Origin of the sequence: Spongiimicrobium salis, from assembly GCF_043678055.1 — a bacterium.
Lineage (GTDB): Bacteria > Bacteroidota > Bacteroidia > Flavobacteriales > Flavobacteriaceae > Spongiimicrobium > Spongiimicrobium salis.
Map to the genome: position 1 here is coordinate 173014 of NZ_JBHEQA010000006.1, position 57541 is coordinate 230554.

The 57541-nt window shown below is 40.1% G+C and carries 56 protein-coding genes (1 of these 56 cut by a window edge); 17 read left to right on the plus strand and 39 right to left on the minus strand.

The window, feature by feature from the left end; translation table 11 throughout:
• The 21 genes from ACEXOE_RS20990 to ACEXOE_RS21090 all read right to left on the minus strand — a co-directional run.
• Positions 1–377 carry the beginning of a cation:proton antiporter gene (locus ACEXOE_RS20990; RefSeq protein WP_394750827.1) on the minus strand. Its footprint begins 865 nt before the window's first position, so 377 of the gene's 1242 nt are visible here — the first part of the coding sequence; the start codon lies at positions 375–377; its stop codon lies off the left edge, out of view.
• Positions 378–381: 4 nt separating this feature from the next.
• Positions 382–1032: an ion channel gene (locus ACEXOE_RS20995; protein ID WP_394750828.1), complete on the minus strand. Its 651-nt coding sequence runs from the start codon at positions 1030–1032 to the stop codon at positions 382–384.
• 38 nt (positions 1033–1070) lie between these two features.
• Positions 1071–1865: a hypothetical protein gene (locus tag ACEXOE_RS21000; RefSeq protein ID WP_394750829.1), complete on the minus strand. Its 795-nt coding sequence runs from the start codon at positions 1863–1865 to the stop codon at positions 1071–1073.
• Positions 1866–1875: 10 nt separating this feature from the next.
• Positions 1876–2907 (minus strand): Rieske 2Fe-2S domain-containing protein, encoded by a 1032-nt coding sequence (locus ACEXOE_RS21005; protein WP_394750830.1) that lies wholly within the window; start codon positions 2905–2907, stop codon positions 1876–1878.
• Positions 2898–3314 (minus strand): hypothetical protein, encoded by a 417-nt coding sequence (locus ACEXOE_RS21010; RefSeq protein WP_394750831.1) that lies wholly within the window; start codon positions 3312–3314, stop codon positions 2898–2900. Before ACEXOE_RS21010 ends, ACEXOE_RS21005 begins: the two co-directional genes overlap by 10 nt.
• Complete coding sequence (locus tag ACEXOE_RS21015; protein WP_394750832.1) at positions 3311–3526, minus strand: hypothetical protein; 216 nt, start codon at positions 3524–3526, stop codon at positions 3311–3313. The genes ACEXOE_RS21010 and ACEXOE_RS21015 overlap by 4 nt, the downstream gene beginning before the upstream one ends.
• Before the next feature lie 2 nt (positions 3527–3528).
• Positions 3529–5484: a thiamine pyrophosphate-dependent enzyme gene (locus ACEXOE_RS21020; protein WP_394750833.1), complete on the minus strand. Its 1956-nt coding sequence runs from the start codon at positions 5482–5484 to the stop codon at positions 3529–3531.
• A gap of 11 nt (positions 5485–5495) precedes the next feature.
• Complete coding sequence (locus tag ACEXOE_RS21025; protein ID WP_394750834.1) at positions 5496–6242, minus strand: hypothetical protein; 747 nt, start codon at positions 6240–6242, stop codon at positions 5496–5498.
• 10 nt (positions 6243–6252) lie between these two features.
• Positions 6253–7866, minus strand: coding sequence for a glutamate synthase-related protein (locus tag ACEXOE_RS21030; RefSeq protein ID WP_394750835.1), 1614 nt, complete (start codon positions 7864–7866; stop codon positions 6253–6255).
• Positions 7867–7923: 57 nt separating this feature from the next.
• Complete coding sequence (locus tag ACEXOE_RS21035) at positions 7924–8196, minus strand: hypothetical protein (protein ID WP_394750836.1); 273 nt, start codon at positions 8194–8196, stop codon at positions 7924–7926.
• Positions 8197–8417: 221 nt separating this feature from the next.
• A complete protein-coding gene (locus ACEXOE_RS21040) occupies positions 8418–9020 on the minus strand; it encodes a Crp/Fnr family transcriptional regulator (RefSeq protein ID WP_394750837.1) in 603 nt (200 codons plus the stop codon).
• A gap of 301 nt (positions 9021–9321) precedes the next feature.
• A complete protein-coding gene (locus ACEXOE_RS21045) occupies positions 9322–9723 on the minus strand; it encodes a hypothetical protein (protein WP_394750838.1) in 402 nt (133 codons plus the stop codon).
• A gap of 198 nt (positions 9724–9921) precedes the next feature.
• Positions 9922–10566, minus strand: coding sequence for a response regulator (locus ACEXOE_RS21050; protein WP_394750839.1), 645 nt, complete (start codon positions 10564–10566; stop codon positions 9922–9924).
• Entirely contained in the window at positions 10563–12536 is a 1974-nt protein-coding gene (locus ACEXOE_RS21055; protein ID WP_394750840.1) for a tetratricopeptide repeat-containing sensor histidine kinase, read from the minus strand. The genes ACEXOE_RS21050 and ACEXOE_RS21055 overlap by 4 nt, the downstream gene beginning before the upstream one ends.
• Positions 12537–12653: 117 nt before the next feature.
• A complete protein-coding gene (locus ACEXOE_RS21060) occupies positions 12654–13637 on the minus strand; it encodes a YpdA family putative bacillithiol disulfide reductase (RefSeq protein ID WP_394750841.1) in 984 nt (327 codons plus the stop codon).
• Positions 13634–14293, minus strand: coding sequence for a ribulose-phosphate 3-epimerase (rpe, locus tag ACEXOE_RS21065; protein ID WP_394750842.1), 660 nt, complete (start codon positions 14291–14293; stop codon positions 13634–13636). The genes ACEXOE_RS21060 and rpe overlap by 4 nt, the downstream gene beginning before the upstream one ends.
• Before the next feature lie 196 nt (positions 14294–14489).
• Positions 14490–15116, minus strand: coding sequence for a cysteine hydrolase family protein (locus tag ACEXOE_RS21070; protein WP_394750843.1), 627 nt, complete (start codon positions 15114–15116; stop codon positions 14490–14492).
• A gap of 47 nt (positions 15117–15163) precedes the next feature.
• On the minus strand, positions 15164–15742 hold the full coding sequence (locus ACEXOE_RS21075) for a TetR/AcrR family transcriptional regulator (RefSeq protein ID WP_394750844.1): 579 nt from the start codon (positions 15740–15742) through the stop codon (positions 15164–15166).
• A gap of 103 nt (positions 15743–15845) precedes the next feature.
• Complete coding sequence (locus tag ACEXOE_RS21080) at positions 15846–16661, minus strand: sulfurtransferase (RefSeq protein ID WP_394750845.1); 816 nt, start codon at positions 16659–16661, stop codon at positions 15846–15848.
• 267 nt (positions 16662–16928) lie between these two features.
• Complete coding sequence (locus ACEXOE_RS21085; protein WP_394750846.1) at positions 16929–17792, minus strand: sigma-70 family RNA polymerase sigma factor; 864 nt, start codon at positions 17790–17792, stop codon at positions 16929–16931.
• A gap of 195 nt (positions 17793–17987) precedes the next feature.
• Entirely contained in the window at positions 17988–18956 is a 969-nt protein-coding gene (locus ACEXOE_RS21090) for a helix-turn-helix domain-containing protein (protein ID WP_394750847.1), read from the minus strand.
• A gap of 116 nt (positions 18957–19072) precedes the next feature.
• Between ACEXOE_RS21090 and ACEXOE_RS21095 the strand changes: the two genes are divergently transcribed.
• Positions 19073–19723, plus strand: coding sequence for a hypothetical protein (locus ACEXOE_RS21095; RefSeq protein WP_394750848.1), 651 nt, complete (start codon positions 19073–19075; stop codon positions 19721–19723).
• Between the two features lie 50 nt (positions 19724–19773).
• Here ACEXOE_RS21095 and ACEXOE_RS21100 read toward each other — a convergent pair whose 3' ends face one another.
• The 5 genes from ACEXOE_RS21100 to rpsO all read right to left on the minus strand — a co-directional run bounded on the left by ACEXOE_RS21100 (position 19774) and on the right by rpsO (position 25545).
• Positions 19774–21300, minus strand: a complete 1527-nt coding sequence (locus ACEXOE_RS21100) for a hypothetical protein (protein ID WP_394750849.1) — start codon at positions 21298–21300, stop codon at positions 19774–19776.
• The gene (locus tag ACEXOE_RS21105) at positions 21290–21850 is read right to left on the minus strand and encodes an RNA polymerase sigma factor (protein ID WP_394750850.1); all 561 of its coding nucleotides are present in this window, start codon (positions 21848–21850) and stop codon (positions 21290–21292) included. Before ACEXOE_RS21105 ends, ACEXOE_RS21100 begins: the two co-directional genes overlap by 11 nt.
• Before the next feature lie 17 nt (positions 21851–21867).
• Complete coding sequence (locus ACEXOE_RS21110) at positions 21868–22692, minus strand: hypothetical protein (RefSeq protein WP_394750851.1); 825 nt, start codon at positions 22690–22692, stop codon at positions 21868–21870.
• Positions 22693–22840: 148 nt separating this feature from the next.
• Complete coding sequence (locus ACEXOE_RS21115; RefSeq protein ID WP_394750852.1) at positions 22841–25066, minus strand: polyribonucleotide nucleotidyltransferase; 2226 nt, start codon at positions 25064–25066, stop codon at positions 22841–22843.
• Between the two features lie 209 nt (positions 25067–25275).
• Entirely contained in the window at positions 25276–25545 is a 270-nt protein-coding gene (gene rpsO / locus ACEXOE_RS21120) for a 30S ribosomal protein S15 (protein ID WP_394750853.1), read from the minus strand.
• Positions 25546–25716: 171 nt separating this feature from the next.
• Here rpsO and ACEXOE_RS21125 point away from each other — a divergent pair, with 171 nt between their 5' ends.
• Both ACEXOE_RS21125 and ACEXOE_RS21130 read left to right on the plus strand, forming a co-directional pair.
• Positions 25717–26586: a hypothetical protein gene (locus ACEXOE_RS21125; RefSeq protein WP_394750854.1), complete on the plus strand. Its 870-nt coding sequence runs from the start codon at positions 25717–25719 to the stop codon at positions 26584–26586.
• Between the two features lie 277 nt (positions 26587–26863).
• Positions 26864–29320, plus strand: a complete 2457-nt coding sequence (locus tag ACEXOE_RS21130) for a T9SS type A sorting domain-containing protein (protein WP_394750855.1) — start codon at positions 26864–26866, stop codon at positions 29318–29320.
• Between the two features lie 71 nt (positions 29321–29391).
• Here the strand turns inward: ACEXOE_RS21130 and ACEXOE_RS21135 are convergent, their stop codons facing one another.
• The 4 genes from ACEXOE_RS21135 to tamL are packed head-to-tail and all read right to left on the minus strand — an operon-like array spanning position 29392 to position 34454.
• A complete protein-coding gene (locus tag ACEXOE_RS21135; protein WP_394750856.1) occupies positions 29392–29910 on the minus strand; it encodes a hypothetical protein in 519 nt (172 codons plus the stop codon).
• A 9-nt stretch (positions 29911–29919) separates the two neighbouring features.
• Positions 29920–30777, minus strand: coding sequence for an acetyl-CoA carboxylase, carboxyltransferase subunit beta (gene accD / locus ACEXOE_RS21140; protein WP_394750857.1), 858 nt, complete (start codon positions 30775–30777; stop codon positions 29920–29922).
• A gap of 35 nt (positions 30778–30812) precedes the next feature.
• Positions 30813–31883, minus strand: coding sequence for a class II fructose-bisphosphate aldolase (gene fbaA / locus ACEXOE_RS21145; protein WP_394750858.1), 1071 nt, complete (start codon positions 31881–31883; stop codon positions 30813–30815).
• Between the two features lie 57 nt (positions 31884–31940).
• Positions 31941–34454, minus strand: coding sequence for a translocation and assembly module lipoprotein TamL (gene tamL, locus ACEXOE_RS21150; protein ID WP_394750859.1), 2514 nt, complete (start codon positions 34452–34454; stop codon positions 31941–31943).
• Positions 34455–34607: 153 nt separating this feature from the next.
• On the opposite strand from tamL, the gene ACEXOE_RS21155 reads away from it, so the two are divergent.
• Complete coding sequence (locus tag ACEXOE_RS21155) at positions 34608–35261, plus strand: RNA methyltransferase (protein WP_394750860.1); 654 nt, start codon at positions 34608–34610, stop codon at positions 35259–35261.
• Positions 35262–35285: 24 nt separating this feature from the next.
• On the opposite strand, the gene porT is transcribed toward ACEXOE_RS21155, so the two are convergent.
• Positions 35286–35996, minus strand: a complete 711-nt coding sequence (gene porT / locus ACEXOE_RS21160; RefSeq protein WP_394750861.1) for a type IX secretion/gliding motility protein PorT/SprT — start codon at positions 35994–35996, stop codon at positions 35286–35288.
• 4 nt (positions 35997–36000) lie between these two features.
• Complete coding sequence (gene ubiE / locus ACEXOE_RS21165; RefSeq protein ID WP_394750862.1) at positions 36001–36729, minus strand: bifunctional demethylmenaquinone methyltransferase/2-methoxy-6-polyprenyl-1,4-benzoquinol methylase UbiE; 729 nt, start codon at positions 36727–36729, stop codon at positions 36001–36003.
• Positions 36730–37032: 303 nt separating this feature from the next.
• Between ubiE and trkA the strand changes: the two genes are divergently transcribed.
• The 3 genes from trkA (at position 37033) to ACEXOE_RS21180 (ending at position 40935) form a co-directional block, all read left to right on the plus strand.
• The gene (gene trkA / locus ACEXOE_RS21170) at positions 37033–38382 is read left to right on the plus strand and encodes a Trk system potassium transporter TrkA (protein ID WP_394750863.1); all 1350 of its coding nucleotides are present in this window, start codon (positions 37033–37035) and stop codon (positions 38380–38382) included.
• Between the two features lie 62 nt (positions 38383–38444).
• Entirely contained in the window at positions 38445–39935 is a 1491-nt protein-coding gene (locus ACEXOE_RS21175; RefSeq protein ID WP_394750864.1) for a TrkH family potassium uptake protein, read from the plus strand.
• A 100-nt stretch (positions 39936–40035) separates the two neighbouring features.
• Entirely contained in the window at positions 40036–40935 is a 900-nt protein-coding gene (locus ACEXOE_RS21180; RefSeq protein ID WP_394750865.1) for a cation diffusion facilitator family transporter, read from the plus strand.
• Between the two features lie 55 nt (positions 40936–40990).
• Here the strand turns inward: ACEXOE_RS21180 and ACEXOE_RS21185 are convergent, their stop codons facing one another.
• Together ACEXOE_RS21185 and ACEXOE_RS21190 are read right to left on the minus strand one after the other, a co-directional pair.
• Positions 40991–42175, minus strand: coding sequence for a pyridoxal phosphate-dependent aminotransferase (locus tag ACEXOE_RS21185; protein WP_394750866.1), 1185 nt, complete (start codon positions 42173–42175; stop codon positions 40991–40993).
• A 14-nt stretch (positions 42176–42189) separates the two neighbouring features.
• Positions 42190–43290 carry a fatty acid desaturase family protein gene (locus ACEXOE_RS21190; RefSeq protein WP_394750867.1) on the minus strand — a complete coding sequence of 367 codons (1101 nt, stop codon included), beginning with the start codon at positions 43288–43290 and terminating at the stop codon, positions 42190–42192.
• 128 nt (positions 43291–43418) lie between these two features.
• Here ACEXOE_RS21190 and rsmG point away from each other — a divergent pair, with 128 nt between their 5' ends.
• Positions 43419–44054, plus strand: coding sequence for a 16S rRNA (guanine(527)-N(7))-methyltransferase RsmG (rsmG, locus tag ACEXOE_RS21195; protein ID WP_394750868.1), 636 nt, complete (start codon positions 43419–43421; stop codon positions 44052–44054).
• Positions 44055–44060: 6 nt separating this feature from the next.
• On the opposite strand, the gene ACEXOE_RS21200 is transcribed toward rsmG, so the two are convergent.
• The 5 genes from ACEXOE_RS21200 to ACEXOE_RS21220 all read right to left on the minus strand — a co-directional run bounded on the left by ACEXOE_RS21200 (position 44061) and on the right by ACEXOE_RS21220 (position 49158).
• Positions 44061–44255 (minus strand): hypothetical protein, encoded by a 195-nt coding sequence (locus ACEXOE_RS21200; protein ID WP_394750869.1) that lies wholly within the window; start codon positions 44253–44255, stop codon positions 44061–44063.
• Between the two features lie 227 nt (positions 44256–44482).
• Positions 44483–46111, minus strand: coding sequence for an L-glutamate gamma-semialdehyde dehydrogenase (gene pruA / locus ACEXOE_RS21205; RefSeq protein ID WP_394750870.1), 1629 nt, complete (start codon positions 46109–46111; stop codon positions 44483–44485).
• Between the two features lie 85 nt (positions 46112–46196).
• Complete coding sequence (gene apaG, locus ACEXOE_RS21210) at positions 46197–46583, minus strand: Co2+/Mg2+ efflux protein ApaG (protein ID WP_394750871.1); 387 nt, start codon at positions 46581–46583, stop codon at positions 46197–46199.
• Between the two features lie 4 nt (positions 46584–46587).
• Positions 46588–47736 carry a DUF3667 domain-containing protein gene (locus ACEXOE_RS21215; protein ID WP_394750872.1) on the minus strand — a complete coding sequence of 383 codons (1149 nt, stop codon included), beginning with the start codon at positions 47734–47736 and terminating at the stop codon, positions 46588–46590.
• Between the two features lie 177 nt (positions 47737–47913).
• Positions 47914–49158 (minus strand): type IX secretion system plug protein, encoded by a 1245-nt coding sequence (locus ACEXOE_RS21220; RefSeq protein ID WP_394750873.1) that lies wholly within the window; start codon positions 49156–49158, stop codon positions 47914–47916.
• A 153-nt stretch (positions 49159–49311) separates the two neighbouring features.
• Between ACEXOE_RS21220 and ACEXOE_RS21225 the strand changes: the two genes are divergently transcribed.
• From ACEXOE_RS21225 to ACEXOE_RS21265, 9 genes are all read left to right on the plus strand, one after another.
• Positions 49312–50664, plus strand: a complete 1353-nt coding sequence (locus tag ACEXOE_RS21225) for a Na(+)-translocating NADH-quinone reductase subunit A (RefSeq protein WP_394750874.1) — start codon at positions 49312–49314, stop codon at positions 50662–50664.
• Between the two features lie 2 nt (positions 50665–50666).
• Positions 50667–51917 carry an NADH:ubiquinone reductase (Na(+)-transporting) subunit B gene (locus tag ACEXOE_RS21230; protein WP_394750875.1) on the plus strand — a complete coding sequence of 417 codons (1251 nt, stop codon included), beginning with the start codon at positions 50667–50669 and terminating at the stop codon, positions 51915–51917.
• Positions 51918–51919: 2 nt separating this feature from the next.
• Positions 51920–52675, plus strand: coding sequence for a Na(+)-translocating NADH-quinone reductase subunit C (locus ACEXOE_RS21235; protein ID WP_394750876.1), 756 nt, complete (start codon positions 51920–51922; stop codon positions 52673–52675).
• Positions 52676–52678: 3 nt separating this feature from the next.
• Complete coding sequence (locus tag ACEXOE_RS21240) at positions 52679–53326, plus strand: NADH:ubiquinone reductase (Na(+)-transporting) subunit D (RefSeq protein ID WP_394750877.1); 648 nt, start codon at positions 52679–52681, stop codon at positions 53324–53326.
• 34 nt (positions 53327–53360) lie between these two features.
• On the plus strand, positions 53361–54101 hold the full coding sequence (nqrE, locus tag ACEXOE_RS21245) for an NADH:ubiquinone reductase (Na(+)-transporting) subunit E (RefSeq protein ID WP_394750878.1): 741 nt from the start codon (positions 53361–53363) through the stop codon (positions 54099–54101).
• A gap of 3 nt (positions 54102–54104) precedes the next feature.
• Entirely contained in the window at positions 54105–55412 is a 1308-nt protein-coding gene (gene nqrF, locus ACEXOE_RS21250) for an NADH:ubiquinone reductase (Na(+)-transporting) subunit F (RefSeq protein ID WP_394750879.1), read from the plus strand.
• Between the two features lie 85 nt (positions 55413–55497).
• On the plus strand, positions 55498–55854 hold the full coding sequence (locus tag ACEXOE_RS21255; protein ID WP_394750880.1) for a Na(+)-translocating NADH-quinone reductase subunit F: 357 nt from the start codon (positions 55498–55500) through the stop codon (positions 55852–55854).
• A gap of 4 nt (positions 55855–55858) precedes the next feature.
• Positions 55859–56869, plus strand: a complete 1011-nt coding sequence (locus ACEXOE_RS21260) for an FAD:protein FMN transferase (RefSeq protein ID WP_394750881.1) — start codon at positions 55859–55861, stop codon at positions 56867–56869.
• Positions 56870–57018: 149 nt separating this feature from the next.
• Positions 57019–57453 (plus strand): biopolymer transporter ExbD, encoded by a 435-nt coding sequence (locus ACEXOE_RS21265; protein ID WP_394750882.1) that lies wholly within the window; start codon positions 57019–57021, stop codon positions 57451–57453.
• The last annotated feature ends 88 nt before the right edge of the window (positions 57454–57541 follow it).

Sequence of the window (57541 nt, forward strand, 5' to 3'; positions counted from 1 at the left end):
TCAATATTCAAAGTCATAGCGGCGACATAGATCAAGCCCCCAATAAGAAAAGTTGAGATCAATACTCCTAGAGTGGCAAATAACAAAACCGATTTTTTTTCCTTGGCCAGTTCCTCAATATTTACGTGTAGCGCCCCTGCGAAAAGAAGGAAACTCAGTATACCGTCAAAAAGAAGACTTTTAAAATCGGTATCTCTAACAATATTGCAGAAAAAAAGGTAAAAGTTGGGAAAGATATGTTCACTTAAGGTAATCAGAATAATGGTAATCAAACTCATGATCATTAAACCTATGGTAGTCGGCAGTTTTAACCATTTGTAATTGATAAAACTAAAAAGGGCGGCAATGGCAAAGATGATACTGAAAGACTGTAACATAGGTTCAAGATTTTACATTAATATATTTGCCGACAAATACGGCGATGACGATGGCCAGGTAAAACTGACCAATAATATTCATGGTCAGTGTAATAGATTGTGCTTGCGAAGTAATGGGGGTAATGTCTCCATAGCCTACTGTGGTGACGCTGATAAAGCTGAAATAATAAAAAATATATCCAGAATAATTGCTGTCCAATTGAAAAGAAGTAGGGTCTATAAAATGAACGGATTCAAATAAAATTCCACCAATAATACCTAAGTAAATGAACCCTAGAATGGGGCCTAGGATAAACTGAAGATTAATAGTCTTTATGGCTCTTAATTGTTGTACCAGTAGAATGCAGAAATACAAAAACAATAGAAAAGAAGTGAGAAGGCGTAGCTTTTTTATGGTTTCAGAACAGGGATGGGAGAACTCCATCCATATCACTATCAAAGTGATGGCCCCAAGGATATAGGTCCTAATTCTTGTTTTGGTATTTGAGGCAATGAGGGAGCTGGCCAGTATGACCACGGTGTAATTTATCACCACAATATAAGCTGATTCCATTCCCGATACGCCCACATGTAAAGGGGTCAACAAAAAATTGAATACACTGATCAGGGCAATCAAATATTTGTAGGTATCCAATATGTTCAAGAATTTTGTCATAAACAGCTATGAGATGGATGATGCCTTGGGTGTACGCATCAATATATGTTTGAAGGAAGCTTTAAATCCTCAATTTGATCTACATTCAAGCGCAACTGATGCCAATCTTCGAGTTGAACTATAGTTCCTGTCAGTAAAGCGGGCTTTCCAATATAGGGAAGTATGGCCTCATTGATGGCATTTCCCTCGGTATCCGTGATAAGGTAGTATTCCGAAATATTGTTTTTATCCGTGGTGGCCAATACAGGTGGAATACCACCAGAGATACATAATACAGCACAACTTCGGTGAATTTTTCCCTTTCCCGGCTTCATTACGCCAAAATAACATTTGGGGTCAATGATCTCTCCTTCCAACTCCATTTGGGCCACCAGAGCGTTCAGTGTGGGTAAATTGGAGGTTTTAGGTTTTTCCAATACGGTAATTTTTTCTTCATCAGTGATTTGCAATAGAGTCTTTCCATTGTAATAAATAAGGTTTCCTTCAATACTTAAGACACTACCCGACAATGGGGTTTCCTGTTTCCGAATTTTAGCGAGATAAGGATTGGCGCCCCATTTTCCAAAACCCAATAGTAGGATATTCTTATAGGAGTTTTCACTGGTCTGTACTCTGAGCATGGGATAAGGCATTTCGTGATATACTCCTGTAATTTTCGTGCTCGTGTCAAAATCAAAAGCACTGTTCTTGTCTTTGTTCTGTGTTAAAGCAAAAACGGCGGCTATTCCTAGAAGGATCATGAAGGTCACGGCAACGAAACGTTTTAATAGTTTCTTGGTATTCGGTGCCACATGATCTAAATATCCAACGTAAAAATCATCGTTCTTTTCCATGGATGTATATTTAAAAATTGATAGGTTCAAGAGCGGTTCCTTCAGGAAAGGCTTCTGGGTTGACATATATTTTTTGGGCTTCCAACTTCAATTGATAGGTAGCCACTTTTTCTGTAAAGGGCGGTGGAGATTGCCCATTATGTGGTAAATACTGGTACCCATGCCAGGGACAGGTTACACATCCGTCTATTATTTTACCTTCTCCCAATGGACCGCCTTGATGTTTGCAGACGTTTGCAATGGCAGAGAGTTTGTTTTCATATTTAAAGATGGCAATTCGCTCATTTTGAACCGTGAATATCTTCGCCCTATCTTCAGGAATATCGTCAATATGGCAAACAAATTTCCATCCTTCATCAGTACTAGGGGTTTTCCGAGCATCAATTTTGGTTTCTCTAAATGCGGTAAGGAGGTGCAAGGATGCAATAGTTGCAAATCCCAGACCTAAAAGACCAATGGACCAATAGGATGGTTGCTGTTGCAATGCTCCTAAAAAAACATGTAAAAGTACTAGGGCATAGGCAAAATAGACCATCATATGCAGGCGTTTCCACGTTCGTGGGGAAAGATTCTTTAGCCAAAAATCATGACTTGTAGAAGCCATCAAAAAGAGAATGATAAGGGCAAAGAAACCCAGAACTTGAAAGGGAAAATTGGTCAAGGAACCATATTCCATATTTGAGGTAAATAAGGCTACAATAGGATTGGTATCGCCCAAGGCATGAAATTGAAAAATAGAAATGCCCCCATGAATGAATGCTGCCAAAAACATAGTGACTCCCAGGTGCCGTCTATTGTATAATAATGGGAGGAATCTAGTATTGATTCTAGCAAGAGGGCCTATGGCCAGTATAATATGCAACAAGCCTATTGCCAAAGTGCCAAAGGCCCTTATAATCATGGTTTCCGCGGTCATTTCCGGATTGGTGGCCAAACTGATTCCAATAAAGGCCAACATATAGCTAAAGATGCTTATGGCAATCCATATATCATATGTTTTTTTGTGCTTGTTCCAAAGCACGGGTCTATAATCTAATCCCATGGAAGGTCTACGCTTAAGAGTTCAACTTTTTTAAGGTCATCATAAATTCGAATACGTTTTACAGCATGGTCCACAGAAAAAGCATACACGCCTTTTTCTCCCAAGGCACCTAGGGAAGAAGCTTCATTGGAAGTAGCGGAAATACCATAAACTATAGGAGTGGGACTGCTGAGCGATTTTTTTAAAATAATCCGCAGATTGTTTGAATGTTCTTTTTCGTTTAATCCAATGAAAAATTGATCATTATCCAGAATAGCTTCTTGCTCTTCCGTGATTTGCCCAGAAAAATCGGCATCTGTTAAAGGAGAACCAGAAATTCCGATAACCGAAAACACCAAGGTAACAGGAACCGTAATGAGGAGTAGCAGCCATATGATTTTATGGGCTTTTCTTAAATTGGATGTCATGGTTTACGGGATTTAGATATGATTTTTTTCAACAAGAGTGGCCAAAGACCAATAGCTCCCGGGATGAGCAATAGGCGAACCGTCCATTTGCTATCTGCAACAATTTCATCGATCACAAAAGCTCCTTTAAAGAAGAAGTAGAGTCCGAAAAGCAGCCCGATACCGCTATAAATGCCCAATAAAGAGATGGCGAATTGAATAGCTGTTTCCATCTTTAAATGAGATTAACGTCCGTAATAATTTCTAGGAGACCAGGACCCTCATGCTCAAATAAGGCTTTCATGGCAGCGTCCAGATCATTGTTCTGGTCTACCCTTTGCCCCCAGGCGCCACAGGAAATTGCATATTCTGCGAAATTGGGATTGGACAAGGCTGTTTTCCAAACATCAAATTCACCGGCACGTTGCTCCTTGGAAATTTTTCCCAATTCGTGATTGTTCAGCACCACTAATTTTATGGGCATATTATATTTGACCAGTGTAGTGATTTCGGCAAGATATTGGCAAAGTCCACCGTCTCCCGCCACGGCCACCACCGGTCTTGAATTCCCTACGGCAGTCCATGCTCCGATGGCTGCAGGTAGTGCAAACCCAATGGACCCCAAATAACCGGACATTAAAAAGTCCTGGTCCTCCGGTTCAAAATAACGCCCAAAAGAATAGGCATTGTTCCCAACATCGGCGCACATTACCGCATTCTTTGGGGTATGGCGATTCATGGCCTCAAAAACAGCAATGGAACTCCAGCCATTTTCAGAAGTTTCCGTAAGTCGTTTTGCTTTTTCTTCCTTCCAAATGGCCCATCTTTCTGCGATTTCGGATTTTTGGTCGAGAGTGTCCGTTTGTCCTTTTAATGCATTTTGGAATATATTCAGTGTTCTTGAAATTTCGCCCCATACAGCCACGTCAACTTCGTGGAATTTACTCAAGGCCAACGGATCAAAATCTACTTGGATCGTGGGTTTTTTTGGAGTGATTCCCGTATGATTGGAGAAAGAAGCCCCAAAAACGATCAACAAATCAGCTTCATTCATAAACCAGGAAGCAATAGGCGTTCCACTTCGTCCTAGAACACCACAACCTAAGGGGTGACTATCTGCAATGAGGCCTTTCCCTTTAAAGGTTGTGACCACAGCAGCATTTAAGCTTTCGGCAAAAGCCACAACGGCAGCTTTGTGCGCTCTAGCCCCATGGCCCATAATGATCAATGGGCGTTTTGCGTTTTTAATAAGGGCTATAGCTTTATTGGACATATCTTCCGGAGGTGCTATTTCTAAAGGGGTTATCCTATTGGTAGGATGTTGCGCCTTTGCTCCAGTTTTAATCTTGCGTTCTTGAACTTCGTCGGGGAAAGTAAGATGGGAAACATCTCTCTTTAGAATGGCATGTTTAACCGCCAAGGACATAAGTTCTGCGTGTTTGCTGTCACTTTGTACCCTTTGATTGAACTCTGCTACGGTATCAAAAGCCCGTACCAGGTCCACTTCCTGAAAATTCCCGGTTCCCACCACTTGGGTAGCCACCTGCCCGGTAAGGGCCAAAAAGGGCGCTCGATCGACCTTTGCATCCCACATGCCTGTATATAAATTGGTTGCTCCCGGTCCGGCAATAGTAAAGCAGGCTGCAGGTTTCCCTGTTAGTTTGCCATAGGCGGAAGCAGCAAAAGCTGCTGCACCTTCATGACGAATACCATAAAAATTAAGGTTCCCTTTTTGTTCCTGTCGCTTCATGGCATCAGCAAACCCAAGATTGGAATGGCCTACCATTCCAAAAACCTTGGTCACGCCCCAATTGATCATGGTTTCCACCATGACATCGGATATGGTGGGTTGGTGCACCTCTTCCTCTTCCATACCAATATAAATGGCATCTCCTTCTTCCTTTACAGGGAAAGTCTCCACACCATCGTCAAATCCTCCTGGAGGCAAACCTGTACAGGGGTGAAAATCCCAACCATGCCATGGACAACGCAGCATTCCGTTTTCAATAGACCCTTCGCCCAAAGGACCTCCCTGATGTGGGCATTTATTATCTAAAGCTGAAAACTTTCCTTCAAAATGAGTCAGGCAAAGCCCCTTATGTTGAACCGTTACAGTTTTTACTCTTCCTTCGGGCAGATCTTTTCGATGGTCTAAAACCCTATGCCATGTGATGTTTTTTTTCGTGCTCATATAGTGTGATGTTATTTTTTATAGGCTGTTAATGCTTCCGTGAGGAAGGTGACTGCCGTATGATGATCAATTCCCGTTGCGGCTAAGGTAGCTCCCTTAAAGCTGCTATTGTGCCAGCTACCCTTTGTTAATTCAGAAAAAGTGGAGGTGTCCAAGCCGTCATGACCTCGATATCCGCTAATATAGAAATAATGGTCGTTGATCATGGAATCGGGGACGGAAAGGCCCAATCCAATAGAGCGATCGCTACCATCCGCTAAAAAAACAAATGCCCCTGTATCAAAGTGATGCGGCCATATTCTAATTTCTGAGTCAAGCCGATGTTCTGTTAGAAAACTGCTCAATACGGAATGGGCCAAGATTCGTAATTGGGTTAAGGCCTGGAGCCTATCTTTATCGATAAGTTTAAAAACAAAATCGTCCGTAATCGTATAGGGGAGCTCATAATGCGGTGCATAGGAATAGCTGTTTTCTATTTCGGATTTTTCAACACATTCCCGTATCCATTGTAAAATATCGGCATGGGAAGTATTGTCCAATGCCAATACCGTACTGCCATTGGGATTGCGCCACTCTAAGGCAAATTGGGCATAATCTAAAAGTAAAACGCTGCCATTGGTGTCCAAAGGCCGGGAAAACATTTTTTTCTCTTCCACGGAAAAACCGAGATTGGTATGACTGTCGTCTTCTTTTTTGGCAACAAAACTTGCCCCGGCCATAGCCAAGTATTGTGCGGCAAAATGCATCATTTTTTCCATTGTACGTTGTTTAAGCGTTCATACCGGCATAGGGAACTCCCGCAAGACGATACATATCATGATTAAAGGTAGAAAGGTCATTGGAATTAAATTTTCCGATATCGTCATAACCACAGGATCTGGCTACTACTTTGATCAGATCATTCGTAGCTTCAAAATAATTGTGCAACTGTTTTGCAGAGGATTCTATGATTAATCTACTACGTAAGGATTCCTTTTGAGTGGCGATTCCTACGGGGCAGTTATTGCTTCCACAGGCCCGCATCCCCAAACAACCAATGGCCTGCAAGGCGGAATTGGATACGGCAATGGCATCTGCGCCGAGCATCAAGGCCTTGGCAAAATCTTCTGCAATTCGTAAACCTCCAGTTATCACCAACGTAATATCTTCTGCTCCAACGCTATCTAAATATTTTCTCGCTCTTGCTAAAGCAGGAATGGTAGGGACATTAATATTATCTCTCAGAATGGTAGGGGCCGAGCCGGTTCCGCCGCCGCGTCCATCCAAAATAATATAATCCACACCTACATCTAGGGCAAATTGGATGTCTTTTTCAATATGACTTGCGGCAATTTTAAATCCAATAGGTATTCCCCCGGTACGTTCACGTACCTTTTGGGCAAAAGCCCTAAAATCTTCAACACCATGAAAATCGGGAAATGTCGCAGGAGAAATGGCCGTTTCTCCTTGTTTTAAACCGCGGACTTCCGCTATTTCCGCACTAACCTTAGTACCCGGTAAATGCCCTCCAGTACCCGTCTTGGCACCCTGACCTCCCTTGAAATGGAAAGCCTGTACCCGATCTAACTTATCCCAGGAGAATCCAAATTGTGCAGAAGCCAACTCATAAAAATACTTGGAATTGTTTTCTTGTTCTTGAGGGAGCATTCCTCCTTCTCCGGAACAAATGCCGGTTCCCGCCATTTCGGCTCCCTTGGATAAGGCAATCTTTGCCTCGCGCGACAAGGCTCCAAAACTCATATCGCTAACAAATAATGGAATATCCAAATGCAGTGGTTTTTTTGCCTTAGGACCAATAACCACTTTCGTGGCAACGTCTTCATGGTCTAACAAAGGTCTGCTTGCCAATTGTGCTGGTAAAAATTGAATGTCACTCCATTGAGGTAGCGTAGTTCTATCTACTCCCATAGAGGCAGAAAAACCATGATGCCCCAAATTTTTTAGTCCATTTTGTGCGAGCTCCTTAATATAGGAAGTATAAGGTTCCGTTTCTTCAGGATGCGTGTCTGCATATGCACCTAAGTAGCTATCCCGATTGAACGGTTGCGGGTGATTGTGAAGATAATTATTGATTTCTGCTTCATCGACATAGACTTCATCTCCTTCTATTTTTACGCTGAATTTATGAAGTACCTCCTTGTTATTGTATTCAGAAACCCCGGTATCATAGCGGTAATCCCAACCGTGAACACCGCAGATAAGGTTATGCCCTTCAATATGTCCATCGGCCATTAATGCGCCTCGGTGTAGGCATCGGCCATATAGTACAGAAACATCCTCATCGAATTTCACAATGACCAAATCTAATCCATTGACTAGGGCATGTGTAGGTTGTTTGTCCTGTAGCGCACTAATTTGTGCTATTTTAATTGGTTTTTCCATATGCGTTATCTTTTGTATTGTTTTATCTATTGGATGTTATTGACTTTTCTTTTAAAATTAGGCTTCATGAACAATTTTACAAGTTGGGCATTCTAAGCCATGAAGGCTACTTTTTAAGGTGATGCCGTTTAAATGGGTGACTATAAAATCCTGTATGAAAGCGTGTTTACGAGTTCTATTGTTTACTTCTATCTGTATATCCTTGTATTTCTCTCGAATAATATTTCCGTATTCCTGATCTCCCCAACAGTTTGGACAAACACCAGCAGGGACTTTTGAGAATTCATCTTCTTTTTTACTTCCGAAAAGCTTTTTGAAAAAAGCAGTCATAATATGGGCTATTTATAGGTTTAATTAAGGTTTTCCTTATAGTATTCCAAAGCTAAAAAGCAGGATGCTACCATTGAAGCGATAGGGTTTCCCTTTGTTGGTCAAAACAATAAAAAAACATAAGATAAGTTTTTTAACCCTATTGATACCTGGATGGAAAAACTTTCTTGAATCCATAAGCGGATGGGGAACCCCAAAAAACAGATGTGATGCCATAGGAATCAGGAGGTTTTGGCCATAGAGATGTTTTGTGAGTCATAGTCAATAGTTCCTTCCTTACGCAGGCTACTTAAGATATTATTGACGGTTTGTCTAGAGGTATTGGTGAGATTGCCAATATCCTTATGGGATAAGAGGTTCTTGGCAATTAGTAGATCTCCTTCCTCTTTTCCAAATTCTTGAATATAATCCGAAATAAACTCTTTTATACGCGTGGCGCTGTCTTTGTGGATTAGATCTTGTAGTCTTCGCTCTAATTTTTTGATCCGTAGTCCATAAACCTTTAGAATACCATTTTTAAGAGATCGATGTTCTTCCATCAGTTGCTGCATCATATCGGCAGTGATATAACAAATGGTAGAATCTTCTAGAGCATATGCTTTTTCTTCTGAAGCGGCCTCTTCATTGTACAGGGCCAATTCTCCAAAAATATTCCCTTTTTTTACGATAAACTTGACCGTATTATTCGTGCTATTGATAATCTTGACCGTACCTTTTTTCAAAAAAAAGATGCAGCCTTTTTCGTCATAGTTCAGGGGGATAGGATTTCCTTTATCGAAATGTTCCATCTCCAGAATTTTGCACATATGCATGAGGGTGGACATTCCCAGTTTTTTAAAAAGGTTAAACCCCTCTAAAAACCAATACTTTGTTAGTGTATTCACAAGAAAGATGTTAGTTGTTCGGGCTAAAAATACTGATTTCTAATTCTTTTGCATAAAACAGAATATTAGAAAGTTACTTTGAACGACAACTGCATCTTTTTATTTGGCAAACATGATCAGAAGGCAAGCGTTTGAACTTCTTATGGTAATGATGGACCTACTGCATACGAGGAGATTTCTGGCTTGTATTCCAAAAAAAAAGAAAATCATCTGTAATTTATAAGATAAAAGAGGTCATAGGCTAGCGCTCCATAGCAATATTTTGGGTTTTTGCATATTGCCTGGCTTCTTCCACGAAAAAACCTTCCACCACTTCCTTGAGATGCGCTTCTTTCAGTACGGAGTTTGCGGAACGATAATCTTCCTGTATCAATTGTGAAGCAGGAAAGCTATGACATTGTAATTCTTTTCCATCCCCATCGGTAACCTTCAAGGTGGCGGTTCCCTGCAATAAAGATTCTCCACTGACCGTCAGGGTATAGTCTGCATCTTTAATCGTATCGGAAAAAGGCTTTTGAAAAGTGCTTTGAAGAAGGATGTCTGATTTTAGCGTAGATGTTCTTCGGGCGATTTCTGAAGGTTTTTTATCATTGCTACAGGAGATAAATAGGGCAGATAGTGCTATTAGAATATGGAGTTTCATCTTTTAGTTGTTTTATAGTACACTACAAAGATGCGGGATGGTCTAAGGAAAGAATACACCCTAAGCGGCTAAAATCCATACCCTGATTTCAGGGAGTATAGGACCATTTAAACATCCTAAAGACCTTTAGGGCTTCGTTTTTTAGGTATGTTAATGCGTATCTAGAATGGCGTTTTTGAAAGAATCCGTTCAAAAACATTATTCATCCAAAAGCCCAATTTTAATAGCGTGTTTGGTGAGTCCTGCCAGGTTTTTTACCTGTAATTTGGAGATGAGGTTTTTTCGGTAACTTTCTATAGTGTGCTTGCTCAAAAACAACCTTTCTGCGATTTCTTGGGTCGTAAATTCTTCAGCGATTAATTTTAGGACTTCTTTTTCTCGTTTGGTCAAGGCAATTTCATTACTTTTTTTATTGGAGAACATGGCATCTGTATAAGCTTTTTTTATTTCCGTGGAAAAGTATTTCTCGCCTTTAATAATGGTGCGTATCGCCTCTAATAGTTCCTCTTTTTCGGCATTTTTTGGAACATAGCCATCCACATTGTTTCGGATAAGCTTATCGATCATACCACCATCAATATGCATGCTTACTACTAGCGTTTTTAGGCTAGGATACTGCTCTTTTACAATTTTGTTCAAGGCAATACCATCCATTTCCGGCATTGTAAGATCTGTAATTAAAAGGTCGATTCCTGAAGCTCCATTGATGTCTAGATATTTGGCCACCTGCGCTCCGTTTTTTGCCGTAAGGGTAACGGAAAACTCCGGAGCATCTTTTAGGATACTCAATAATCCATCAATGAACATTTTATGGTCGTCGGCAATGATGAGGTGATATTTCATGTGTTTTCTTTTTTTATAGGGATTTCTATAGAGACCACAGTGCCTCTATTTAGGGCGGTATCAATATGAACGGTGCCTAACAGTATGGCCACTCTGTTCCGAATATTGTCCAAACCGATGCCTTCGGATGTGGTTTTCGGATCAAATCCCCTTCCATCATCTTCAAATAATAAAGTGATGCTATCGCCCAAATGATTGAGATGTATATCTACTTTCTGGGCTTCGGCATGCTTCATGGTATTGGTAATCAGTTCTTGAATAATTTTAAACAATTCCATTTGAATCTTTTCAGAAAGGCTATTGATCTCCGAGATAGGGTGGGGGTGAAAACTAATATCCAATGTTCCGGAATTGTCTATAGCGTTACTATATTCCGCGATCAATTGTGTTAGCTCATTTTGACGAAATTTCTTCGGGATTAGGGTATGGGAAATATCCCGAACCAATTGATAGGTATCATCCAATTGTTTGCCAATTGCGGTCATTTTTTCAGGAACTTCCGAAATGCTGGACAACTGCAATTTAATTCCGGCCAAATTGCCTCCAATACTGTCATGGAGTTCTTGAGCAATACGTTTTCGTTCCTCATCCTGCCCTTCAATAGAGGCTTTGATCAGATTCAACTCTTGTTCCCGTTCTAAGGAAGCTACCTTTTGAAGATTGATTTCCTCCTGCTTCTTGGCAAGTTGACTTTGTGCCTGTAATTTCTGATAATACACATAAAGCAATGCGATAATAGGAATTAAAATCACTAAAAAACCTATTAAAAATGCGGTTTTTATCGTTTTTTGCCGATTGAGATCGGCTTCCTGGGCAATTTGTTCTTCCTGTAAACTAAGGATTTCTTTTTCCTTTTTTAAGGTTTCGTATTGCACTTCCAGTTCCTTGGTTATTTTTCGTTGCTGTTGGCTATTTATCTGATGGTTAATATAGGCCAATTGCGTCATAATGGCGTAGGCGTTTTCATAATCTCCCCTAGCAGAGAAGACTTTACGCTGAATGTTTAGATTCTGTGCCTGATATTGTAGATTTCCTCGTTCTACGGTATTGATGTAGGCTGTAGATAAGGCAATAGTTGCAGCATCATAATTCCCTTCTTTATAAAATAAGTTACCGATCCTTATGGTTCCTTCAAAGTAAATGATATTGAACCCATTGCGTAGACCTTCCTCTTTGACCGTATTGTATAGGGAAAGGGCCTCCTCAAAACGACCTTCTTCTTCAGCGAGAGTCCCCAACTTAAGTTTGGCTCGTAATTCCTCTTCCAATTGCCCATGTTCCTTGCTTTCTTGCATGGCCTGAACATAATATGTCTTGGCCTGGCCATAATCCTTTAGATCGTAATAGGCGTCTCCCAATACCCTTTTTGCTTTCCCATTATAGGTGGAAATTTCCTTCTGAAAGGAAGACAGGGCCGCTTGCACCGTGGCAATGGCTTTTTGGGGGCTGTTCTTTTCTTTGTAAACCAATGCCAATTCAATGGCATGCCGGTATTGATAGGCCTTGTTATTGGCATTTTCGGCAGTCGTGATTCCATTGATATGCCATTTGACCGCATTGTCTAGAAGGCCATTGAGTCTGCTGCCAACACCGAGAATATAATAAGCTTGGGTATAATAATTGAATTTTTCCTTTTCTTCGCGATCCCAATTCTTAATTTCTTGCAGGTACAGATTCCCGTAAAAAACAATAGAGTCGGAGGTGCCTTTTTTAATATGATGATCCGCCAATTGCTCAATGACTGAAAAGCGTTGCGTACCGTACTCCGCAGCTTTCAATGCTTTATAGTAGGGTTCCATGGATTTTTTGGAAGTATTGGGAAGGAAGGAGAAATTAAAGCGTTGGGTGTTTTGTGGAATGCTGTCCTGAGCCTGTAGGGGGTTCAGAACCCCTATAAAATAGAAACACCACAAAATGAGTGTCCCATATATTTTTCGGGAACTGATATTTTCATAAAAACACACCTGCATAGGGTATAAAGTTTAGTAATGCGATTCCATCTTACAAAGATGCCATGGAATGTCTAGATGTACTAGAAGGAATTCGGCCAAATGCATACCCCTGAAAACAGGGAGCTATCTTTACTTTTATTCGGCTATATTACCCATTTTTTCCAAAATGGAGGCAATAATCCGCTTGGCATGTATCCTAGAGTTTTCTATAAACCATTTGTGCGTCTCGGTCCCGCCGCAAATAACCCCCGCCAAATAAAGACCTTCTAAATTGGTTTCCATGGTTTCTTCATGGTACTGCGGCATTTTTTTTCCATCCTTTGAAAGTGCAATGCCCATTTTTTCTAAAAAGGCAAAATTGGGACGGTATCCAGTTAATGCCAATACAAAATCGTTTTCCAAAGAAACTTCACCATCAGGAGTATTCAAAATAATTTCGGTGGCCTTAATTTCTTTTACTGTGGTATTGTAATACGCTTTGACCGTGCCTTCTTCAATTCTATTGATAATGTCGGGGCGTACCCAGTATTTTACCCGTTTTCCTACTTCAGGACCTCGAATGATAAGACTTACATCGGCTCCCTTTCTATAGCACTCCAAAGCAGCATCGATTGCAGAATTACTGGCGCCAATGACCGCTAATTTCTGACTTGCATAAAAGTGTGGGTCTTTGTAATAATGAGATACTTTTTCCAAATGCTCCCCAGGAACATCAATGGTATTGGGCAAATCATAAAAACCGGTGGCAATAATGACGTTAGATGCCGTATAGGTATTTTTATCGGATATCACGGTATAACCTCCATTGGAGGGTTTGATTTCCTCTACGCGCTCAAAAAGTTTAATATGTAACTGATTGGAAGTCACAATACGCCGGTAGTATTCCAGGGCTTCATTTCGCTTTGGTTTCGCTTCCTTGCTGATGAATGGAATATCATCGATTTCCAATTTTTCGGAAGAGGAGAAAAACTGCATGTTAATAGGGTAATTGAACAAGGAATTCACAATGGCTCCCTTTTCAATGATGACGTAGGTCAATCCTTTTTTCTTGGCTTCCAGGGCACAAGCAATGCCAATGGGGCCTCCTCCAACAATGAGGACATGTATAGGTGTTGTCATAAAATTTGTTCCTTTAGGGCACTAATGGTAGCTGTGGGGTCGTCACTCTTAAAAACAAAGCTACCTGCAACCAAAACATCGGCTCCCGCATCGACCAAGGCCTTTGCATTTTTCGAAGTTACCCCACCGTCAATTTCAATTAAGGTACTTGCATTTTTTCTATTGATCAATGCCTTTAACGCCCGTACTTTTTCATAGGTATTTTCGATAAAGGATTGTCCGCCAAAACCAGGATTGACACTCATGATACAGACAAGGTCGATATCGTTGATGCTATCTTCCAATAATGAGATATTGGTATGTGGATTCAAAGCAACCCCGCCTTGCATCCCTGCTGCCTTAATGGCCTGTAGTGTACGGTGCAAATGCGTGCAAGCTTCATAGTGTACCGTTAAAATATCAGCGCCAAGATCCGCAAATGTGGTAATATAACGATCGGGATCTACAATCATTAAATGCACGTCCAAGGTTTTAGTTGCATGTTTGGCGATGGCCTTTAATACAGGCATACCAAAGGAAATATTGGGTACAAAAACACCATCCATAATATCAATATGGTGCCAATCGGCTGCGCTATTGTTTACTAACTCAACATCGCGTTGAAGATTGGCAAAATCGGCTGCCAAAAGTGAAGGTGCAATACGTTTTATGCTCATTTTGAAGAAATCAATAGATTCTCTACAAAAGTAATGAAATAGACGAGTTCTGAAGACATAACTTAAATTGGAATACAAACAAAGGGGGTATGTCCTTAGGATTGAACGAAAATTGGCAGTTCAAAAAAGTAATTGAACTGCCATTCCCATAAAGTTAAAATAAAAAACAAGAAAGCTTTTGTTATTTCCTTAGGCCTTAAGAAGATGCAGTTTCCAAATTAAACATAGTGGATAAGGAACTTACTTCAACTGGCGTTGAAAACATAGGATAGACCTGGGCAATGACATTTTGCTGTGCTTCCATACCGGCTGTAGCTACAGCATCTACAAGGGTGATTACGTCAAAACCGGTATCATAAGCAGAAGTCATTGTAGCGGTCACGCAAACATGGGATAAAAATCCGCCCAATAGGATGGTGTCTATTCCCTTTTCTTTCAACACTTCTTCCAAATTGGTCCCGGCAAAGGCACTGATGTTATGCTTCCCTTCTATAACAATATCATTGGAGCTAACGTCTAGTTGATCATAGAGTGCAGCACCCCAGCTTCCTTTGATAAAGGCTTGATGATCTTTTACTACTTTTAGAATTCCGTAAGGGTTTTGACCCATTTCCCGGTAATCTTCGGAAAATTCTATAGGCACCCATATAACCGGAATATCGGCTTTTCGGGCTGCGTCTACCGAGATATTAACGTGATTTATAATATCCGTTGCCTGAACCACGTCGGATACTAGGCCATTCAATTTTCCTTCCGGAGAAAGAAAATCATTTTGCATTTCAATTAAAATCAATGCTGTTGTTTTTGGGTTTATCTTTTTCATAAATACAGTATATAAGTAAGCAACTGCTTACATTTTGATTAAAAAAATTAAATTATGCTTTTCATGATTACTTCAATATATGCGGATAGGGCCTTATTGTCCAATACTTTTACAATGACCATAAGGCCTTCGGTACAACCAAATAAGTAATTTGCCAATTTGCTGACATCTGCTTCAATACCCAGGTTTCCCTTCTCCTTTGCTTTGGTCAACATTTTGAAAAAGGCACCATAGATAAGCTGGTAATACCCTTCTAACTCGGTCTTGACATTGGTATTGGATGATCCAAATTCCATCATGGTATTGGCCAATAAACAGCCGTTGGGCAGGGTGCCCGACTTTGCATTTTTTACAAAATCATTGAAAAATGTCCTAATATCTTCTAGATTGCCTTCTGATTGAAGTAAAGGTGCCAGAATATTTTTTCCGTGAAACAATTGATAGTGTTTCAGTACTTCCAGAAATAGACGCTCTTTATTGCTAAATTCGGCATACAAGGACTTTTGATTGATTCCCAAGCGCTCCTCCAACATACGTACGGAAGTATTTTCATAACCGTGTTCCCAAAAAACATGCACTGCTTTTTGGAGTACCTCTTCACGATTGTATTTCTTTGGTCTTCCCATATAGAAACAAAAGTAAGCGAATGCTTTTTTATAATAAAAAGATTGGCTGTTTTTTAACGCTAAAGATTGGGAGTAGGGGTGTTAGCACCTTTTTGGAATGGATTTAATCCTCACTGCGCTGTGCCCATTCCGTCCAAGACCCGTCATAAACCGCCTTGGTGTCTGCATTGATCAATTCAAAGGCAAGTAAGATAATACAGGCCGTAATTCCAGAGCCACAGCTAAAAATGAGTTTTTTTCCAGCAGTTATCATAGGGTTTAGGAGCGATTTCAATTCCGGTTTACTTTTATACTTTCCATTTTCCAGTACTGTAGTGTAGGGTAGGTTCAGGGAGTGGGGAATATGTCCACTTCGAAGTCCTTTTCTTGGTTCGCTGGCAATACCTTGAAATCTATCCGCAGAACGGGCATCGATGACCAAGTTATCCTGTGTTTGGGTATTGGTTTTTACAAAATCAAAGTCCACCCAATTATCGGGTTGAAAACTAGATTTAAAGTCCCCAAGGGGATATGTGCGGTCTGTTCTGTTTTCGGTGGTAAAACCCTGCTGTTCCCAGTCAGGGAAGCCTCCATTGAGGACATAAACAGCCGAATGCCCCATTGTCCGAAACAACCACCATACTCTAGGACTGATGTAAATACCTTTCCGATCATAAACGACAATGATACTGGATTTGTTAATCCCCAATGCCCGACAATTTGCTTCAAATTGGGCTGCGCTGGGAAGGGTATTGGGAAAAGAAGATGTCGTATCACAGAAATCATTTTTTAAATCGAATACCCTAGTGTTTTTTATTTCTTGAATGCCGCTTGTCGCTAAGCTAGCAGCAGGATTGGCATTTAATTGGGCTTCCAACAGAATAAGGTTGGGATTGTCTATATTGGCTTTGAGCCATTCCGAGGATACAATGGGGTCCATAGCGTGTGGTATAAATAAGGATTACACGAAGATACTAAATTGTGGGCTATGGCATTAAAGCGAATACGGCATTCCCTGTAAGGAAATGATACTATAATAAATGAAAAAACTCCGGTAATCAGCCGGAGTTTATTCATCAATCAAAAAACGAACAGTCATGATAAACTGTTGTTAAGATTCGCAAAATACAATTTTTAAATTGGAATTCCAATATCTGGAATTTCTATGCTGTATTTAATTTGCGCCTTATTTGCTAATTCACTGGAATTAACCAAGGTAAGTCTTCAATATTTTACTTCTAGATGTATGTTTTAATCTTCGAATTGCTTTTTCTTTGATCTGACGCACTCTTTCACGGGTTAAATCAAAAGTTTCACCAATCTCTTCCAAAGTCATAGAATGCTGTCCGGCCAGTCCGAAGTACAAGCGAATAACATCTGCTTCTCTAGGAGTCAAGGTTTCTAAAGCTCTTTCGATTTCCGTTCTAAGCGACTCATGCAATAAATCACGATCAGGATTTGGCGATTCCCCACTACGCAGTACGTCGTAAAGGTTGGAATCCTCTCCATCGATTAATGGGGCATCCATAGATACATGACGTCCTGAGTTCTTTAAGGACTGCTTTACATCCTCCACGGTCATATCCAATTCCTTGGCAATTTCTTCTGCAGAAGGAATACGTTCATGGGCTTGCTCTAAAAAGGCAAAAGTCTTATTAATCTTATTGATGGAACCAATTTTGTTCAATGGCAAACGAACAATACGGGATTGTTCTGCCAAAGCCTGTAAAATAGATTGGCGAATCCACCAAACCGCATAAGAAATAAATTTAAAACCTCTAGTTTCATCAAATCTTTGTGCAGCTTTAATTAAACCAAGATTTCCTTCATTGATCAAATCAGGAAGTGTCAATCCTTGGTTTTGATATTGTTTTGCTACAGATACCACAAACCTTAAATTGGCTTTTGTCAATTTTTCAAGGGCGATTTGATCACCGGCCTTGATACGTTGTGCCAACTCTACCTCTTCATCCGCAGTAATAAGATCTACTTTTCCTATTTCCTGTAAATATTTGTCTAAAGAAGCGGTTTCCCTATTGGTAACCTGTTTTGTAATTTTAAGCTGTCTCATTTAAATTTCCTTTCTAAAAATTAAGTTCATTGTGCATGGGCTGCAAATAGTTATACGTAAGAATCACTAGAAAGTTACAAAACCGTGATGTTTTTTTAATATTTCGGTTAAAATGCATAAAAAATCGATGAACGACACAATTTAAAATTGATTTTTACATTTTTATGTGCAGCGTTTACCAATACGATACTTTAATTATTGAAAATCCAGTATTTGTGTGGCTTGGATTAATTCATGAAGTGCATCCACTTTTTTATGGATTTTGCTAAAAAAGGAATTCCGTTCTTTTTCACCGGCGGTATTCAATAACTTGGAACTCTGTAATTGTTTGTCCAAGAATGCTGCGGCCTGTTTGCAGGTGGTTGGGTCATTCGTTTTATAATAGGATAGGATGGTGAAGGGAACATAAAGGGATTGTTGCTGTGGGGTGCTGACCAAAACATTATTGTTCATCAAGAGAAGTTCGTTATAGTAAAGAAGGTAGGCTGTTTTGTTCGATTGTAGTTTAACCATAATATGATCAATTAATTTTTTCAAGGCTACACAGAGCGCCAGGGCCGTTGTGGTGGTTATGAGTCCCGCTTGATGGTAAAAATGAATTTGCTTTAAGGTACTGTTGATCGTCGTAATATCCCAAATCTCTGTGGTAGTTAGGTCATGATATAAACTGCCCAATTGCTTCCCCGCTTGAACCAAAGAAATACTGGGAACGAATGTTTCAAAACTTTTATATTCTAAATTGGTGTCCAATAACTTTAACCATACATATATTTTGAAGTTGCTGAGCAAATCCCCCGAAAGTGTATAGAATATGGGAATGTCTTTGGCAGAATATATAATTCTACTTTCCTTTTGTCGCAATAATGGAGTAAGGGAATGATAGGAGTTTTCAAAATAAGCCTGCAGCTCCTTTTCACTATTAATATGCTTTGTTTTTTCTACTATGACATATTGGTCTTGGGAATGACCCACTAGCCGATCTAGGGAAATATGATAGTATTTTGCCAATTGAATTCCTTCTGATAAGGATAATTTGCTTTTTTGGCTCACCCTGCGGTGCGCAGCATCATAACTAATTTGTAATGCTGTGGCAACGGCATCAATGAGTGAGCTGTTCTCAGGAATCTCTTCTTGTAATTGTCGCAATAATATATCTTGAAACATGCTGTAAAATATAAATTTTTGTGATTATCGCAAAAAATAAATAAGATTATTGCAAAATACCATATTGAAAATGCGATTATAGCAATAGGTTTGCTAAGAACCAAAAAAATCATAGTATGAAATATATCATTTGGATATTGTATTTTATTCCTATTGGAGGTGCTATTGCCCAACCCCTTCAACAGGGAGAAAACTCCAGTATTTGGACCAATGGAGTGAATGATGAAGGAGAACCTATTTCGTTTAGAATTGGAACAGGTGTCCTTATTCCACAACAAGGTCGGGAAGAATTTTTTGGAATCTCCCCGATGCTGGAAACTTCAGCCCTTTTGCCCTTAAAAAGAAAAAAAGCCGTGGAATTTGTATTGCAATTTGCCATTCCTACCCAAAAAGAAGCTTTTGTGTATCAGCGGACCATAGATACCGTGAATGCAAAAGCAACCTTGTTGATCAATGGAATGTTTCGATTTAAAAAAGCACTGATTTCAAAAGATAAGACGGGTTTTAATATCGGTTTGGGTATTGGCATTTCAAATATCACTACAAACGCAAGAAATCCTTTCTATACTGGAGACGAGGACGAAAAGAAATATGAAAATATTACGGCCATTTTATTTGCTCCAAACCTGGAATGGGAACACCGTTTTTTATCGCATGAAATAGCCATAAGTATTGGACTTCAATATGCCCCTTATAAAGTAGAAGGGGCATTGCGAGAAGATATTGGGGAGTTTTTCTATGTGCCCAAAATAAGTTATCGGTTTTGAAACGCCTATAGCATACTACGGCGGTGCCGATCAAGACTAAAAACTTTCTCTTACCTTAATTTGAACTCCAGTCCCGTTAAAACTCCAAAATAGAATGGACGATAAGCAGGAATGCCATCATCTGCCCTAAATTGATATTTTACAAGGGGTTTTAGGTAGAAGGATGTGGTTTTGGTCAATTCGTGTTTAATGTTTAGACCTATATGACTTCCAAACGATAGTTCTTTGAGGTAATCCGCCGTTCCAATTTCTATACTGCCTACGGACGCACTGTTAAGGTCGATGCTGTTTTTTCGCAATAAGAGGATGTCCAATCCTCCCAAAACGTGAAGGCTCCATTTGTTCATGTTCAGGCTATAAGCAATTTCTACAGGAACTTCGGTATATGCTATTTTATGGGTAATGGATAAATTGGATTCTGTATTCAAAGTGTTGATTTGATCTGCATTCAAAAGAATAGGAAAAAAACGCGTGTTGCTATTATCTAGAATGACGGGACGACCGAAGGCATCAACTCCCCCTGCAATGTCTCTTGCGGTATAACTAATGTTGAACCTGTTTAACCCTGCACTAACAGTAAGTTTGGGAGTCACTATGGTGTGGATGAAAAATCCATAGGCAAATCCTATATCTGCGCCTTTTTTTCTGTTTACTCCTTCATTGAATATCGGGTATTTTGAAGCAAGGTTACCAAAATAGATAGGGCCCGCATGGACAGAAATTGTGGCTCTGTCCAATAGCTGATCCATCGGTTTTTTTTCCTCATTATCCTCCGGTTTCTCCTCTTTGGATTCCGGTAAATTTGGGCTAAGGGCGGTACTGTCTTTTTCAATTAGTGTACTGTCGCGTGTAATTACAGGAGTATTTTGCAGTTTATTTTGAGCCCGAAGCGAAGAACCAATGTTCCTGTCTTTAAAAGTTTTTGTCTTTGGAGAGATCTGTGTTGTGGTATTTTGGGAAAGCTGTGTTATCTGTGAATCAATACCTAAATCTTGATCAGAGGCACTGGAATCATAAAATTCCTCCGAAGAGGATTTGGGATTTGAAAAAGTGTTGACGGACCCTTTTACCGGGGCTTCCTCTCGATTTTTTGTAATACGATTAAAGGTCTTAGGGTTGGGTTTTGACCTGCCCCCTTTTTTTGATGTTTCTTTGGTGGTAACAACAGTAGGAAGGGAGGGCTTTGAATGTGTACTTTCGGATTGTTGATCACCCCTAAGCGTATCCTGTACTTCATTTTGAGCATTCTTATAGGGTATTTGTGACGTTTTGGATGTTTTTTGATGCGTTTCGAAAACTTCTGGAATAGTTGAAGAAGGGGTCTTTTCTATCCTATGATGGTATTCCAAAGGTGTTTTTGTGGATAAAGTAGAAGTATTATTTGCAATAAAAGACCTATAGATCAGAAGACCAACAGAGATTCCGATAATTCCTCCGAAAATCAGAAAAAACAAACGATAACGTCTCTTTCTTTCCAGTGTGCTAATGATAGCATCCCATACCGAATCGTTTGGCTCGCTTTCTTGTGTGCCGATCCGTTCTCTAAAAAAACGCCCTATTTCCTTTTTATTTCCCATAACGTCTGTTTTTAGATTTTCCTTCAACGAGTTCGAGAATTTGTTTTTTGAGCAATATCTTGGCCCTATGGAGATTGGATTTGGAAGTACCCGTTGTAATGGATAACATCGCGGCTATTTCCTTATGGGAATATGCGTCCAGCTCGTATAGGCTAAAAATAATCCTATATTTAGGTGAAAGTCCATGAATACAGGACATTAATGAGTCGAATGAAAGAGAAGAAGCTTCTGCTCCTATAGCGATATCTTCTTCGGTATAGGGCGTATGATGTTGTAAGGATTCAAAATTTACTTTTTTCTTATAACGATCAATGGCTTTATTGATCGCTATACGCTTCATCCACCCCTCAAAAGAGCCTTTCCCTTTATACGTCTTTATTTTTTCAAAAATCTCAATAAATATATCATGGAGATGATCTTCGGCCTCTACATAAGAGGCACAGTATTTAAGGCTAATGGAAAAAAGAGTGTTTTTATACCTATTATATAGCTCTTCCCTGGCCTTAGCATTTTTTTTGATACAACCCGATATCAGTTGTTGTGTATCCAAGCGTTAATTATAAAGCGTTAATTTTCTTGCTCCTCGGAATCATCTGTTTCTTCTTCCTCACATTGTCGTTCTAAGGTATACTCCACAGCTTCTGTATTTGTGAACATTATTTTTTCAGTATCAATATGAATAATTTGCCAATCAAAATTCCAGTCATCCTCTATAGAAAACGTGGGGTCCATGTCCAGCATAGTATCTTCCATGGATTGAAAATTGATGTTCAAATGTAGTTCGTTTCCAATATAGTAGAAAACCCATGTTCCTTTATAAGCAGTTTCTCCTATGGTAAAAGTAACACTGCCATCCTCTTCCAGTTTAAAATTCGTAGCTAAATAAGGGCTTTCGGAAATTGAACTCTCCGTAACTTCCCATACACATTCCATTTCAGAAACAATACCGTTGCATAGACCAATGATTTCTTCAAATGTTTCTTCTATACAGGTCTCCAGTGAAGCCTCTAACTCTTCATTGGAATTGATTGCAACACTTTCACCATCTTCTAAAGTTCCTTGTATGGGATAACTTAGGCTTATGGAATACTCTTTTTCCAGGGTGGTTAAAATGCCAATAAAGTTTTTGTTGTTAAAAACAGCTTCCCGTCGGGCAAATATACTGTCGTTGTTATAGACAAATAGGGTAAAAGGGTACACGAACTCTACACAACCTACATCCAGTAATGTTGTTTCTGGATCACTGCTAACGGTTTCAAGGTATCCATATAGGGCAGATTCTTGTTGAATAAGGCTGCGTTCTTTCTCATCTCCAATAGGTTCAAATTCACAGCCAAGAAAAATACTTCCCAGAAATAGAATAAGGATAGTAGGCTTAAAAGAAATCTTCATAAGAAAAGGTTTTTGGTTAAACAACTCTACTTAGATAGTCTTAGTGCTTTCTAAAAGGTTGCGTGACACTTTTCTTTTTTTTATTTTTTACCACTAAAAAGCCCGCTTGGGTTTCCAAGCGGGCTTTTTTTATTGAAACTAAAAAGAATTAATCTCTTTTCGGCTTGCGGTCTCTGTCTCTGCCTCCGTTTCTTCCTCTATCGTTACGTCCTCCACGATCGTTATTTCTTGGTGGTCTTTCCTTATATCCTTCCGGTTTAGGTAAAATAGCCTTACGAGAAACTTTTTCCTTTCGTGTTCTGGAATCAATACCGAAGTACTTCACATCGAATACATCGCCCATATTGACAACGTCGCTCACATTTTCTGTGCGTTCCCAAGCCAATTCAGATACGTGTAACAATACTTCGTTTCCAGGAGCATCCATATATTCTACCACTGCACCAAAGTCGAGCATTTTAATGACTTTTACTTCATAAATACTTCCAACTTCTGGTTTAAAGGTAATCGAATCTATTTTTGCCAATACAGCATCGATTCCAGCTTGATCTGTACCTAAAATTTCTACAATTCCTTCCTCAGTTACAGGATCCTCATTGATCACAATAGTAGTGCTGGTTTCTTTTTGCAATTCTTGGATTACTTTTCCACCAGGTCCGATTAACGCTCCAATGTATTCTCCAGGAATGGTTGCGGTAACCATTTTTGGTGCATGAGGTTTTACATCAGCTTGCGGCGCTTCGATCGTATCTGTCAATTTTCCAAGAATATGTAATCTTCCGTCCTTGGCTTGCATTAAGGCTTTAACAAGAATCTCATAAGAAAGACCTTTTACCTTGATATCCATTTGGCAAGCAGTAATTCCATCTGCAGTACCGGTTACTTTGAAATCCATATCACCCAAGTGATCTTCATCTCCCAAGATATCCGATAATACAGCATAATTTCCTGAATCGGCATCAGAAATCAATCCCATGGCGATACCAGATACTGGTTTTTTCAATTGCACCCCAGCATCCATAAGGGCCATAGTACCTGAACATACCGTTGCCATGGAAGAGGAACCGTTGGATTCCAAAACTTCGGAAACTACACGGACTGTATAAGGGCAATCTGCGGGAACCATACCTTTTAAGGCACGTTGCGCAAGATTACCATGTCCTACTTCTCTACGGGAAGTACCTCTGATAGGTCTTGCTTCTCCGGTAGAAAAAGGAGGGAAGTTGTAATGCAAATAAAAGGTTTCTTCACCTTCATAAGAAGGCATGTCGATCTGATTTGCTTCTCTGGAGGTACCTAAGGTCACTGTAGCCAATGCCTGTGTTTCCCCTCTTGTAAAGATGGCAGATCCATGGGTGGAAGGAAGATAATCTACTTCACACCATATTGGACGTATCTCATCTGTTTTTCTTCCATCCAAACGAAGTCCTTCGTTCAAGGTAAGATCTCTAACGGCATTCTTTTCGGCCTTGTGGTAGTATTTGGATATCAAATCTCCCAAATCCTCTAATTCTTCTTCGGAGAAAGTAGCAGTGATTTCTTCTTTGATTTCCCCAAAAGCAGCACTTCGTTCATGTTTGGCGGATCCAGCCTTGGCTACGGCATATACCTTATCATAGGCCATATCGTGAATCTTTTGGGCCAATTCTTCATCTTCCCGCTCTGGCTCATATTCACGTACTTCCTTTTTTCCAAAGGCCTCGGCCAATTTAATTTGCGCCGCACATTGCACTTTAATAGCTTCATGGGCAAATTTAATGGCCTCTACCATCTCTTCTTCCGAGATTTCATCCATTTCCCCTTCTACCATCATTACGGAATCTGCAGAAGCGCCAATCATCATATCGATATCACTTTCCAGCAATTGCGCCCTTGTAGGGTTAATGATGAACTCTCCGTTTACACGTCCAACACGTGCTTCTGAAATAGCACATTCAAATGGGAAGTCAGATAATTGTATAGCGGCAGATGCTGCCAATCCAGCCATGGCATCTGGCATTACATCTTCATCATGAGACATCAATTGAATCATCACCTGTGTCTCGGAATGATAATCTTTTGGGAAAAGCGGACGCAATACACGATCTACCAATCTCATTGTCAATACTTCTCCATCACTGGGTCTTGCTTCTCTTTTGAAAAATCCGCCTGGATAACGTCCTGCGGCAGCAAATTTTTCGCGATAGTCTACGGTTAGTGGAAGAAAATCCACATCGCTTTGTTTGTAGTTGGATACTACGGTACACAGTAACATACATTTACCGGATTGTACAACAACAGAACCATGTGCCTGTTTTGCCAATTTTCCAGTTTCGATAGAGATTTCTCTACCGTCACCGAGGTCAATAACCTCTCTAAAAACTTTTGGAATCATAAGTTTGAATTAATAACCTGTCTCTTTCGCAGGTTTTTTTGTTAAACAATGGTCTACCGTCTTACCGGACGGTCAGGGTTGTGTTGTTGTGCGTTGTTGACCAATGAAAAACTATAAATAAGCTTTTTTTATGCTGCCTTATGTGATATAAGGTCTTTTTTTAAGCGTACTAAAAAAAATAAGGGGAAGCCAATGGCCTCCCCTGAATATTACTTTCGTATATTTAATTCTTTGATGATAGCACGGTATCTTGTGATATCTTTTTTGATCAGGTAATCCAACAAACTTCTTCTTTTACCTACCAATTTTACCAAAGAACGCTCCGTGTTAAAATCTTGACGATTATTTTTTAAGTGTTCTGTTAGGTGATTGATACGGAAGGTGAACAAGGCAATTTGTCCTTCAGCGGTACCTGTATCCTTTTCTGATTTACCGTGTTTTTTAAAAATTTCGGCTTTTACTTCTTTTGATAAATACATTCCAATATTAGTTTAATAATTTTTATGTACGTGGCAGTTTTTCTACCAAGCCGCAAATATAGCTATATTTTTTGCTACGCCAATAGCTTATATCAATTTTTTCTGGGCAGAATTAAACCTTTTTGTACAGCACGGGTCTTACAATCATATAGTTAACAAAACCAAAGTATTATGAAAAGAAAAATGAAAAAAAAGATTGCAGTATGTGGACTCCTGATGTTTGGAGCCTTGATCGGGTGTGAAAATGATGGGGTAACCGAAACAGAAGAGGTATTGGAAGTACAGAATGCGACCATTACGGAAACAGAAATTCAATTGGTAGATGAAGCAGATCTAATTTCAGAAGAAGTAAACAATATCGTAGAGGATATTTATACGGCTGAAGAAGTTTCGCTATTTTTCAAGGTCCCGTTCAATTCCAATTTTTTGCCAGAATGTGTTACCATCACTACGGAGGTAACGGCTACCACACGTGAGAAGACTATTGCATTTGGGGAATCTTGCGAGTTGCCGAATGGCAATATCGTAAGCGGAACGATTTTTCTAAGTTTTGAGAAGGACATGGAGTTGTTGCAAAAGACCTTAAATTTTTCCTTGGAAAATTTTGTTTTTAATGGAGTTGGCGTAGCAGGTTCCTCTTCTATTGTGCGCACTAGGGCAAACGAAAATGAGAACCCACAATCTGTGGTTACGGCTGATTTTATCGCTACATGGCCCGATGAAACTTCCGCAAGCATATCGGGGACAAGGACCCGGGAATGGATCGAAGGTTTTGATACTCCTGTTTGGGGCGATAATGTTTTTCTGATTTCTGGAAATAGGACATTTACCAATAGAAACGGATTTACGTATCAAAAAAATATTAGTACTCCATTGCGTAGGGAATTGGCCTGTAGGTTTATTGTTAGTGGTATTGTAGACATAAGTCGAGGAGATGCTACGGCGACCCTGGATTTTGGTGATGGCAATTGTGATAATGTAGGAACATTGACCAATGGGGAAGGGGAGTCCATGGAAATTAACCTAAGACGATTTAAGTAAAAAAAGGTGGTTCTTTTTTTTAAGTCTCAAGTGTCTTTGACGCTTGGGGCTTTTTGTTTTTTTAATACACTGTGCCATTCCAAATTAAGTTACATATGATTGCATGACACGGTATCCTTTTATATGTGGAAGTTGCTCTTTGAAAATATATCCAAGGAGGTGGGTAACAAAAGATATAATTAAGAATTCTACTACAAAGGAAGCTTTGAGGACTTTCGTATGCCTTAAAAATATAATGTTCGCTTCTTTTAACGTATAACCTTGAAAATAATATCATATGAAAAAACTGTTACTATTATGGATTGTGTTAATGAGTTGTAGCCTGTATGCTCAGGATCCATTGGCCATAAGATCCAGTGAAAATTCAACTACTTGTGTTCCAGATGCCACAGCAGGAGATTTAGTGAGGAACGGAAATTTTGAGCAATTCTCCCAAGTACCTTTCAGTATTAGTCAAATTGAAAGAGCTTGTGGTTGGGCATCTCCAACTGCAGGTACACCAGATTATTATCATAGAAATGCTACTTCTAGTTCGGTTAGAATTCCTGAAAATATGGCCGGTAGCCAAGATGTGAACCCTACAGCGGGAGGTGATGCCTATGCAGGCATATTTTTTACTGGAGGAGCCAGGGAAATCATGAGAACCCAATTGGATACTCCTTTAGCTCCAAATACTGAATATAGACTTGTTTTTGATGTGTCGCGATCAGACAATCGTACAAATCAAATCAAGTTTCAGGCTTATTTGGGTTCTTTTTTTCAATTTCCTCCAGGAGTTGGAGAACTTCCAATAGAAGATGATGCGAATGGAATTTTATTGGAAAATGATGTGTTTTCAAACAATATGACAGGTTGGGATACTATCTCTTTTACGTTTACAACAGGTGCCATTGCCGGACAGGAGTACCTGTATTTAGGGACTATTTCAAATGTTGAAGTTTTGAACAATGGAATTGGAGCATATTATATAGATAATGTTAGTCTTCGTTTGGCAGATGACCCCCCCTGTGAAGCATGTAATACCACTCCATTTGTTGCTTTTGAGGTGGATGAAAATTGCAAATACTCTTTTCTTGCACTAATAGAATCACCTGACTGTGTTGTTGATATTGCCTACAACTGGAGTTTTAGCAATGGGGAAACCTCTACAGCGGTCTTTCCAATGCTGACCCCAACGGAAAATGGAGATTTTACAGTTGCTCTGACACTTACTTATACACTGCCAGATGGCTCGCAATGTGAAGTGAGCAGTGCTACCACGACATTTGAAGTGAGTTGTGTAGAAGTAGCCGAATGTCCTTCTTGCTCTACGGCATTATCGGAAGTAATTGATGCAATCATACCTGGTCCAGTTGCATGTGGGTCTTATGTTTTTCCATTACAAAGTGCATTGGACGAATGTTATGATATTACTGTAAATCCTGGAGATGGAAGCGATCCTTTTCTTTTAGTGGGCAATGCGATCAATATTCATAATTATACGGAAAACGGGACGTATACAGCTGTTATCATTGCCTCTGACGGGGTTAACACTTGTAGAAGACGGGTACAGCTGACGGTAGATTGTTTTGATGATAAATGTCCCGACTGTCCTGATGCTGCGACTGAAATTATTGATGCAATCATACCAGGCCCGGCAGCTTGCGGATCTTTTGTTTTTCCTTTTCAGGAAGAATTGGATGAATGTTACGACGTTTTTGTAAACCCAGGAGATGGAAGTGATCCATTTCAATTGGCAAGTAATGCAATCAACATCCATAACTATACGGAGAACGGAACCTATACTGTTTTGCTGACACTTACGGATGGATTGAAAAGATGTCAAGAGAAAGTGGAATTAACGGTGGATTGTTTTGATGATAAATGCCTGGATTGCCCTGATGCCGCGGCTGAAATTATCAATGCAATCATACCAGGCCCGGCAGCTTGTGGATCTTTTGTTTTTCCTTTTCAGGAAGAATTGGATGAATGTTACGACGTTTTTGTAAACCCGGGAGATGGAAGCGATCCCTTTCAATTGGCAAGTAATGCAATCAACATCCACAACTATACGGAGAACGGAACCTATACTGTTTTACTGACGCTCACGGATGGATTGAAAAGATGTCAAGAGAAAGTAGAATTAACGGTGGATTGCTTCGTAGAGGAATGTCCTAGTTGTGACGAGATGTTAACAGAAGTGATTGATTTGATCATCCCTTCACCTTCCAATTGTGCTTCTTACATCTTTCCGTTACCGGCCGATTTAGATAAATGTGCTAGTGTTTTTGTAAACCCAGGAGATGGAAGTGGTTCTTTTCAGCTTCAAGGCAATGCACTAAACGTCCATACGTATACTGAAAATGGTACTTATACCGCATTTATTACGGTTTCCACTGGCGTAAAACGGTGTCAGAAAAAGGTGGAATTGAATGTGAACTGTTTACGTTCGTCTTCAGAAAGTAAATTGATTACAAATCCCTCTGAATTGGAAAGACGAAATAGTATTGCCTATACTAGCGCAAATGCCATTGTCTACCCCAATCCTTTTACCAGTAGTATTCAGATTAAAAATAACAAGAGTGTCGCGATCAAATCTGTAGAGATATATGGCTTTAACGGGCAACTTCTCGTGAAGAAGGACTATAGGTCTGGAGGAAGCATTGCGATTCCGGAAGGAATACAAGGGGTGTATTTTGCTAAAGTCTATTTTGAGGATGAAACAATAGAAACTATATCCTTGCTCAGGGAGTAGCATTAAGTTTTTTACAAAAAGAAAGGGGCTTTGTTCGCAAAGCCCCTTTTTTATGTTCCTATGATATATTCTCAGAAAGCACAACCTGTGGGTAATGGTTGCTGTTGGGCCAGACTTCCAGCGAAATCTGCATCAAGGGTAGTGCCGCTAAGCCCCTTTTCAACGGTCCCTTTGAAAACAACAGTGCCATATCCACTGGTATTCATATGGGCTCTTACATAGACTTCGGTATCGGCCTTAATAGCAATAGGACCTCCCGAACGTGTAAAAGGTTGTTCTTCTACATGGCTATGTGCCAAAATCCTACGATAGATAAGATTCCCTTTGGTGTCGATCACTTCCCACCAATCTGCATACTGGGCACAACCGGTATCAGGACTTGCAATAGTAACGCTAAAATTGTAATTGTCCTCATTGCCACTGACTGTTACAGCAGTAACTTGGGCCAAAGCTTTATTGGTCATGTCTGAGGGGGTATCCATGGTGCTTATAACTTCTTGTTCCGTTACTCCGGCATTGTCTAAATCTGTAGCGCAGCAGGTGAAACTTAATATTACTAGCGTAATAAAAGTAGTTATAGGAGATTTCATAGCGTACAATTACGATCGAACGGGAATGTTCTGTATTAAGTCGATATAAAGATTGATTTTCTTTTTTAGATCCTTTCTATGGGTAATAAAGTCCAAGAAACCGTGTTCTTTTACAAATTCTGCGGTCTGAAAGCCTTCTGGAAGTTCCTTTCCTGTGGCTTCTTTTACCACACGCGGTCCTGCAAAGCCGATTAAGGCACCAGGTTCAGAGATGTTAATGTCGCCTAACATGGCATAAGAGGCGGTAGTTCCGCCCGTAGTTGGGTCCGTACAAAGGGAGATATAAGGAATTCCTGCATCGGCCAGTTGTGCAAGTTTTGCAGAAGTCTTCGCCAATTGCATTAAGGAGAGCGCTGCCTCCATCATTCGTGCACCTCCCGATTTGGAAACCATAACAAAGGGGATTTTCTTTTTAATGGCATGATCAATAGCCCGTGCAATCTTTTCGCCAACCACACTTCCCATAGAACCTCCAATAAAACTGAAATCCATACAAGCAATCACCACATCTTTTCCAAGGGACTTGCCCACTGCAGTTCGTACGGCATCATTCAGGCCTGTCTTCTGCTGCGCGGCCTTTAAACGATCGGAATATTTCTTATTATCTTCAAATTTTAAGGGGTCTTTGGATGTTAATTTGGTATCCAATTCCTTGAACTTATTATCAAAAAGAATTTCGAAATATTCTTTACTTCCAATTCTAACGTGATAATCATCTTCTGGACTGACATAATAGTTTTTGGCAAGTTCCTCAGATTCCACAATTTTCCCGGTCGGGGATTTATACCATAACCCTTTGGGAGTGTCTTTCTTTTGCTCGGTAGCAGTCTGTATTCCTTTTTCCTTTCTTTTGAACCAAGATGACATAAGCTGAATGTTAAGTTGATATAACCCTTACGGGACTACAATGTATTCACATTATTTAAATCTTCAAAAGCTTTTTTCAATCGCTCTACAAAAGATTTTTCTCCTTCTCGTAACCATACTCTGGGATCATAGAACTTCTTATTGGGCTCATCGCTTCCATTGGGGTTTCCGATTTGTGACTGTAAGAAATCTTTTTTGTCTTGAACGTAGTCACGGACTCCAGACAAAAAGGCATATTGTAAATCGGTGTCAATATTCATTTTGATAACACCATAACTTATTCCTTCCCTGATTTCTTCTACGGTAGATCCAGACCCTCCATGAAAAACAAAATCAATATGATTGTGTTCCACATTGTATTTCTTAGAAATATATTCCTGGGAATTCTTAAGGATTTTAGGCGTTAATTTTACATTTCCGGGTTTGTAAACACCATGCACATTTCCAAAAGCAGCGGCAATGGTAAATCTTGGACTTACTTTGGATAGTTCTTCATAAGCATAGGCAACTTCCTCGGGTTGCGTGTATAATTTTGAATCATCCACATCGGAGTTGTCTACCCCGTCTTCTTCTCCACCAGTGATTCCCAACTCTATTTCCAAGGTCATGTCCATTTTGGCCATGCGTTCCAAGTAGCTCTTACAAATTTCAATGTTCTCTTCAATAGGCTCTTCGGAAAGATCGATCATATGGGAACTAAAAAGCGATTTTCCAGTTTCTTTATAATGTTGTTCACTGGCTTCCAGAAGACCATCGATCCAAGGCAATAATTTCTTAGCGCAATGATCGGTATGTAAAATAACCGTGGCACCATAAGCCTCGGCCAATTGATGTACGTGTTTTGCTCCAGCAACAGCACCTAGAATGGCAGCTCGCTGACCATCATTGGATAATCCTTTACCAGCATTGAATTGCGCGCCTCCGTTGGAAAACTGAATGATGACAGGAGCATTTAGACTCGCTGCTGTTTCCAGTACACCATTGATGGTGTCGGAGCCGATAACGTTTACAGCAGGAAGGGCAAACCCTTTTGCTTTGGCATAGTTGAAAATTTCTTGTACTTCATCGCCTGTGGCAACTCCTGGTTTGATCGAATGGGTAGTCATGATAGTTTTGTTGAGCTCTTTTTAAATTAATTCACAAAAGTAATAAAATAATTTCCTCTAAAACGGATAATTTATGCCTATTTGCGGTATAGCGTTCGCAAAATTGAATTGTCTGAACCATCTTTGGGAAGGTTCTTCCGCGGGGTTATAGGTTTTAAAGCCAACATCGACCCTAAAGACAAAGTAGGTGAGGTCATAGCGCAATCCGAAGCCAGTGCCCAAAGCAATATCGGCCAAGGAACTGATACCGTTGAAGGTGGCATCGGGGTCATCCACATTGTCAAAAACATTCCAGATATTTCCCGCATCGGCAAATAAAGCGCCTTTTAAATCTCCGGCAAGAGGGAAACGATATTCCAAATTCAGGGCTATTTTGAGGTTTGCTTCATTAAAATCATTGATGTTTTGTGTTCTTCCAGGCCCCAGGGAATACGGAAACCATGCCCTATTATCATTTGCGCCGCCTGCAAAATAACTACGCGCAAAGGGAATGTTATCCGAGTTGCCATAGGGAACGGCCAACCCAAGGAAACTGCGAAACGCCAATACTTTGGATTTGGAAAGATCCCAATGCTTTATATAGTCAAGGTCGGTTTTGATGTACTGGGAATAGGGGACACCAAAAATGAGCCGATCTCCATTGTTCTCTTCAAAAGGGATGATCCTTGAAATCCCCGATAGCAGATTCCCTGCACTTTCTAAACGAATTTGGTATTGGCTGAAACTCGCATCGTTGGGATTGCTCTTGTTGTTTTTAGAAAAACTATAGTTACTGGCAAAAATGAGGTTGTTCTCGGTCAAACGTATTTGTCGTTCATTAATATTACGAACCGTATTGAAGTCTTCATCCCCGTTGGGAATCAGGCCTTCATTTAATACTGCATTCGTAAATCCGGTGGTGCCGTTGGGAATAATTAATTGTGGGTCGGGATCATCATTAAAGAACTCGGCAAGCGCTGGATCATCTTGAAAATCATCAGCAATGGCATCCAATTGCTCAAAGGAGTTTTGGTATACATTAAAAAAACGCTCGGAATTTACATTTCGTACAAACTGTATATTCAATAATTCCAAGGTGTTTTTTACACGATCCGAGGGAGTCCAGTCATACCCAAATACGGTATTAAAGGTCTGTTTGTCCAGTCCTATGTTTTGTTGAAAACTAATTCCCATAGACACATTGGTCTTAGGGAGCATGTAGAAAGGAATGATTTTTCGGGTATTCAACAAGGGGAACCATATTCGAGGAAAGGAAAGATTGATATCCCCACCAATCTCTGAAAAAAAATCTTCGGGTAAAGAAGTATCGCTCAAAAGCCCAAAAGACCCCCTTCCACTAATGGTCAAGGTTTCCGCCCCTTTAAAAATATTTCGTTTTAGAAAGGAAGCGCCAAGAACAACCCCCAAGCGTTGAATGGTGGATCGGGTAAATTCAAAATTAACGCCCAAGGAATTCTTTTTGAGCGGCGATAAATAGATGTTCGTGGTCAGTTTGGTCCGGGTACTATCTTCAATAAACTCAATATTGGGATACCTAAAGGTATTGAGGTTGGTAATCTGTCTCCGGGTACGTATGCGATCCAGGTCGGTATACACACTATCTTTTTCTAGAAAGACAGCATCGGTAAGGGCTCTAGGGATATAATTTAATTTGTCCTTAAAATAAATCCTGTAATTCTCATAGTCAACAGATTGCAAGGTGTTTTTGTCCGTGTCAAATTCATAGTCTGTATAAATATTGATATGGTCAAAACGGTGTACTTTATATTCCGAACCTGTGAGGGAATCCCCTGTACGTTTTTTTAGATTGTTGATGTTCAATGTGGCATTGAGCATCTGATCATCTGTATTGACCGTATCCTGTTCAATAGTATACCGAATGGAACTCTCCTGAAAGTTGTATATGCCCGAGTTTCTAAACAATTGAATAAGGCGCTCCCTTTCTTTATTAAAGTTGGAGGAATTAAACTGATGCCCTTCCTTGACATAGGAATCTATCTTGTGCAACTGATAGATGGAATCAATTGCGCTGGATTGGATGTTTTCGGATATGGTGTCAATGATATACGGATTTCCCAATTGTAGGTCATAGGTAACATCTGCTCTTTGCTTACGGGAACTGCTGTCAACCGCAAATGCTCCTTGTACATTAAAATAGCCCTTGGAACGATAATAGGCCTTTAGACGGGCTAGGGATTTTGTGCTTTTGACACTATCAACAATTACAGGGGGTTCCCCAATTCTCTTCAACCATTCGCTGAATCCCTTAACAATGAAAGATTCCCCCAAACGATTAACTTGTTTTTTTGAGAGGAGCTTGTTGAGGCGTTTTTCCCTTTTTTCCTTGCGTTGTAGCCAATCCTGAAAAGAAGAATCCGGATTGGGTTTGGCAAGATTATATAGGTTGAGGCGAAGTGGATACCCCAGAATTGTACTATTGGGTTTTTGAAGGATTAGGCTTTGAACGGCGCCATTGGAGATTTTCTTATCATCGGCGATAACTTTGTTTTTATTCAACAATAATTGATCGTCTTTAACCCTTTTGAGTGCATTGCAGGACAGCATGGCCATACATAGTGATAATAAGCTTATTTTTGTGAAGCTTTTTCTAAAACACAAAGGAATCCTCATAGGGTTCAAAAATACATTATTTGTATGGTTGTTAAAAACCAAATAAAATTTATAAAAACCCTACAGCAAAAAAAATGCCGAATTAAAAACGGAATGTTTGTAGTGGAAGGAATAAAAATGGTACAAGAGCTCCTGGATTCCGATTTTGTGGCCCATAAAGTATACAGTACACAGGTTGAATTACTAAGGACTCAAGCTGAAATTATTGAACAGGTCAGCGAAGCTGAATTAAAAAAAATGAGCGGGCTGCAACATCCCAATACTGCGCTGGGCGTTTTTTTTATTCCGGAACACAAAAGCATTTCCACGGAAGGGTGGTCCGTTGCTTTGGACGATGTCCGAGATCCGGGAAATTTGGGGACCATTATTCGCTTATGCGATTGGTACGGGATTGAACATTTGATTTGCTCCCGAAATACTGTGGATTGTTACAACCCTAAGGTCTTGCAGGCTACTATGGGGTCAATTACCAGAGTACAGCTACATTATGTGGATTTGGAAAAGCAACTCCAAGAAGATCCACGTAAGGTTTATGGCGCTTTTATGGATGGTGATGATATGCGTCAACAAAATTTTCCTTCAGAAGGAATATTGCTTATGGGGAATGAGGCAAATGGCATATCCAAAGATATGCAGGCCTTAGTGAATGTCAAGACCGCGATTCCCCAATTTGGAGAAAAAACGGCCGAAAGCCTCAATGTAGCTACGGCAACGGCAATATTGCTCAGTGAATTGCATAGAACTTAAGATAGGGGATGGATGTTAAGATTCCTACTCAAAAGTGAAATTGATAAAGATACCCCTGGTCTTTAGAGATTCTATATTACCGGTCCAAGGACTATTGGGGTCAAGATCGGGTATCAATTCATCGGTAAGTGCAAAAGTTCCTCGGATGGAAGGAGTGAACTTAAAATATTCGGTATAAAATTCAATTCCAAACCCCACCTCATAATAGTAGGTAGTTTTGGTAAGTCTAAAAGTGCCACTACTATTGTCATCAGGACTGTCTTCATTGCTCCCAAGATTTAAGGAGGTGGACAGACCTCCTACAAGAAAGGGTTTCCAATTTCCCAATCTTTTGGCACTGACCTTTAATAATAAGGGAACATTGATATAGGTAGATCGCACTTCACGAATGGCGTCATTGGCATTGTCAAAACCAGGGAAGCCCAAATTGCGTTGGGTATAAAATAAACCGGGCTCCAAGCGCAGATCCAAAAATTGATTCAAACGGAGCTCTCCAATGAGTCCCACATTGAAGCCAAAAGTTTTTTCTACAAGAATATCCGTATTTCTGGGACCTAAATCTTCTTTGTAATCAAACTTGAAATCATATTGGTTGAAGCCCAAAAAATAGCCCCAATTTAATAAAGGTTTATCAATAGTCTCCAAATTTATAATGGGATCCTCGTTAAACTGTGCTTGGGAAGATATAGGGTATAAGAGCAAAACACTGCCCAAAAAGAAAAAAATGTTTTTCATGCTTTTACTTTGTAGCTACATATATTGATGCCACTCCAAATGTTTGGGGGCTGTTCTCTATAGCTATAAACCCAATTTTGCGTAAAATATTGTTGAAGGCCTCCCCATAAGGAAAAAGAGATGCGGATTCACATAGATAGGAATAGGCCGATTGATCTTTGGAGAACACTCTGCCTATTGTGGGAAGAATAAATCGGGTGTAAAAGCGATACCCTTGTTTATACGGTGTTTTGGTAGGTACGGAAGTCTCTAAGACCACAAAAGTCCCTCCAGGTTTTAGTACTCTATAAATTTCGGCCAAACCTTTTTCCAAAGTTTCAAAGTTTCTTACGCCAAAAGCAACAGTGACTGCTTCAAAAGTATTGGCCTCAAAAGGAAGGTTCTCACTATCCCCGACCATCATTTCTATAGTTTGGTCCAGTTTTTTGGCTGTTACCTTTTTTTTGCCCACTTCCAACATGCCCGGGGAAATGTCTAATCCAACAATATTCTCCGCACCGGTTTCAACAAGATTAATGGCCAAGTCCCCAGTCCCCGTAGCAATATCGAGAATGTTTTTGGGTTGCTTTTTTTTGAGCAAGGCCACCACTCGTTTCCTCCATTTAATATCTATGCCAAACGAAATTACCCGGTTTAACCCATCATAGTCATCGGAAATCGTATCGAACATTTGGGTTACCTGTTCTTTTTTTCCTAAATCTGAATTTTTATAAGGAGTTACCTTGTTGGCCATGTGGACAATTTTTTGCAAAGATAGAACATAAAAAATATCCCGACCTAGCTAATTTCACTTCTATTTAGATTGCCGGTAACCCTTAAATGCGACTTGGACCCCATGCAATAATTCACGAAAGCCGTAGTTTTGTACTATGGCATTGATGAGGTAAACAAAATAATTGTGTACTTTAGCCAAGCGATTTTTTACAAACTTTTTTAAATGAGTGGTAAGGACTCAAGTGTTCTTCTAAAAGGATATGTACTAGTACTTTTCCATTTCTTTTTGTAATATGGGTCTTTTCCAGAAAAAACAAAACGCGTGAAAATTATTATTGCCGGCGCCGGTGAAGTAGGGTTCCATTTAGCAAAACTACTATCATACGAATCTCAGGACATTACTTTGATCGATAGTCATAAGGAAAGCCTCACCTATGCAGATACCCACTTGGATATTAGGGTGCTTAAGGGAGATGCCACCTCGATAGCCGTATTACAGGATGCCCAAGTTGAAAATTCGGATTTGGTCATAGGCGTGACTTCGTCCGAAACTACAAATCTTACCCTTTGTATGTTGGCCAAGCAGCTGGGCAGTAAGCGCACTATAGCCCGAATTTCCAATACGGAGTTTGTGGATAATAAGGAGGTGATCAAGTTTTCGGAACTGGGAATTGATGAGTTGATCTCTCCCGAAGAATTGGCAGCTACGGAAATACAATTACTACTCAACCAATCTGCCTTTAATGATACCTATGAATTTGAAGAAGGTGCACTCATTATGGTGGGGGTCTCCTTGCCTAAAACGGCACCCTTTGTGGGTAAAATGGTAAAGGAAGCAGCCAAAATTTTTCCTGAACTGCATTTTATGCCCATTGCCATTCAACGGGTTGGGACGCAATATACCATTATTCCGAGGGGAGATACCGTCTTTAAGGAAGAAGACCAAGTATATTTTATAACTTCTTCAGGGGGGGTAGATGAATTGTATAAGCTTACAGGAAAAGAGAAAAAAGAAATTAAAAATGTCATGATCTTGGGAGGGAGTAAAGTTGGTTTTAAAACCGCTCGTGACCTCTGTGCCAATAAATTCAATGTTAAATTAATAGAGAAGGATAAAGAAAAAGCTTTTGACATTGCCGACGATCTTCCCAATGCGCTTGTCATCAATGGAGATGGTAGAAATGTAGAGTTGTTGGATGAAGAAAGTTTAGAATCCATGGACGCCTTTATTGCGGTAACCGGGAATTCTGAAACCAATATCATGTCTTGTTTGGTGGCACGATCAAAACATATTAAAAAAACCATAGCCCTGGTAGAGAATATGGATTATTTTCAACTCTCGCAGTCCATCGGTATAGATACCCTGATCAATAAAAAACTTTTAGCGGCGAATAATATTTTTAGGTATATCCGAAAAGGAGAAGTCGTTGCCCTGACTCGCTTGAACAATCTCAATGCTGAAATCCTGGAATTTATTGTAAAAAGGACATCGGCTGTAAATGGAAAGATCATCCGAGAATTAAATATTCCCCGATCGGCAACCATTGGTGGAGTGATACGAGATAATGTGGGGATTACGGCCTTGGGGGATTTTAAAATAATTGAAGGAGATCGTGTGGTGGTCTGTTGCCTGCCTCGAGCTATTCCAAAAGTAGAAAAACTCTTCTTGTAAGTGTTCGATCATAAAATGACACATAAAAACAACGATATTGTAGCCAAATCAATGCAGCTATCATGGGATTGAATTCCAAAATCATTTTTCACCTCATGGGTCTGCTATTGTTATTCAATGGTGGGTTTATGGTGTTGGCAGCTTTGGTCAGTGCCATCTATCAGGATGGAGCAACCTTGGACATCACCTTGGCAGCTATTGTGACTATGATTGTAGGAGTATTGGCCATGTTCTATACCCGCGGTCATGAAAAGGTAGTTAAGCGTAAAGAAGGGTATATCATTGTAACCTTAGGTTGGCTTGTTATGTGTCTTTCCGGAGTATTGCCATATGTGTTTTCAGGGGCAATTCCACAACTTACCAATGCTTTTTTTGAAACCTTCTCCGGGTATACAACCACGGGGGCTTCCATTGTTGACGATATTGAAGCCTTACCGGAGGGAATTTTATTTTGGCGGAGCCTTACCCATTGGATAGGGGGAATGGGAATTATAGTGTTAGCTATTGCCATTCTTCCTTTACTGGGAATTGGTGGAATGCAACTTTTTGCTGCGGAAGCTCCTGGTCCCAGTGCAGATAAATTACACCCTCGGATTACGGATACGGCCAAAAGGTTATGGCTAATTTATTTTGGATATACCGTAGCCGAAACCTTATTGCTAAAATTGGCAGGTATGTCCTTCTTTGATGCAATCAATCACTCTCTGGCCACCTTATCTACGGGTGGTTTTTCTACAAAAAATGCGAGTTTGGCATATTGGAACGATCAACCTTTGATTCAATATATTGTTACGTTCTTTATGTTTTTGGCGGGGAGTAATTTTGTCTTGAGCTATTTTGCATTTAAAGGAAAGGTGCAAAAAGTGCTGCACGACGAAGAATTTAAGTTCTACAGTATATTTATCCTGTCCTTTACCCTTATTGCAGCTTTAGTGGTCTATTTAAAAGCCAATGTTCCCGTATCTGATTTTCATCCCATGGTTTTTGGAGAAGGGGAAAGTGCTTTTAGACATGCCTTTTTTCAAGTCATTGCCGTAGTGACCACAACAGGTTTTGTGACGGCCGATTTCACAAGCTGGACTCCTTTTCTTACCGTATTCTTTTTTGGATTGATGTTTTTGGGAGGGTCCGCAGGATCTACAGCAGGGGGGATTAAAGTAATGCGACACTTATTGATCGTGAAGAATGGCCTTTTGGAATTTAAACGAACCTTGCATTCCAATGCTATTATCCCTGTGCGCTATAATAATCGCACCGTTAAAGAGCATATCGTATACAATATCATTGCTTTTTTTGTGCTGTATATGTTGCTGTTCATTATAGGCGCACTCGTCCTTGGATTTTTAGGGCTTGATTTTGAATCTGCTGTGGGTGGTGCTGCATCATCTCTAGGGAATGTAGGGCCGGCTCTTGGAAGTTTGGACCCTGTAAGCAATTACAACAGTTTACCCGTATCCGGAAAGTGGTGGTGTTGTTTTCTGATGCTTTTGGGACGTTTGGAACTCTTTACTGTATTGATATTACTTACCCCATATTTCTGGAAGAAGATCTAATATCGCTCCCTTAGCGTTCGGAATAATTGCTATCTTGTATAGGGTCGCAATCGACTGTTACCTTCTAAGGTTCACTTTATAGGCATAAATACAAAAGTATATGGGGCACCACCACCATCATCATCATCATGGAGATACGAAGAATATCAGGTTGGCTTTTTTCTTGAACCTTGGATTTACGCTCTTGGAAATTATTGGGGGGTTCTATGTGAACAGCGTTGCGATTGTTTCCGATGCGGTTCATGATCTTGGGGATAGCCTTGCTTTGGGTACCGCCTGGTATTTGGAAACGAAATCCAAAAAAGGGGCAAGTGACACTTTTTCCTTTGGATATCAACGTTTATCCTTGTTAGGAGCGCTCTTAAATGCGATAATTTTGATCGTTGGAGCCATATTTGTGGTTCGCGAAGCTATTGAGCGTTTAGTGGCACCGGAAGAAGTAGATGCCCAGGGAATGGTGGTCTTTGCAATTATCGGTATTCTGGTCAACGGCTATGCCGCATGGAAACTGGCAGGGGAAACCTCATTAAATCAGAAATTGATTTCCTGGCATCTCATTGAAGATGTACTGGGTTGGGTGGCGGTGTTGATTGGGGCTCTTATCATGACTTTTTATGGAGTGCCATGGTTAGATGCGGTACTTTCTATTGGGATATCCCTATTCATTCTCATTAATGTGGTACGGCAATTGAAGAAAGTACTTCGTATACTGGTACAAGCGGTTCCTAAAGAGGTGGACTTAGCCCAACTTAAAAAAGAGGTATTAGCAATTAAAGATGTGGCTTCTTTGCACAGCACACATCTTTGGTCATTGGACGGGGAACAATTGGTTTTTTCAACACATATTCGAACCCATGGTACAGTGGCACTGTCAAGAAATCAGGAAATTAAGTCGGAAGTATTGCAACTATTGTCCCGATATCACCTCGCTTGTGCCACGCTTCAAATAGAATCCGCGGACGAAGCCTGTGTTTTTGAAATAGAGCAGTGTAAAACATAAAACCCCTTCCAAATAAAATGGAAGAGGTTTTGTTGATAGTTATACTAAAGGCGTATTACAATACAGCTTTCATTCGTGCTACGGCTTCGCGTAATTCTTTTTCAGATGCAGCATAGGATATGCGGATACAGTTGGGGTTACCAAAGGCTTCCCCGGTGACGGTAGCTACATTGGCATTTTCCAGAATATACATGGACAAATCGGAAGCGGTTTGAATGGTAGTGCCGTTTAGATTTTTTCCAAAGAAGGAGGAAATATCAGGAAAAACATAAAACGCACCTTCCGGAACATTGAGTTTAAACCCTTCAATTTCTCCTAATAGTTGTAGAATAAGATCACGCCGTTTGTGAAATTCATCGATCATGAATTGAATTTTGCTTACAGGAGCCTGTAAAGCGGCAATGGTAGAGCGTTGTCCAATGGCATTGGCGCCACTGGTAATTTGTCCCTGGAATTTGGTGCAGGCTTTGGCAATCCATTCCGGAGCGCCAATATACCCTATTCTCCATCCAGTCATGGCAAAGGCCTTGGAAACCCCATTTACGGTAATCGTTCTATCATACATACCTTCAATTCCGGCAATACTCACATGTCCGCCCACAAAATTAATGTGTTCATAAATCTCATCAGAAACGACATAGATATTAGGGTGTTTTTTCAATACGGCTGCCAAGCCTTCCAATTCCGATTTGCTATATACGGATCCACTGGGATTGCAAGGAGAGCTGAACCAGAGCATTTTGGTTTTGGGGGTAATAGCGGCTTCCAATTGCTCCGGAGTCATTTTAAAATCAGTATCAATACTGGTTTTGACCTGTACCGGTACTCCTTCTGCGAGTTTTACAATGTCGCTATAACTCACCCAAAAAGGGGCAGGTAGTATTACTTCATCTCCGCGATTCAACATGATCATGGCAACATTGGCCAGGGATTGTTTTGCTCCTGTGGATACCACAATTTGTTGTATTCCATATTCCAAGGAATTATCACGCTTAAATTTATTGGAAATGGCTTCTTTTAAGTCGCCATAACCATCTACAGGAGAGTAACTGCTATAATTTTCATCAATCGCTTGTTTAGCGGCATCTTTGATGAAGTCAGGAATATTGAAGTCGGGTTCGCCCAGACTTAGACCAATGATATCTTTTCCTTGATTGCGTAGTTCTCTTGCTTTTGCGGCCATAGCTAGGGTGGCCGAAGTAGACATGTTTTTAATTCTATCGGATAAATGGTTACTCATGTGGTTGTATTTAACTAGTACTGCAAAGCTGGATTCTTGCCCAGCTCCTTTAAGTGTTTGAAGTGCGAAATTATAGCTTTTCTGGTAGTTTTGTACTCATTATAGGGCAAATTAAACTCCTTTGCCGTTTCCTTAACAATTTTAGAGATTTTTGTGTAATGTACATGACTAATGTTAGGGAAAATATGATGTTCAACCTGATGATTCAATCCGCCGGTGAACCAATTTACAATTCTATTTTTTGTGCCAAAATTTACCGTGGTAGACAACTGGTGTATGGCCCAAGTGTTCTTCATAGAGCCTTGTTCATCCGGAAGGGGAGTATCTGCTTCGTCCACAACATGGGCCAACTGAAATACGACACTCAAAATAACTCCGGCTACATAGTGCATTAAAAAGAAGCCCAATAGTATTTTCCACCAAGCAATATCAATAAAAATAAGAGGTAGTACGATCCAGATGACAATGTAAAGCGATTTGGTGATTACCAGCGTACTCCAGTTAATGACAGGACTGGGTAATTTGCCATAGGATAATTTACGCTTCATATAGCGATACATTTGCTGAAAATCTGTAGTAATGGCCCAATTAAACGTTAATAGTCCGTACAGAAACACAGAATAATAATGCTGAAATTTATGATGTCTGTGCCAAGTGGCGTGTTTTGAAAACCGCAAAATCCGTCCTGCTTCCAAATCCTCGTCATGTTCGTGAATATTGGTATAGGTGTGGTGAAGTACATTGTGTTGTACTTGCCAATTATATACATTTCCAGCAAGAATATAGATACTGCTGCCCATGAGTTTATTGACCCATTTTTTATTGGAATAAGCCCCATGGTTGCCATCGTGCATTACGTTCATTCCTACTCCGGCCATACCAACTCCCATAACAATAGTTAAAAGTACGTTGGCCCAAATAGGCAGATTAAGTGTCAACAATAAAAAATAAGGGGTTAAAAAAATGGCAAACATGATTACCGTTTTCAAGTGGAGGCGCCAGTTTCCAGTTTTCTTTATATTATTTTCTTTGAAATATTCATTAACCCTTTTGTTTAACGTTCGGAAAAATTGGGCGGGATCTTTTCTAGAAAATTTAATGGTCTTATGCTCCATTTGTAGTATGCTTTATCAATTTTTTGGTAAATATAAGGCAATTCCAGCGCATCAAATATAATAGAATCTTAAAAAGAAAAAATTTATGATTTCTAAAGTGTTATTTTTGGCGAAATGTTACAAAAGATATGAAAGCGGAGATTATTTTTAAGTATTTTCCTCAATTGACGGCTATTCAGAAAGAACAGTTCCAACAATTGGAACACCTATATCAGGATTGGAACCAAAAAATAAATGTAGTTTCCAGAAAGGATATTGATGAGCTGTACCTAAGGCATGTGCTGCATTCCCTGGGGATTGCAAAAATACAGCAATTCAAAGCTGGAAGTACAGTTTTGGATGTCGGGACCGGAGGTGGATTTCCCGGAATACCGCTGGCCATTCTTTTTCCGGAAGTGCACTTTACTTTAGTAGATGCCATAGGAAAGAAAATTAAAGTAGTCCAAGAGGTTATCGCGGGCTTAGGATTGCAAAATGTCACGGCCAAGCATATGCGTGTAGAGGATTTGGACGTGCGTTTTGATTTTATTGTGAGTAGGGCAGTGGCGGCCATGCCTACTTTTGTACGATGGGTAAAAGGAAAAATAAAAAAAGAATCCAAACATCAGCGAAAAAATGGAATCTTATACCTTAAAGGAGGGGATCTTTCCGAAGAATTGCAAGGCTATAGAACTGCAGCGATTTTTGATTTGCCCGATTATTTCAAAGAGCCTTTTTATGAAACAAAAAAAGTGGTCTATCTCCCCATGAAATATAAAGCTTAAGCGAATTTATATCTCATACATCCCATCAAAGGTTTGGCGGTATTTCCGGGTGTAATTTTGTGCGTATTTTTTTAAATACTGAAACAGGGAAGAAGGGGCTTCCCGGCGTTTTCTTTCATTCTGCTCCTCCACATATGCTTTGAGATAATCATAGGAAAAAGAGGCTTTTTTTTTCTTTTTGTTTTTCTTGGAATGTTTCATGGGGCGGTCTTTTGAATATCAAATATCTTATTTTTACATGTATTTTACAATTAATTAACGTTAAATTTACATTGATATTGCCTTGTTCGTCTTACTAAATAGGAGCCTCATCCTATATTTTCTGGGCAATTGTTGCGGAGTTTTTGTTTTTTTTAAGGGGTGTAGAAAAGAAAATGGCTCAGCTTTTTTGTAAAACTGAGCCATTGGAATGATGAATATAATTTCTCTTATCCCAAGAAAGGGTAACGATAGTCTTCTGGTGTCACAAAGGTTTCTTTGATCAATCTAGGGGAAACCCAACGAAGTAAGTTTTGTGCAGATCCCGCCTTATCATTGGTTCCAGAGGCTCTGGCACCACCAAAAGGTTGTTGCCCTACTACAGCTCCGGTAGGTTTATCGTTGATATAAAAGTTACCTGCACAGTTCTGTAACGCTTTGGTCGCCTCTTCAATGGCATAACGATCCTTGGCCAATACGGCACCCGTCAATGCATATTCAGAAGTATTGTCCACCATTTTTAACGTATCGCTCCAATCCGCGTCTTTGTAGACATAGATGGTAACTACGGGTCCAAACAACTCTGTTTCCATAGTGGTGTAATTTGGATCTGTAGTTAGAATAACCGTGGGTTCAATAAAATATCCTTTGGATTTGTCGTAATTGCCCCCTGCAATAATTTCAGCGCTACTGTCTGCCTTGGCCTGATCAATATACTTCGCTAATTTATCGAAAGAGCCTTCATGGATTACCGCAGTAATAAAATTGCTCATATCGGCTGGAGAACCGGGCTTATTGAAGGAAGCAATATCTGCTTTTAATGCGGTCAGGATTTCTTCTGCCGTGGATTCCGGTAGATATACTCTGGAAGCGGCGCTACATTTTTGCCCTTGGAATTCAAAAGCACCTCTGGTAATAGCCGTGGCTACTTGTTGTGGTTTTGCCGACGGGTGGGCTACAATAAAATCCTTCCCTCCGGTTTCCCCAACAATTTTAGGATAGGTTTTGTAGGTATGGATATTGTTGCCAATTTGTTTCCAAAGTTCTTTAAATACGAAAGTGGAACCTGTAAAATGGATTCCAGAAAAATCCGGACTGGCCAAAACGGTTTCCGTAATCATTACGGGATCTCCATATACTACATTGATAACTCCGTCCGGAACCCCTGCTTCCTTGAACACATCAACAATAACTTTTGCCGAAAATATTTGACTGTCACTTGGTTTCCAAACCACAACATTCCCCATCATCGCTGCACTTGCGGGCAAATTGCCAGCTATTGCCGTAAAATTGAAAGGGGTAATGGCGTAAACGAAACCTTCTAAAGGTCTATATTCTACACGATTCCAAATACCTTCTGCTGAATCTGGCTGCTCTTCATAAATCTGTGACATGAATTCCACGTTAAATCGGAGAAAATCTATGAATTCACAAGCGGCATCGATTTCTGCTTGATGAATGGTTTTGGACTGCGCTATCATGGTAGCCGCATTTATTTTTGCGCGATAAGGCCCAGCAATAAGATCGGCCGCTTTTAAAAAGATGGCTGCGCGCTGCTCCCAGGCAAGTTCCGCCCAGGCTGTTCTTACTTCCAAGGCATTGGAAATGGCTTGGGAAACATGTGCTTTGTTTGCAGTATGATAGTGACCTACAACATGCTGATGATCATGTGGAGGAGACATTGGCTTAGTGTTTCCGCTGCGTATTTCCTCACTGCCTATGTACATTGGGACATCTACACTTCCCTTAAAATAAGTATCGTATTGTTGAAGCACGGCCTCCCTTTCCGGAGTACCTGGAGCGTAGCTCTTTATAGGTTCGTTCACTGCTGCTGGAACTTGAAAAAATCCTTTACCCATGATGGTCTATTTTTAAATTTAAAATCTGGTCAAAGGTAGTAAAACCAAAGACGTTTATAAAATTTAAAAAGCGACTTAAATTGGATTAATTCAAGGCAAAAGGAGCGCTAAATTTGAAGGTTGGAATATATACCCTGAATTTTTCGGTAGAACTAAAGTTGACCATATTGTAATGTCCCTTCATGGCACCAATGGGAGAGGCTAACAAACAGCCAGAACTATAGGTGTGCGATTCCCCAGGTCTGATTACAGGCTTTTTTCCAATAACACCTTCGCCATCAACTGTTTCCATTTCATTGAGCGCATCGTAAATGTCCCAATGACGGGAGGTAAGCTGTACCGCATCTTTACTTTGGTTTTCAATAGTAATGGTATATCCAAAAGCAAAGTGCATTTTGTAGTTCTTGAAGAAAGTGCCTTCAAAACTAGTGTTGACCGAAATTTTTATGCCTTTTGTTACTTTAGTAATCATAGTCTTAATATGTAAATGCACTCCCTACGAAAAGCATTACTGCTGACAGCATTGCTAAAATAAAGAAAATAGTATTAAGGAATACATATTTAACAATAGTTTTAAATCTTCCTTGTTCGTAGAACTTTCGCATGGCCTTATAGAGATAAAAACAAAAGATCAATATGAAAATCCCTCCACTTTCGGTCTTGAAAATAGAATCGACCAAGAAGCTTACAATGAGCAAGATAAAGAACAATGATTGATTGTGAAAGCTAAAGATGAGATGATCGGTATAATTGTATTTTTTTCTGATGTATGCCACCCAAATGAAGATGGCAAAGAAGGGTAAAAAGAAAAAAGTGGCAAATGGAAGCCGGGAAATGATGGCGCTAATAAAGGTTCCGGGTTGCTGGGCAGCACGAATAAAGCTCCTGGCGGTATTAAAGGCCAATCTATTGGAAAAACTAACTTCTATTTGGGGATATTTAGAAATGAGACTATCAAAATTATAGTGTTTTTCGTCACGTATCAAGGTAGAAAAGAATTCCTGTTTTTTAAAGTGACTTTCAATAAAGGAGGTGGTTTCTATTTTCTTGAAATACGCTTCAGGGTCAGCTTTAATCAGGGAATCCCGTCGTTTGGAGTTTTTAAGGATGTTTTCTTGGAAATTTAGGGAATCCAGAACCTGTATCGCTTTTTGGGTTTCCTCCTCATTGGTCAAATCAAAATTGAGTTGATCTCCACTGGGAATGGCATCTTCCCCGATATTGCTGTAGCGGTACAAGTTATCCTCAAGGCCTCCAAAACGGTCCAAATCCGAAATATTTCCTGAAAAATTAAATAATAGGAAATACACAATGGACAAGCTCAAAAGAAACCGAAAGGGATTGGTGTAGGAGACTCGTTTTCCTTGGATATAATCCCGGGTAATCTGCCCAGGGCGTAATAGTAGCGCAGTCAGGGTTTTTAATAGCTTGGAATCGTAAGAAATTAAGTTGGCAAAGAATTCATCAAAGAAATCCTTGATGCTCAATTTTTTAGTACTGTTTTTTTGAGAGCAATTGGGACAGTATTTGTCACTGATATCCAATGGGTGGCCACAATTGAGGCATTGGGTCCCACGGTATTTTAAGTGCTGTGCTACTGGGGTGAGGTTGGTTTTGTCGCTCATAAAATAAAAGTGCAAAGAGGTGTTTGGTCAGTGTAACGGCGATGTCTTTCCTGTGTATAAACGCACTGGGTTACCGGGCAAATTTAAGAAATTCTTTCGGTGTGCAATAGTGGCATGCCTAAGGCGGTAGTAGCCATTATCAGAAGGAATGTCAGGGCAAAAAGAAGCTGTGCTGTCTCAATTGGTAATATCCCTGGAATTGGCACTGCCTATTCCTATAATGCTGTCGAACATATCCCCGAAATTTCGATAATAGACCAGAATAAGATAGTTGTTTTCCGTAAAGTGAAAATTTCCGGAAATCGTGTTTAAATCAATAGTCCCATCTTCCTGTTGTACCACATATTTATAATTGTAAAACCCTTGCTTGAACAATAATTCAGCTTCCATAAGACCCGTACTTTCGTTATAGGTCATTCTGTTTTCATCGTTTAAATCATAATTGTTATACTTTCCAAAGACATACACATTGTTCAATCCCAATTCAGGGGTATAGGGAATGCTAAAATGCACTTTGGAATATTCCGCTTCTCTGGAAACATCATCGCCCTGTAGCGTCCGTACCACAAAATCCCCATTGATATCCGGGTAATAGGTATATTCCAGATCGCGTCTGTAACGATCCGTAAATAGATAGTGGTGATACAGGTCCTTTAGTTCAACCGCCGAAATAATTGCTGTGGGAACCCTTAAATCCTTGGTGTCAAAATTTAAAAATTCATTACTGCCAAAAAAGCTGGTTTCCGTATCATATCTGTAGATCAATTCATTACCGACCGTAAATTGGGGTTTGATGCCATAACGCGTAGTAGGCCAATGATAATTCTGTAAAATGGCAATTTTCACCTCTTTTTTAGGATTGACCAGTCGGAAATCCGCTGCATTGATTTTGAATTGAACGACCTGTTTTTCATTGAGATAGTTAAAGTCCCGGGTTCGTTTTACGGTAGCGCCCACTTGAACCAAGTTCTTGTAGACCACAAACCTTCTTGAAAATTGCAGTTCGTCATAGCTGTTGTAAATTTCAATAAGGTAATTTCCGCTTACTCGTAATCGTGTATTGCTATTGGGAATGGTAAGTCGGTAATTGGAGTAGGGTTGCAGCGTGGTGTAACTATTTTCATAATCAATAATGCGTTGGTTGTCCATACCACTAAGGTATTGCGACCGGAGAAGGTCCGAAGGAGTCCAATCGTAATCACAATGTACTATTTTGTAATAATAATCCTGTTCATTGGCCAAAATGTCATCGAATTGCAACGTAAAGGACTCATTTAATTGCACAATGGGGAATTGGTCATCGGTGGGGCCTTTAAATACAATGGACTTAATATTTTCTGGAGGATTTACTTCTTCTTGAACCTGCGCAAATAGTGAAGGCACGAAAAGTAAAAAAAGAATTTGTTTAAGGTTTAAGGACATTTTGTTCCAATTTTTTAAGTAAAGGTAAACAAAAAGCATACCTTAAAAATTAACAAGTGTATAAAGCCATAAATTTATACTATAATTATTATGAAAACGTTCTTATAAGTCCTAAATTTGCACGAAATTTTGTTAACCTAAGGTCTACGATATATGTCCAAAGACATCCGGATTAAAAAAGGCTTAAACGTTAAGCTTGTCGGCGCTGCAGAGCAGACTACTTCAAAAGCCGTATTGAGCAACGTTTATGCAATAAATCTTCAAGATTTTCATGGAGTAACTCCCAAAATGTTAGTGAAACAAGGTGCTGAAGTGAAAGCGGGAGAACCTCTGTTTTATGACAAGAGTAAGGAAGAAATTATGTTTGTTTCCCCAGTTAGTGGTGAATTGGCTGCTATTGAGCGCGGGGAACGCCGTAAAATTCTTTCCTTGAAAATACTGGCAGATAAAACACAAGAACAACTAGAGCATAAAGCAGTACCAGTAGAAACTGCCTCTGGAGAAGAAATTAAAGCAAGTTTGTTGAAATCGGGTTGTTGGCCTTTTATAAAACAACGCCCCTATGACATCATTGCAAATCCTGAGGTTGCCCCAAAGGCAATCTTTATTTCAGGTTATGCCACTGCGCCTTTGGCCGCAGATATGGATTATGTGCTGAAAGGGAAAGAAGAAGTGTTGCAAACTGCAATTACGGCCTTGGGGAAATTGACCCCAGGAAAGGTACATGTTTCCGTAGGGAAATCCACGACTTCGCCCTTGGCAAATCTAAAGGGAATTAGTCTGCACCAGGTTTCCGGGCCTCACCCGGCCGGTTTGGTGGGAACCCAAATCAACAAAATTGATCCTATCAATAAAGGAGAGACTGTTTGGACGGTTACTCCCCAGGATTTATTGATTATCGGTGAATTCTTGATGACTGGGAAGTTCAATGCGGAAAGAACGATAGCTTTGGTAGGTTCTTCCGTAAAAACACCGAAATACTATACCACCAAGATTGGGGCTGAGATCTCTACCTTCTTATACGCAAGTGGCGTTAATGGAGAAAATTTCAGAGTCATCAATGGGGATGTGCTTACGGGTTTAAAATCTAGTCAGGACGGTTGTCTGGGATACTATAATACTACGGTTACTGCTATTCCTGAAGGAGATGATTACGAATTCTTTGGTTGGAACAAACCTATTTTTAACAAAATATCCTCGACCAGAGCGTTGACATTCTCATGGTTGTTTCCCAACAAAAAATATGATTTGAACACCAATACCAATGGAGAGCACCGCGCCTTTGTGGTTACCGGACAATATGAAAAGGTATTTCCAATGGATATTTATCCCTTACAATTGCTTAAGGCATGTATGGTGAAGGATTTAGATGAAATGGAGCAATTGGGATTGTATGAAGTGGCTCCTGAAGATTTTTCATTGACCGAGTTTGTGTGTATTTCCAAGCAACCACACCAACAAATTATAAGAGAAGGATTGGACTTATTATATAAAGAAATAGGATAACGATGAGTTTAAAGACAAAATTACATAATCTTAAAGAGCAGTATAAAGGGAAGAAGATGGCTCCTGCATTCAATGCCATTCACACCTTTTTGTATTTGCCCAATGAAATAACGCATTCGGGATCTCATGTACGGGGTGCAGATGATTTAAAGCGTACCATGAACACGGTGATCATGGCCTTGGTACCGTGTTTGTTCTTCGGAATGTTCAATGCTGGATATCAACACTATTCCGCTATTAACGGGTTTCCGGAAAGTTTTTCTTTGTTCGAGCATTTTTTAACGGTAGATAATTTCCTTTTAGGGGCTATAACCATATTGCCTTTGGTTGTAGTGTCGTACGGTGTAGGTCTTGCCATTGAATTTTTATTTGCCGTCATCAAAGGACATGAGGTAGAGGAAGGTTATTTGGTTACCGGAATGTTAGTGCCTTTAATTGTCCCTGTAGATACGCCTTTATGGATGTTGGCCGTTGCCGTTGCCTTTGGTGTGGTTATCGGAAAAGAAGTATTTGGAGGTACTGGAATGAATATCTTAAATCCTGCCTTGACTATTAGAGCCTTTTTGTTCTTTGCCTACCCAACTTGGATGAGTGGAGATAAAGTTTGGGTGCATGGTGCAGTTGATTTGGCAGGTGGCCCGGATGCCATCTCTGGAGAAACTATTTTGGGGTATATGGCCCAGGGAAAAGATCATGCCTATAGTTTGTCTGATATGTTCTTTGGTTTTATACCAGGTTCTGTTGGGGAAACATCGGCCTTTTTAATTCTCTTGGGGGGACTTTTCTTAATATATAGTAGAATTGCAAGCTGGCGTATCATGGTCAGTGCCGTAGCGGGAGCTTTGGTGATGGGACTCATCTTTAACGGCGTTGCCGATGCAGGATGGATTTCAGAAAGCAGTAAATTCTACAGTTTAATGAGTTTTGAATTCTGGCAACACTTACTGGTTGGGGGTCTGGCCTTTGGAATTGTATATATGGCTACAGATCCGGTAACGGGTGCCCAGACCAATAAAGGAAAATGGTACTACGGATTTTTGATCGGTTTTCTTTCGGTGATGATCCGGGTATTTAATCCGGCCTACCCAGAAGGCGTTTTCTTGGCCATACTCTTGATGAACGTATTTGCACCTACCATTGATCATTATGTGATTCAAGGGAATGTAAAGAAACGTATGAAGCGCTTAAAAAACGCTGTTGCACATACGAATACAGATGATAAGACAGAACAATTAAAAGCAGAAACAGTTTAATCATGGCAATCGATACAGATAAAAACAGTTATACCGTAATTTTTGCTGCTATTATGGTAGTGGTCGTAGGGTCTATTTTGGCCTTCTTGGCCTTTCAATTGGCACCAGCGATTGGAGAAAATGTGCGTTTGGAAAAGCAACAGAATATCCTTTACGCCATGGGAGTACATGAAAATGCGGATGAAGGAAGCGTAAACTTTGTTTCTACAGATGCCGTTGCTGAGGAGTTTTCAAAATATATTAAAGAGCAATTGGTCATAGAGGGAGATAAGATTACCCCAAATGATGAAGCCTATCTCATTGATATCAAGAAGGAAGAAACCCTTTCCAAAAAAGATGGTACGGAGCGTAAGCTTCCCCTTTTTATCGGAGAAAAAGAAGGGAAGAAATTTTACATTATTCCCATGTACGGAAAAGGGCTATGGGACGCGATCTGGGGCTTTGTTGCCTTAGATGATAAACTGATCGTACAAGGGGTGTATTTTGATCATAAAGGAGAGACTCCTGGATTGGGCGCCAACATTAAGCAGCGTTACTTTATGGATGACTTTACAGGGGAATCCATTCTTCAGGGAACGCAATATGTGGGAATTGCAGTGGCCAAAGGAAATAACGATCCCGTAAATAAGGATAAGACCGATAATGAAGTCGATGCCTTGGCCGGAGCCACGATTACCGGAAATGGCGTTTCTGCGATGATCAAGGAAAGTGTACGACTCTACAAACCCTATTTGGAAACAATAAGAACTAAAAATTAAATTATGGCATTACTTTCTAAAAAAGACGCCAGTCTAATCATAGACCCTTTAGCAGATAATAACCCTATTACCATTCAGGTATTGGGAATCTGTTCGGCATTGGCAATAACGGCAGAACTCAAAGCTTCCATAGTGATGGCCATTTCTGTAATGTTTGTATTGGGTGCAGGAAACGTGGTGATCTCGTTAATGCGAAACATTATTCCATCCAAGATTCGAATCATTGTTCAATTGGTGGTTGTGGCTGCCTTAGTGATAATTGTAGATCAGGTATTAAAAGCCTTCGCTTATGAGTTGAGTAAGACCTTGGCGGTTTTTGTGGGCTTGATCATTACCAACTGTATCATCATGGGACGTTTTGAAGCTTTTGCTTTGGCGAACGGACCTTGGAAATCCTTTCTGGATGGTATAGGAAACTCCTTGGGATATGGGGTTATCCTAGTGATCGTAGGGTTCTTTAGAGAACTTTTGGGATCCGGAACCTTGTTAGGGTTTAAAGTGTTGGGTGATCCTGTGGAAAAAACAGGGCTGTACGCTACCGGATATGAGAATAACGGATTTATGATTATTCCTCCAGCGGCATTGATCGTGGTAGGGGTGATCATCTGGGTACAACGCTCCAGAAATAAAGCATTGATCGAAGAAAACTAAAAAGGATTAGGGGAAGCCCTTTAAAAATAAAATTATGTTAGAGCATATCGAATTGTTTTTTAAATCCATTTTCATTGATAACATGGTGTTCTCCGTGTTTTTGGGAATGTGTTCTTATTTGGCGGTATCCAAAAAAGTGGCTACGGCTGTTGGTTTGGGAGCAGCGGTAATCTTTGTATTGGCGGTTACGGTTCCTTTGAACTGGTTATTGGATCAATATCTGCTTCGAGACGGTGCCTTAGCTTGGCTAGGTCCTGAATATGCGGATTACAACCTAAGCTTCTTATCCTTTATCCTATTCATCGCTACCATTGCCACAATGGTACAGTTGGTAGAAATTGTGGTAGAGAAATTCTCTCCATCCCTCTATAACTCTTTGGGAATATTTCTGCCTTTGATTGCTGTAAACTGTGCGATATTGGGAGGGTCTTTATTTATGCAGGCAAGAGATATCCAAACTTTGGGATTGGCCTTTAACTACGGGGTGAGCTCTGGTATTGGATGGTTCTTGGCCATTTTGGCTATCGCGGCCATTCGTGAAAAAATCAGATATTCCAATGTTCCGGCACCGCTACGTGGTTTGGGAATCACTTTTATCATTACCGGATTAATGGGTATTGGTTTTCAAAGTTTTGGAGGAATGTTGACTGGAGGTGACGAAGCCCCGGAAGCAACGGACCAAAATACCGCAGAGCAATTGGAGATCAAAGTAGAAAAAAATGAAACGGAAGTTGACGATAAGGCAATTTCGTATACTAATGCAATAAACGAATAAAAGATGATGCTAGCTACAAGTACAATGGGTACAATTCTGATTACCGTAGTTGCCTTTATGGTATTACTACTTTTATTGGTAGCCCTATTGCTTTTTACGAAAGAAAAACTATCCCCATCCGGACCTGTTACGGTGACGATCAATGGTGAAAAGAAAGTGGAAGTGGCCTCAGGAAGTTCTTTGTTGACCACCTTGGGGAATCAAAAGATATTTCTTCCTTCCGCTTGTGGAGGTGGAGGAACCTGTATCCAATGCGAATGTCATGTGCTTTCTGGAGGTGGGGAGGCACTGCCCACAGAAACACCGCACTTCTCCAAAAAAGAATTGAATCATGGTGCACGTTTGGCCTGTCAAGTGAAAGTAAAGCAGGATATGGAAATTACCATTCCGGAAGAAGTATTCGGAATTAAGAAATGGGAAGGTACCGTAGTACGTAACTACAATGTGGCTTCCTTTATCAAAGAGTTTGTGGTAGAGATTCCTGAAGACATGAATTATAAGGCCGGGGGATATATCCAAATTGAGATACCTAATTGTGAGATCAAGTATTCGGATATTGATATTACGGCACACCCAGAAGAGCACGATAGTCCAGATAAATTCCAAGCGGAATGGGATAAATTTAACCTATGGCCCTTGGTCATGAAGAATAATGAGACGGTAGAAAGAGCGTATTCCATGGCTTCTTTCCCTGCAGAAGGACGAGAAATTATGTTGAACGTTCGTATTGCCACCCCACCATGGGATCGATCCAAGAATGGATGGATGGATGTAAATCCTGGAGTAGCCTCTTCGTATATTTTTGCACAAAAACCAGGAGATAAAGTGATTATTTCAGGACCTTATGGAGAATTCTTCATCAATGAGTCCGATGCAGAAATGTTGTATGTAGGTGGTGGTGCAGGAATGGCGCCGATGCGTTCGCATTTGTATCATCTATTCAAAACCTTACAGACCAATCGTAAGGTGACCTACTGGTACGGAGGGCGTTCTAAACGAGAATTGTTCTACTTAGAGCATTTCTACGCTTTGGAGAAAGAATTTCCAAACTTTAAATTCTACTTGGCCCTTTCCGAGCCTTTAGAAGAAGATAATTGGAAGGTCAAAGAAGATATTGATGCGCCGGGCGATGGTTTTGTCGGCTTTATTCACAATTGTGTGATCGACAACTATCTAAACCATCACGAAGCTCCTGAGGATATTGAACTGTATTTCTGTGGCCCACCTTTGATGAACAAGGCCGTACAGAAGATGGGAGAGGATTTTGGAATCCCTGATGAGAATATACGTTTTGATGATTTTGGTGGATAAACCAAAGCACTAAAACCAATGAGATAACAAAAAAAACCGATGGACTTTGCACTATCGGTTTTTTTATCCAATACCATAAGCAACTATGCGACCATTAACGGAACAAGAATTGCACAACCTCGCCATGAATATTGTGGGGAGGGAATTGGAAGCGCAAGGCTATGAATTTATGGGGGTCAATAGCAAGCCCAAAAGAAATCCGCAATTTGTCTGTTTAAAGGATAAGGAGTTGCACTTTATTGTCGTGCGCAGCGTGGCTTTTCCAACAGACCCCGCTATTTATGATGAGGCACTTTTACAGAAGGTGAAGGATCATGCCCAAAAATCAGAAGCACGTACCTATTATGCTGGAGTGGGTTTGATCAATGCCTCCAATCCTGAAATGCCTGTCTATCTCAATGAAGAATATGTGGTGGATTATGAAGGACTTATTGAAATTTGATGCTATGAAAAAAATTGTTTTTCTGATGGGCCTATGTTTGGTGGCCTGTAAAACAAGCACTAAAGAACCGGTAAAGAACACACTCCGCGGAGGTGCTTTGGGGACTGGCTATGCCCTTACTTATTTTACAGATGAGACCATGTCCTTGCAAAAAGAGGTGGATTCTGTATTTGAAGTCATCAATAGATCCATGTCTACTTATATTCCCGATTCCGATATTTCCAAAATCAACCAAGGCGATACCCGTCTGGTTGTCGATCATATGTTCCAGGAAGTGTTTTCCCTTTCCAAGACGATTCACGGGGCTACTCAGGGCTATTTTGACCCTACCGTGGGGGTTTTGGTAGATGCTTGGGGCTTTGGGCCCGGAGCGGTCAAAGAAATGGATGCGGCCACGGTAGAAGACTTATTGAAGTTGGTAGGCTTTGATAAGGTAAGTATGACCTCGGACCATCGCATTTTGAAAGAAAACCCGGGAATTCGTTTCGACTTTAATGCCATTGCCAAGGGCTATGCTATCGATCGTTTGGCCGTCCTGCTGGACCAAAAAAAAGTAGAAAACTATTTGATCGAAGTAGGGGGGGAGATCGTAGTAAAGGGTCAAAATGTACAAAAGCAAAAAGCCTGGTTGGTGGGCATCGATGATCCCGAAGTGGAAAACGGGCGGAGCAGCAAACGGCTGGTCCACCTAAAAGATCAAGCCATGGCCTCTTCGGGGAACTATAGAAAATTTAGAATCGATTCCCTCAGCGGAAAGAAATATGTGCATACCATTGACCCAAAAACCGGCTATACCAAAAATGCCAACGTACTGGCCACGACCGTCATTGCCAAAACCTGCGCGGAAGCCGATGGCTACGCCACAGCCTTTATGGCCATGGACCTGGAAGCCTCTAAGGCCCTCTTATCGGCCCAAGATGCACTGGACGCTTACATCATCTACTTGGATGATCAAGGCGATGCCCAAGAGTATATGACCAAAGGCTTTGAAGCCCTGCTTGTTCCGGAACTATAGCGGCTATTGTCATTGCAAAATAACCCTCTTCATACTTAAAATAATCCCTTTTGAAATACACCAAAAAGGGTCGATAGCCGGAATCCCGAACGGATAAAACGTATCTTAGGGGGATGTAACGAGTTAGGCAACATTTGAAAAAACATATAATGAAATTAAAATTATTTATAGGCTGTTTATTTATATTGATATTTTTGGGTTGTAGAAATGATAAAGGAATAATTAAAGAGCTTCCTGAAATTTCAGAAACCGAAATTGAGTTTGACTTGAATAATGCGATTAAGATATTTATTGATGAAAAAAATCAACTGCTTGTAGATAATGAAAAGGTTGATATGGATGAATTAAAAACAAAAGTTCGTGAATATGCAATTGCCAATAAAGAGCAATCAGTTTTTTCTTTGAAAAATGCACCTGAATCGAGTTATGGTATTTTTGTCGAAGTTCAGGAATCTATAGTTGACGAAATTCGAAATTTACGAGAAGCACTATCGAAAGAAAAGTATAATATCACATTAGATAGTTTGACCAAACAACAACTATCTGAAATACGAAAAGTTTATCCTCAGAATTGGATAGAATAAAAACGTTGCCTAACAAAGAACTGAGATAAAAAACAAACATATTCTTCCTTAATCTGAGACACTAGTATTCTAGGCCCATAGATTCAAA

Coding starts and splice junctions, on each gene's coding strand:
- ACEXOE_RS21110 (WP_394750851.1), bottom strand. CDS start 22,692: ATGAAGATTTCTTTTAAGCCTACTATCCTTATTCTATTTCTGGGAAGT.
- ACEXOE_RS21055 (WP_394750840.1), bottom strand. CDS start 12,536: ATGCAGGTGTGTTTTTATGAAAATATCAGTTCCCGAAAAATATATGGG.
- ACEXOE_RS21265 (WP_394750882.1), top strand. CDS start 57,019: ATGAAATTAAAATTATTTATAGGCTGTTTATTTATATTGATATTTTTG.
- apaG (WP_394750871.1), bottom strand. CDS start 46,583: ATGATTACTAAAGTAACAAAAGGCATAAAAATTTCGGTCAACACTAGT.
- ACEXOE_RS21185 (WP_394750866.1), bottom strand. CDS start 42,175: ATGAGTAACCATTTATCCGATAGAATTAAAAACATGTCTACTTCGGCC.
- ACEXOE_RS21235 (WP_394750876.1), top strand. CDS start 51,920: ATGGCAATCGATACAGATAAAAACAGTTATACCGTAATTTTTGCTGCT.
- ACEXOE_RS21230 (WP_394750875.1), top strand. CDS start 50,667: ATGAGTTTAAAGACAAAATTACATAATCTTAAAGAGCAGTATAAAGGG.
- ACEXOE_RS21050 (WP_394750839.1), bottom strand. CDS start 10,566: ATGAAATATCACCTCATCATTGCCGACGACCATAAAATGTTCATTGAT.
- ACEXOE_RS21020 (WP_394750833.1), bottom strand. CDS start 5,484: ATGAGCACGAAAAAAAACATCACATGGCATAGGGTTTTAGACCATCGA.
- ACEXOE_RS21035 (WP_394750836.1), bottom strand. CDS start 8,196: ATGACTGCTTTTTTCAAAAAGCTTTTCGGAAGTAAAAAAGAAGATGAA.
- ACEXOE_RS21255 (WP_394750880.1), top strand. CDS start 55,498: ATGCGACCATTAACGGAACAAGAATTGCACAACCTCGCCATGAATATT.
- ACEXOE_RS21260 (WP_394750881.1), top strand. CDS start 55,859: ATGAAAAAAATTGTTTTTCTGATGGGCCTATGTTTGGTGGCCTGTAAA.
- ACEXOE_RS21180 (WP_394750865.1), top strand. CDS start 40,036: ATGGGGCACCACCACCATCATCATCATCATGGAGATACGAAGAATATC.
- ACEXOE_RS21090 (WP_394750847.1), bottom strand. CDS start 18,956: ATGTTTCAAGATATATTATTGCGACAATTACAAGAAGAGATTCCTGAG.
- ACEXOE_RS21030 (WP_394750835.1), bottom strand. CDS start 7,866: ATGGAAAAACCAATTAAAATAGCACAAATTAGTGCGCTACAGGACAAA.
- ACEXOE_RS21010 (WP_394750831.1), bottom strand. CDS start 3,314: ATGACATCCAATTTAAGAAAAGCCCATAAAATCATATGGCTGCTACTC.
- ACEXOE_RS21025 (WP_394750834.1), bottom strand. CDS start 6,242: ATGGAAAAAATGATGCATTTTGCCGCACAATACTTGGCTATGGCCGGG.
- ACEXOE_RS21085 (WP_394750846.1), bottom strand. CDS start 17,792: ATGAGACAGCTTAAAATTACAAAACAGGTTACCAATAGGGAAACCGCT.
- ACEXOE_RS20995 (WP_394750828.1), bottom strand. CDS start 1,032: ATGACAAAATTCTTGAACATATTGGATACCTACAAATATTTGATTGCC.
- ACEXOE_RS21215 (WP_394750872.1), bottom strand. CDS start 47,736: ATGAGCGACAAAACCAACCTCACCCCAGTAGCACAGCACTTAAAATAC.
- ACEXOE_RS21190 (WP_394750867.1), bottom strand. CDS start 43,290: ATGGAGCATAAGACCATTAAATTTTCTAGAAAAGATCCCGCCCAATTT.
- ACEXOE_RS21060 (WP_394750841.1), bottom strand. CDS start 13,637: ATGACAACACCTATACATGTCCTCATTGTTGGAGGAGGCCCCATTGGC.
- ACEXOE_RS21070 (WP_394750843.1), bottom strand. CDS start 15,116: ATGAAAAAGATAAACCCAAAAACAACAGCATTGATTTTAATTGAAATG.
- ACEXOE_RS21075 (WP_394750844.1), bottom strand. CDS start 15,742: ATGGGAAGACCAAAGAAATACAATCGTGAAGAGGTACTCCAAAAAGCA.
- ACEXOE_RS21000 (WP_394750829.1), bottom strand. CDS start 1,865: ATGGAAAAGAACGATGATTTTTACGTTGGATATTTAGATCATGTGGCA.
- ACEXOE_RS21015 (WP_394750832.1), bottom strand. CDS start 3,526: ATGGAAACAGCTATTCAATTCGCCATCTCTTTATTGGGCATTTATAGC.
- porT (WP_394750861.1), bottom strand. CDS start 35,996: ATGAAAAACATTTTTTTCTTTTTGGGCAGTGTTTTGCTCTTATACCCT.
- pruA (WP_394750870.1), bottom strand. CDS start 46,111: ATGGGTAAAGGATTTTTTCAAGTTCCAGCAGCAGTGAACGAACCTATA.
- ACEXOE_RS21135 (WP_394750856.1), bottom strand. CDS start 29,910: ATGAAATCTCCTATAACTACTTTTATTACGCTAGTAATATTAAGTTTC.
- ACEXOE_RS21115 (WP_394750852.1), bottom strand. CDS start 25,066: ATGATTCCAAAAGTTTTTAGAGAGGTTATTGACCTCGGTGACGGTAGA.
- ACEXOE_RS21220 (WP_394750873.1), bottom strand. CDS start 49,158: ATGTCCTTAAACCTTAAACAAATTCTTTTTTTACTTTTCGTGCCTTCA.
- nqrE (WP_394750878.1), top strand. CDS start 53,361: ATGTTAGAGCATATCGAATTGTTTTTTAAATCCATTTTCATTGATAAC.
- ACEXOE_RS21125 (WP_394750854.1), top strand. CDS start 25,717: ATGAAAAGAAAAATGAAAAAAAAGATTGCAGTATGTGGACTCCTGATG.
- tamL (WP_394750859.1), bottom strand. CDS start 34,454: ATGGCCATGCTGTCCTGCAATGCACTCAAAAGGGTTAAAGACGATCAA.
- rpe (WP_394750842.1), bottom strand. CDS start 14,293: ATGAGCATAAAACGTATTGCACCTTCACTTTTGGCAGCCGATTTTGCC.
- ACEXOE_RS21100 (WP_394750849.1), bottom strand. CDS start 21,300: ATGGGAAATAAAAAGGAAATAGGGCGTTTTTTTAGAGAACGGATCGGC.
- accD (WP_394750857.1), bottom strand. CDS start 30,777: ATGTCATCTTGGTTCAAAAGAAAGGAAAAAGGAATACAGACTGCTACC.
- ACEXOE_RS21240 (WP_394750877.1), top strand. CDS start 52,679: ATGGCATTACTTTCTAAAAAAGACGCCAGTCTAATCATAGACCCTTTA.
- ACEXOE_RS21200 (WP_394750869.1), bottom strand. CDS start 44,255: ATGAAACATTCCAAGAAAAACAAAAAGAAAAAAAAAGCCTCTTTTTCC.
- ACEXOE_RS21225 (WP_394750874.1), top strand. CDS start 49,312: ATGTCCAAAGACATCCGGATTAAAAAAGGCTTAAACGTTAAGCTTGTC.
- ACEXOE_RS21045 (WP_394750838.1), bottom strand. CDS start 9,723: ATGAAACTCCATATTCTAATAGCACTATCTGCCCTATTTATCTCCTGT.
- ACEXOE_RS21155 (WP_394750860.1), top strand. CDS start 34,608: ATGTTTGTAGTGGAAGGAATAAAAATGGTACAAGAGCTCCTGGATTCC.
- ACEXOE_RS21040 (WP_394750837.1), bottom strand. CDS start 9,020: ATGTCCACCCTCATGCATATGTGCAAAATTCTGGAGATGGAACATTTC.
- ubiE (WP_394750862.1), bottom strand. CDS start 36,729: ATGGCCAACAAGGTAACTCCTTATAAAAATTCAGATTTAGGAAAAAAA.
- rsmG (WP_394750868.1), top strand. CDS start 43,419: ATGAAAGCGGAGATTATTTTTAAGTATTTTCCTCAATTGACGGCTATT.
- ACEXOE_RS21130 (WP_394750855.1), top strand. CDS start 26,864: ATGAAAAAACTGTTACTATTATGGATTGTGTTAATGAGTTGTAGCCTG.
- rpsO (WP_394750853.1), bottom strand. CDS start 25,545: ATGTATTTATCAAAAGAAGTAAAAGCCGAAATTTTTAAAAAACACGGT.
- ACEXOE_RS21175 (WP_394750864.1), top strand. CDS start 38,445: ATGGGATTGAATTCCAAAATCATTTTTCACCTCATGGGTCTGCTATTG.
- ACEXOE_RS21005 (WP_394750830.1), bottom strand. CDS start 2,907: ATGGGATTAGATTATAGACCCGTGCTTTGGAACAAGCACAAAAAAACA.
- ACEXOE_RS21095 (WP_394750848.1), top strand. CDS start 19,073: ATGAAATATATCATTTGGATATTGTATTTTATTCCTATTGGAGGTGCT.
- nqrF (WP_394750879.1), top strand. CDS start 54,105: ATGATGCTAGCTACAAGTACAATGGGTACAATTCTGATTACCGTAGTT.
- ACEXOE_RS21080 (WP_394750845.1), bottom strand. CDS start 16,661: ATGGACCCCATTGTATCCTCGGAATGGCTCAAAGCCAATATAGACAAT.
- fbaA (WP_394750858.1), bottom strand. CDS start 31,883: ATGACTACCCATTCGATCAAACCAGGAGTTGCCACAGGCGATGAAGTA.